The sequence below is a fragment of the Streptomyces kronopolitis genome, assembly GCF_050953795.1.
Classification (GTDB): Bacteria; Actinomycetota; Actinomycetes; order Streptomycetales; family Streptomycetaceae; genus Streptomyces; species Streptomyces kronopolitis_A.
Window position 1 is genome coordinate 4902330 of sequence record NZ_CP191850.1, and the last position, 56787, is coordinate 4959116.

At 74.2% G+C, this 56787-nt stretch carries 46 protein-coding genes and 2 pseudogenes (2 of these 48 running past the window's edge); 28 read left to right on the top strand and 20 right to left on the bottom strand.

What is annotated here, in order from left to right; genetic code table 11:
* Window positions 1-261, bottom strand: partial view of a TetR/AcrR family transcriptional regulator gene (locus ACQP17_RS21785; protein ID WP_433857771.1) — the start only. It extends 399 nt beyond the left edge of the window; 261 of the gene's 660 nt are visible here — the first part of the coding sequence; its start codon is at window positions 259-261; its stop codon lies off the left edge, out of view.
* A 180-nt stretch (window positions 262-441) separates the two neighbouring features.
* On the opposite strand from ACQP17_RS21785, the gene ACQP17_RS21790 reads away from it, so the two are divergent.
* Genes ACQP17_RS21790 through ACQP17_RS21800 form a run of 3 tightly spaced genes read left to right on the top strand, consistent with a single transcriptional unit; the run spans window position 442 to window position 3282 of the window.
* Window positions 442-684, top strand: a complete 243-nt coding sequence (locus ACQP17_RS21790) for a ferredoxin (RefSeq protein WP_433857772.1) — start codon at window positions 442-444, stop codon at window positions 682-684.
* Window positions 681-2054: an NAD(P)/FAD-dependent oxidoreductase gene (locus ACQP17_RS21795; protein ID WP_433857773.1), complete on the top strand. Its 1374-nt coding sequence runs from the start codon at window positions 681-683 to the stop codon at window positions 2052-2054. Before ACQP17_RS21790 ends, ACQP17_RS21795 begins: the two co-directional genes overlap by 4 nt.
* Before the next feature lie 13 nt (window positions 2055-2067).
* Window positions 2068-3282 carry a cytochrome P450 gene (locus ACQP17_RS21800; RefSeq protein WP_433857774.1) on the top strand — a complete coding sequence of 405 codons (1215 nt, stop codon included), beginning with the start codon at window positions 2068-2070 and terminating at the stop codon, window positions 3280-3282.
* A gap of 61 nt (window positions 3283-3343) precedes the next feature.
* Here ACQP17_RS21800 and ACQP17_RS21805 read toward each other — a convergent pair whose 3' ends face one another.
* Window positions 3344-4216, bottom strand: a complete 873-nt coding sequence (locus ACQP17_RS21805; RefSeq protein ID WP_433857775.1) for a LysR family transcriptional regulator — start codon at window positions 4214-4216, stop codon at window positions 3344-3346.
* Between the two features lie 134 nt (window positions 4217-4350).
* Between ACQP17_RS21805 and ACQP17_RS21810 the strand changes: the two genes are divergently transcribed.
* The 10 genes and pseudogenes from ACQP17_RS21810 to ACQP17_RS21855 all read left to right on the top strand — a co-directional run bounded on the left by ACQP17_RS21810 (window position 4351) and on the right by ACQP17_RS21855 (window position 16984).
* Window positions 4351-5292: an EamA family transporter gene (locus ACQP17_RS21810; protein WP_433859970.1), complete on the top strand. Its 942-nt coding sequence runs from the start codon at window positions 4351-4353 to the stop codon at window positions 5290-5292.
* A 344-nt stretch (window positions 5293-5636) separates the two neighbouring features.
* On the top strand, window positions 5637-6251 hold the full coding sequence (locus tag ACQP17_RS21815; RefSeq protein ID WP_433857776.1) for a GPP34 family phosphoprotein: 615 nt from the start codon (window positions 5637-5639) through the stop codon (window positions 6249-6251).
* A 369-nt stretch (window positions 6252-6620) separates the two neighbouring features.
* Window positions 6621-7424, top strand: a complete 804-nt coding sequence (locus ACQP17_RS21820; protein ID WP_433857777.1) for a TIGR03084 family metal-binding protein — start codon at window positions 6621-6623, stop codon at window positions 7422-7424.
* Window positions 7421-9166: an acyclic terpene utilization AtuA family protein gene (locus ACQP17_RS21825; RefSeq protein ID WP_433857778.1), complete on the top strand. Its 1746-nt coding sequence runs from the start codon at window positions 7421-7423 to the stop codon at window positions 9164-9166. Before ACQP17_RS21820 ends, ACQP17_RS21825 begins: the two co-directional genes overlap by 4 nt.
* Window positions 9163-10761 (top strand): acyl-CoA carboxylase subunit beta, encoded by a 1599-nt coding sequence (locus tag ACQP17_RS21830; protein ID WP_433857779.1) that lies wholly within the window; start codon window positions 9163-9165, stop codon window positions 10759-10761. Before ACQP17_RS21825 ends, ACQP17_RS21830 begins: the two co-directional genes overlap by 4 nt.
* A gap of 7 nt (window positions 10762-10768) precedes the next feature.
* Window positions 10769-12707 (top strand): annotated as a pseudogene (locus ACQP17_RS21835) (biotin carboxylase N-terminal domain-containing protein).
* A gap of 55 nt (window positions 12708-12762) precedes the next feature.
* On the top strand, window positions 12763-13926 hold the full coding sequence (locus ACQP17_RS21840) for an acyl-CoA dehydrogenase family protein (protein WP_433857780.1): 1164 nt from the start codon (window positions 12763-12765) through the stop codon (window positions 13924-13926).
* A gap of 93 nt (window positions 13927-14019) precedes the next feature.
* Window positions 14020-15609, top strand: coding sequence for a 4-coumarate--CoA ligase family protein (locus tag ACQP17_RS21845; protein WP_433857781.1), 1590 nt, complete (start codon window positions 14020-14022; stop codon window positions 15607-15609).
* Entirely contained in the window at window positions 15606-16376 is a 771-nt protein-coding gene (locus ACQP17_RS21850) for an enoyl-CoA hydratase family protein (protein ID WP_433857782.1), read from the top strand. The genes ACQP17_RS21845 and ACQP17_RS21850 overlap by 4 nt, the downstream gene beginning before the upstream one ends.
* Window positions 16364-16984, top strand: coding sequence for a TetR/AcrR family transcriptional regulator (locus ACQP17_RS21855; protein ID WP_433857783.1), 621 nt, complete (start codon window positions 16364-16366; stop codon window positions 16982-16984). The genes ACQP17_RS21850 and ACQP17_RS21855 overlap by 13 nt, the downstream gene beginning before the upstream one ends.
* A 652-nt stretch (window positions 16985-17636) precedes the next feature.
* Here ACQP17_RS21855 and ACQP17_RS21860 read toward each other — a convergent pair.
* Window positions 17637-18731, bottom strand: coding sequence for a citrate synthase 2 (locus ACQP17_RS21860; RefSeq protein ID WP_433857784.1), 1095 nt, complete (start codon window positions 18729-18731; stop codon window positions 17637-17639).
* A 398-nt stretch (window positions 18732-19129) separates the two neighbouring features.
* On the opposite strand from ACQP17_RS21860, the gene pdxH reads away from it, so the two are divergent.
* Window positions 19130-19819, top strand: coding sequence for a pyridoxamine 5'-phosphate oxidase (gene pdxH, locus ACQP17_RS21865; protein ID WP_433857785.1), 690 nt, complete (start codon window positions 19130-19132; stop codon window positions 19817-19819).
* Between the two features lie 405 nt (window positions 19820-20224).
* Entirely contained in the window at window positions 20225-21775 is a 1551-nt protein-coding gene (locus tag ACQP17_RS21870) for a PAS domain-containing protein (protein ID WP_433857786.1), read from the top strand.
* On the opposite strand, the gene ACQP17_RS21875 is transcribed toward ACQP17_RS21870, so the two are convergent.
* Entirely contained in the window at window positions 21763-22530 is a 768-nt protein-coding gene (locus ACQP17_RS21875; RefSeq protein ID WP_433857787.1) for an SIS domain-containing protein, read from the bottom strand. The genes ACQP17_RS21870 and ACQP17_RS21875 overlap by 13 nt on opposite strands.
* Window positions 22531-22715: 185 nt before the next feature.
* Between ACQP17_RS21875 and ACQP17_RS21880 the strand changes: the two genes are divergently transcribed.
* A complete protein-coding gene (locus tag ACQP17_RS21880) occupies window positions 22716-23408 on the top strand; it encodes a metal-dependent transcriptional regulator (RefSeq protein WP_189102785.1) in 693 nt (230 codons plus the stop codon).
* A gap of 496 nt (window positions 23409-23904) precedes the next feature.
* A complete protein-coding gene (locus tag ACQP17_RS21885) occupies window positions 23905-24780 on the top strand; it encodes an alpha/beta fold hydrolase (protein ID WP_433857788.1) in 876 nt (291 codons plus the stop codon).
* A gap of 268 nt (window positions 24781-25048) precedes the next feature.
* Here the strand turns inward: ACQP17_RS21885 and ACQP17_RS21890 are convergent, their stop codons facing one another.
* From ACQP17_RS21890 to ACQP17_RS21900, 3 genes are all read right to left on the bottom strand, one after another.
* Window positions 25049-26683: a transporter gene (locus ACQP17_RS21890; RefSeq protein ID WP_433857789.1), complete on the bottom strand. Its 1635-nt coding sequence runs from the start codon at window positions 26681-26683 to the stop codon at window positions 25049-25051.
* Window positions 26680-27459, bottom strand: coding sequence for an ABC transporter ATP-binding protein (locus ACQP17_RS21895; RefSeq protein WP_433859971.1), 780 nt, complete (start codon window positions 27457-27459; stop codon window positions 26680-26682). The genes ACQP17_RS21890 and ACQP17_RS21895 overlap by 4 nt, the downstream gene beginning before the upstream one ends.
* Window positions 27460-27692: 233 nt before the next feature.
* Complete coding sequence (locus tag ACQP17_RS21900; protein ID WP_433857790.1) at window positions 27693-28364, bottom strand: bifunctional DNA primase/polymerase; 672 nt, start codon at window positions 28362-28364, stop codon at window positions 27693-27695.
* A gap of 463 nt (window positions 28365-28827) precedes the next feature.
* On the opposite strand from ACQP17_RS21900, the gene ACQP17_RS21905 reads away from it, so the two are divergent.
* Window positions 28828-30222, top strand: coding sequence for a transcriptional regulator (locus ACQP17_RS21905; RefSeq protein ID WP_433857791.1), 1395 nt, complete (start codon window positions 28828-28830; stop codon window positions 30220-30222).
* 230 nt (window positions 30223-30452) lie between these two features.
* Window positions 30453-32243 carry a hypothetical protein gene (locus ACQP17_RS21910; RefSeq protein ID WP_433857792.1) on the top strand — a complete coding sequence of 597 codons (1791 nt, stop codon included), beginning with the start codon at window positions 30453-30455 and terminating at the stop codon, window positions 32241-32243.
* Between the two features lie 37 nt (window positions 32244-32280).
* On the opposite strand, the gene ACQP17_RS21915 is transcribed toward ACQP17_RS21910, so the two are convergent.
* Window positions 32281-33630: an ABC transporter substrate-binding protein gene (locus ACQP17_RS21915; protein WP_433857793.1), complete on the bottom strand. Its 1350-nt coding sequence runs from the start codon at window positions 33628-33630 to the stop codon at window positions 32281-32283.
* Between the two features lie 171 nt (window positions 33631-33801).
* Between ACQP17_RS21915 and ACQP17_RS21920 the strand changes: the two genes are divergently transcribed.
* A complete protein-coding gene (locus tag ACQP17_RS21920) occupies window positions 33802-34260 on the top strand; it encodes an SCO4402 family protein (RefSeq protein ID WP_433859972.1) in 459 nt (152 codons plus the stop codon).
* A 32-nt stretch (window positions 34261-34292) separates the two neighbouring features.
* Window positions 34293-35183 (top strand): formyltetrahydrofolate deformylase, encoded by an 891-nt coding sequence (purU, locus tag ACQP17_RS21925; RefSeq protein ID WP_433857794.1) that lies wholly within the window; start codon window positions 34293-34295, stop codon window positions 35181-35183.
* Between the two features lie 375 nt (window positions 35184-35558).
* Here the strand turns inward: purU and ACQP17_RS21930 are convergent, their stop codons facing one another.
* Both ACQP17_RS21930 and ACQP17_RS21935 read right to left on the bottom strand, forming a co-directional pair.
* Window positions 35559-36872 carry a zf-HC2 domain-containing protein gene (locus ACQP17_RS21930; protein ID WP_433857795.1) on the bottom strand — a complete coding sequence of 438 codons (1314 nt, stop codon included), beginning with the start codon at window positions 36870-36872 and terminating at the stop codon, window positions 35559-35561.
* Window positions 36869-37516 carry a sigma-70 family RNA polymerase sigma factor gene (locus tag ACQP17_RS21935; protein WP_433857796.1) on the bottom strand — a complete coding sequence of 216 codons (648 nt, stop codon included), beginning with the start codon at window positions 37514-37516 and terminating at the stop codon, window positions 36869-36871. The genes ACQP17_RS21930 and ACQP17_RS21935 overlap by 4 nt, the downstream gene beginning before the upstream one ends.
* 506 nt (window positions 37517-38022) lie before the next feature.
* Between ACQP17_RS21935 and ACQP17_RS21940 the strand changes: the two genes are divergently transcribed.
* Window positions 38023-38397, top strand: coding sequence for an STAS domain-containing protein (locus ACQP17_RS21940; protein ID WP_262041265.1), 375 nt, complete (start codon window positions 38023-38025; stop codon window positions 38395-38397).
* A 142-nt stretch (window positions 38398-38539) separates the two neighbouring features.
* Here ACQP17_RS21940 and ACQP17_RS21945 read toward each other — a convergent pair whose 3' ends face one another.
* The 7 genes from ACQP17_RS21945 to ACQP17_RS21975 form a co-directional block, all read right to left on the bottom strand.
* Window positions 38540-39691: a sensor histidine kinase gene (locus tag ACQP17_RS21945; RefSeq protein WP_433859973.1), complete on the bottom strand. Its 1152-nt coding sequence runs from the start codon at window positions 39689-39691 to the stop codon at window positions 38540-38542.
* Window positions 39692-39804: 113 nt separating this feature from the next.
* Complete coding sequence (locus tag ACQP17_RS21950) at window positions 39805-40467, bottom strand: response regulator transcription factor (RefSeq protein WP_364874596.1); 663 nt, start codon at window positions 40465-40467, stop codon at window positions 39805-39807.
* Between the two features lie 332 nt (window positions 40468-40799).
* Entirely contained in the window at window positions 40800-41108 is a 309-nt protein-coding gene (locus tag ACQP17_RS21955) for a hypothetical protein (RefSeq protein ID WP_433857798.1), read from the bottom strand.
* 154 nt (window positions 41109-41262) lie between these two features.
* A complete protein-coding gene (locus ACQP17_RS21960) occupies window positions 41263-42480 on the bottom strand; it encodes a helix-turn-helix domain-containing protein (RefSeq protein WP_433857799.1) in 1218 nt (405 codons plus the stop codon).
* A 286-nt stretch (window positions 42481-42766) separates the two neighbouring features.
* Entirely contained in the window at window positions 42767-43510 is a 744-nt protein-coding gene (locus ACQP17_RS21965; protein ID WP_433857800.1) for a DUF4232 domain-containing protein, read from the bottom strand.
* A 193-nt stretch (window positions 43511-43703) separates the two neighbouring features.
* A complete protein-coding gene (locus ACQP17_RS21970) occupies window positions 43704-44729 on the bottom strand; it encodes a hypothetical protein (RefSeq protein WP_433857802.1) in 1026 nt (341 codons plus the stop codon).
* Between the two features lie 155 nt (window positions 44730-44884).
* Window positions 44885-45343 carry a hypothetical protein gene (locus tag ACQP17_RS21975; RefSeq protein ID WP_364874608.1) on the bottom strand — a complete coding sequence of 153 codons (459 nt, stop codon included), beginning with the start codon at window positions 45341-45343 and terminating at the stop codon, window positions 44885-44887.
* A gap of 121 nt (window positions 45344-45464) precedes the next feature.
* On the opposite strand from ACQP17_RS21975, the gene ACQP17_RS21980 reads away from it, so the two are divergent.
* From ACQP17_RS21980 to ACQP17_RS21990, 3 genes are all read left to right on the top strand, one after another.
* A complete protein-coding gene (locus ACQP17_RS21980; RefSeq protein WP_433857803.1) occupies window positions 45465-47327 on the top strand; it encodes a protein kinase domain-containing protein in 1863 nt (620 codons plus the stop codon).
* A gap of 129 nt (window positions 47328-47456) precedes the next feature.
* The gene (locus tag ACQP17_RS21985) at window positions 47457-49211 is read left to right on the top strand and encodes a succinic semialdehyde dehydrogenase (RefSeq protein ID WP_433857805.1); all 1755 of its coding nucleotides are present in this window, start codon (window positions 47457-47459) and stop codon (window positions 49209-49211) included.
* 60 nt (window positions 49212-49271) lie between these two features.
* Complete coding sequence (locus ACQP17_RS21990; RefSeq protein ID WP_433857806.1) at window positions 49272-51095, top strand: GMC family oxidoreductase N-terminal domain-containing protein; 1824 nt, start codon at window positions 49272-49274, stop codon at window positions 51093-51095.
* Between the two features lie 844 nt (window positions 51096-51939).
* Here the strand turns inward: ACQP17_RS21990 and ACQP17_RS21995 are convergent.
* Window positions 51940-52245 (bottom strand): chorismate mutase, encoded by a 306-nt coding sequence (locus ACQP17_RS21995; RefSeq protein ID WP_364874615.1) that lies wholly within the window; start codon window positions 52243-52245, stop codon window positions 51940-51942.
* Window positions 52246-52487: 242 nt separating this feature from the next.
* Here ACQP17_RS21995 and guaA point away from each other — a divergent pair, with 242 nt between their 5' ends.
* Complete coding sequence (gene guaA / locus ACQP17_RS22000) at window positions 52488-54074, top strand: glutamine-hydrolyzing GMP synthase (protein ID WP_364874617.1); 1587 nt, start codon at window positions 52488-52490, stop codon at window positions 54072-54074.
* Between the two features lie 122 nt (window positions 54075-54196).
* On the opposite strand, the gene ACQP17_RS22005 is transcribed toward guaA, so the two are convergent.
* On the bottom strand, window positions 54197-54679 hold the full coding sequence (locus tag ACQP17_RS22005; RefSeq protein WP_433857807.1) for an SRPBCC family protein: 483 nt from the start codon (window positions 54677-54679) through the stop codon (window positions 54197-54199).
* Window positions 54680-54788: 109 nt separating this feature from the next.
* Between ACQP17_RS22005 and ACQP17_RS22010 the strand changes: the two are divergent.
* Window positions 54789-55610 (top strand): annotated as a pseudogene (locus tag ACQP17_RS22010) (class II aldolase/adducin family protein); the annotation flags it as partial.
* Between the two features lie 108 nt (window positions 55611-55718).
* The gene (locus ACQP17_RS22015) at window positions 55719-56342 is read left to right on the top strand and encodes a histidine phosphatase family protein (RefSeq protein ID WP_433857808.1); all 624 of its coding nucleotides are present in this window, start codon (window positions 55719-55721) and stop codon (window positions 56340-56342) included.
* Window positions 56343-56441: 99 nt separating this feature from the next.
* On the opposite strand, the gene ACQP17_RS22020 is transcribed toward ACQP17_RS22015, so the two are convergent.
* Window positions 56442-56787 carry the 3' end of a DUF4239 domain-containing protein gene (locus ACQP17_RS22020; RefSeq protein ID WP_433857809.1) on the bottom strand. The gene runs 413 nt beyond the window's last position, so the window shows 346 of its 759 coding nt (coding positions 414-759); its start codon lies off the right edge, out of view; the stop codon is at window positions 56442-56444.

The following is a 56787-nucleotide window of genomic DNA, read 5'->3' on the forward strand; positions in this document are numbered from 1 at the left end:
CGCCTGGGCGGCCTCGGCGATGCGGTCGGTGTGGCGGTCGGCGAGCAGTTCGAGGAACAGGGCCTCCTTGTTGCCGAAGTTCGAGTACAGCGCGCCGATGGAGAATCCCGCGGCCTCGGCGATCTCCTCCACGGAGGCGCCGGTGAAGCCCTTGCGGGCGAAGACCCGGGCCGCCGCGTCCAGCAGCAGCGACCGGGTGCGGGCCTTGGCTTCCGCCCGGCTCAGGCGCCGGCGGGCCGGTTCAGCACTCTCAGCGTTCATGTGGCCGAGGTTATTCAGATAGGGATCGCTATGTCAAAGCTCGGATAGCGTGTACAGTCTGAATAGCAAGCACTATTTGAATGTTGCCCGCTATCTCAGTTCGGGCCACCGGCGACCGGCCGCACAGGGCCCGGGAACCGCCGCATTCGGCCCCCTGACCAGCAAGGAAAGGGAAGAGAGATGAACACGCAGCCCCTGCGGCTGGTGGTGGACCTGAACCGCTGCCAGAGCTATGGACAGTGCGTCTACGCCGCCCCGACGGTCTTCCGGTTCCACGGTGAGGAATCGCTGGAGTACGACTACGCGCCCGACGCCGGCGCCCGGCGCGAGGTGGAGCGCGCCGCGGTCGCCTGCCCCGTCCAGGCGATCACCCTCGGCGGGGCCACCGAGCCCGCGCCCGTCGCGAACGGGGACGACCGGTGACCGGGGCGGGCGCGGCAGGGCTGCGTACCGGCCGGGTGGTGGTGGTCGGCGCCTCGCTGGCCGGGTTGCGTGCCGCCGAAGCCCTCCGCGACGAGGGGTTCACCGGGGACCTCACCCTGATCGGGGAGGAGCCGCACGCGCCGTACGACCGGCCCCCGCTGTCGAAGGCGGTGCTGACCGGCCGGCTGGACGGCGACCGCATCGAGCTGCCCCGGGTCCGTGACATCGGCGCCCGCTGGCTGCTCGGCACGCCCGCCACCGGGCTCGACGTGCCCGGCCGCCGGGTGGAACTGGCCGACGGCCGGCGGCTCGCGTACGACCGGCTGCTGATCGCCACCGGTACCCGGGCACGCCGCTGGCCCGTCGAGGCCGGCGGCGCGCTGGAGGGCGTGCATGTGCTGCGCACCCGCGAGGACGCCGAGCGGCTGCGCGGCGCCCTGGCGGCCGGTCCGCGGCGGGTGCTGGTCGTCGGCGCCGGCTTCACCGGTGGGGAAGTGGCCTCCGCCTGCCGCGAGTTGGGGATCGCGGTGACGGTGACCCAGCGCAGCGCGGCCCCGCTGGCCGGTGCGTTGGGCGCGGTGACCGGCCGCGCCGCCGCCGACTGGTACCGCGAGGCCGGTGTGGATCTGCGGCTGCACACCACGGTCGAGGCGCTGGAGGGCGACGCCTCCGGGCGGCTGCGCCGGGCGGTGCTGTCCGACGGCACGGCGATGCCCGTCGAGGTGGCCGTGATCGCCACCGGCGCCGTGGCCAACACCGAGTGGCTGGCCGGCTCCGGGCTCGCCGCCGACCACCGCGGCGTGGTGAGCGCCGGCGACTGCCGGGCGGTGGCCGACTGCGGCAGCCCGGCCGAGGACATCTACGTCGCCGGTGACATCGCCCGCTGGCCGCATCCCCTCTACCCCGGACAGCTGCTGCGCCTGGACCACTGGGACAACGCACTCGCCCAGGCCCGCACCGCCGCGCACAACCTCACCCACGACCCGGGCGAACGGCGCGCGCACCAGCCGCTGCCCGCCTTCTGGTCCCAGCAGTTCGGCCGCTACCTCAAGTCCGTCGGCGTGCCCGCCGTCGCCGATCAGGTCGTCGTCACCCAAGGGTCCCTCGACCAGCGGCGGTTCGTCGCCGCCTACGGGCTCAAGGGCAGGCTGGTCGGCGTCGTGGCGGTCGACTCCCCGCGCGTGCTGGACGGCTACGCGGCGCTCATCGAAGCCCGCGCGCCGTTCCCGCCCCGGCTGGGCGCCACCGACGGACCGGACCGGCTCGACCCCGTCGACGCCGGCTTCCCCGGCCGTGACGCCGGCCGCGCCCCGGAACACGACATCCACCCGCCGTCGGCCCTCGCGTCGGCCCCGACCGCACACCGGTGAACGGAGAATCGTCATGACACTTTCCACCGCCTCGGCCACCGACCTCTTCGCCGAGGTCCTGCGCTACGACCACCGCGCCGACCCCTACCCCTGCTACGCACAGCTCCGCCGGGACCCGGTCGTGCGGATGGACGACGGCACCTGGCTGGTCAGCGGCCACCGGGAGATCAGGCAGCTGCTGCACGACCCGCGCAGCAGCGCCGACCGGCTCGACCCGCAGAACAAGGCACCCCAGGCCGCCCGGAGCCTGCTCATGCAGGACCCGCCGCTGCACGACCAGCTGCGCCGGGTGGTCACCGAGGAGTTCGTCCCCCGCGTCATGGGCATGCGCGACCACCTCGGCGACCTGGTCTCCGGGCTCCTCGACGCCCACCTCTCCGAGCGCCCCGGGCAACTCGACGTCGTCGCCGACCTCGCCTACCCGCTGCCGGTCACGGTGATCTGCGAACTGCTCGGCGTGCCCCGCGAGGACGAGGCCCTCTTCGGCAGCATCGCCCGCCGCCTCACCCGGGGCCTGGACCCCGTCGACACCCAGACCGAGGAAGAACTCCGCGAACTCGACCAGGCGCGCGGCGAGTTGATCCAGTACCTGGAAGGGCTGATCACCCAGCGCCGCGCCGAACCCGGCTCCGACCTGCTGTCCGGCCTGATGTTCCACCAGGACCCCGACGACGTGATGGGCCCGATCCAGCTGCGCGTCACCCTCGGTCTACTGCTGATCGCCGGTCACGAGACCACCGTCAACCTCATCGCCAACGGCACCCTCGCCCTGCTGCGCAACCCCGACGCCCTCACCCGGCTGCGCGCCGACCCCGACCTGGCCACCCCGCTGGTGGAGGAGGTGCTGCGCTACGACCCGCCGGTGCAGATGTCCGGCCGCAGCGCCCTGGCGGACATCGACCTCGGCGGCACCACCATCCCCGAGGGCTCCCGCATCCGCCTCCTGCTCGCCGCGGGCAACCGCGACGCCACCCGCTTCGAGGACCCCGACCGGTTCGTCCCCGACCGCCGGGACAACGCCCATCTCGGCTTCGGCGGCGGCCTCCACTACTGCATCGGCGCCACCCTCGCCCGCGCCGAGGCGCAGATAGCGCTCACCGCCCTGGCCCGCCGGCTCCACTCGCCGCGGCTGGTCGCCGACCCGCCGCCGTACCGGGAGAACGCGATCCTGCGCGGCCCGGAAAAGCTGCTGGTCGCCTTCGACCGGCTCGCCCCGGACGGTCGTTGAGGGCGCCGCGTCCCCGGCCGCCGGGCGGGCCCGCCCGGCCCGCGGCCCCGTCCTCGGCTCCTCAACCCCGCTCCGGCGCCACCTTGCCCATCACCTCGTGCGCCAGCGTGATCAGGTCCCGGATGCGGGGGTGGCCCGGGCCGTCACGCCAGGCGAGGAGGACGGGGACGGGCGGGGCGTCGGTCAGCGGGACGTAGGACATGGCGGGGTGCGGGTGCATCTCGGCGGTGGCGGAGGTGGTCACGCCCACGGCGCGGCCGCCGGTGATGGCGGCGAGCCAGTCGTCGGTGTTGCCGGTGGTGATCGACGCGGCGGGACGGGCACCGGCCGGCCACAGGTCGAGCGTCGTGGTGCCGGAGACGGTGTTGAGGGCGATGGTGCGGTCGGCCAGGTCCGCGAGGGACAGCGCGGTGCGGCCGGCCAGCGGATCGTCGGCGGGCAGGCCGGCGACCCGGGGCTCGGTGGTGAGCTGCTCGGTGATCAGGCCGGGGGCGCGCACCTCGCCGCGCAGCAGGGCGGCGTCCACGTCACCGCGGGCCAGACCGGCCGTGCGGTCGTCGATGCGCAGGAGTTCCAGCGGGGTGCGGGGGTGCTCCTCGTGCCAGCGGCGCAGCAGCGCGGTGGTGCCGGTCCCGGCGGCCGACCAGGCGTGGCCCAGGCGCAGCGGCCAGTCGGCGTGCCGGGCGGTGACCAGCGCCCGGTCGAAGGCGGTGACCGCGATCCGGGCCCGGTCGCGGAACGTGACGCCGTCCGGGGTGAGCGCGAGATGGTGCGTGGAGCGGTCGACGAGCCGGATGCCCAGCTCCTGTTCCAGCTGGCGCAGGGTGCGGGAGACGGCGGGCTGGGTCAGATGCAGCCGCTCGGCGGCGCGGGTGATGCTCAGGGTGTCGGCGATGGCGAGAAAGCAGCGGAAATGACGCAGCTCGATGCTCATGCGTGCGGAGCATAACAACAGGGAAAGCGGCATTTCACGGACCGAACGGCGGGCCGTAGCGTGGTGGCGTGAACGCTACGCCCGAGAGCCCCGATGGCCGCGTGCCCGCCACTCCCGCCGCCACCGCCCCCACCGTGCCCGTCGCCGGTGAGGGCATTCCCCGTCCCGTGCCGCCCTCGCCCGAGGTGCTGACCGCGGAGGCGCAGGCCGGGGCCGCCGGGGCGGCGGGGGCGCGGGGGCGGATCGCGTCGGTGGCGCTGGTCATCGGCGGGATCGTCTCGCTCCAGTTCGGCTCGTCGGTGGCGGTGCTGCTCTTCCCGCGGGCCGGCGCGCTGGGCGTGGTCACGCTGCGGCTGGTGGTCGCCTCGCTGGTGCTGCTGGTCGTCTGCCGCCCGAAGGTGCGCGGGTACACCCGGGGCGACTGGATGACGGTGCTGGCCTTCGGCGTCGCCCTGGCCGGGATGAACTCGCTGTTCTACCAGGCGATCGACCGCATTCCGCTGGGCGCCGCGGTCACCCTGGAGTTCCTCGGCCCGCTGATCCTCTCGGTGGCCACCTCACGCCGGATGCTGAGCCTGTTGTGGGCGGCCCTGGCACTGGGTGGCGTGGTGCTGCTGGGACGTGCGGGGCTCGACGGGCTGAACCTCGCCGGGGCGGCGTGCGCACTGGCCGCCGGCGGACTGTGGGCCGCGTACATCCTGCTCTCCGCCCGTACGGGACAGCGCTTCCCGCAGGCGGACGGGCTGGCGCTGGCGATGACCGTCGCGGCGCTGCTCAGCCTGCCGCTCGGCGTCGCCAGTGCGGGGACGGCGCTGCTGAACCCGGTCACCGTGGGGCTGGGCGCCGCGGTCGCCATGATGTCGTCGGTGCTGCCCTACACCCTGGAGCTGCTGGCCCTGCGCAAGCTCCCGGCCGCCGGCTTCGCGGTCATGATGAGCCTGGAGCCGGCCGCCGCGGCCACCGCCGGGTTCCTCGTGCTGCACCAGGCGCTGGGCTGGGCCGAGGTGCTGGCGATCGGGCTGGTCGTGGTGGCGAGCGTGGGGGCGGTACGGAGCGCGACGGCGGGCACGCACTGAGCCTGCCGGGCGGACGGTTGTCGTGCCGAGAGGCTGCGCGGGCCGGGCGCGGGTGGGTGACAGGTCCGGCCGCACGGGATTGCGTGGAGGCGAGGGAAAGGGCCGACGCACCTATGCTGGGAAGGGAGAAGGAGACAGGGAGACATTCCCTCCTTCGCGGCATCCGGGCCTGTGCGTGTGAGGTCCGTGCCCCGTGGGGACGGGGTGGCGGGCGGCAACTCTGACGTGCGGTGTGGCATGTGCCGCGTGACGCAGGAGTGTTGTGCGATGAGCGCCTATTCGATCAACCATCCGCGGTACGGGACGTCGCCGGGGCGGCCTCCGGTACGAGGGGCTGATCGGGGATGACCACACCGCGGGATCTGTTGATGGTGGCCATGGACGCGGCGCCGGTGCGTGCCGTGGAGCGCGGCGATCTGGCGCTCGCGCTGGCCGCGGCCGAGGCGGTCGACCTGCTGGCGGCGCGGGCCATCGCGCTGGACGGGGAGCGCCTCGTGCCGGGCTACCGGCCGGCGCTCACCGACCGCCTGCTGGACGAGGCGGCGTCCTCGGTGGTCCAGCAGATGCCGTACGAGCCGATCGGCGAGTGGCTGTGGCGCAGGGGCCGCGGGCTGTCCGAGGCGTATCTGACCGCGCTGGAGGCGGACGGGCAGCTGACCCGGGAGCGTCACCGCCGCTGGCTGCTGCTGCGGACCGACGAGGTGGTGCTGGTCGATACCCCCGCCCGGCGCGACGCGGCGCACCGCCGGGACTCCGGCGAACCCGTCCTCGCCGCCCTGGCCGCGGCCGCCGGCATCGGCGAGGAGCGGCCGGAGGACGCGCCGGACGTGACGGACGGCGACGTGACGACGGTGATCACCGCCCTGGAGGACGCGATTCAGGAGCTGGCGGCCGAGCGGCAGCGGCGCGACCGGCGGCGCGACGACGCGGCCGTGGACAACGTGCGGCGGGGCTACTGACCGCTGCGGGCCGGGTTTTCCGCCGACGGGCCCGTACCCGGCACCGCCCGGCTGCCCCCGCCCCGGTGGCCGATGAGGGGCTCCCCGGAGCGCTTCCCGAGAGCCCCGCACGCCCACCCTGACGCACCCCGGCGCCCCCGACGGCGCACCCCCGGCGCCCCCGACGCACGCCCCGGGAAGCCCCCGCGAACTCTCAGCCACAGCATCGGCCGGAAAATCATGCAGGCGTGCTTGATTGTTTCCTGCCGCGCTGCCACGCTCGGAGCGCACCCGCACCACACCACACCCGCACGGCCGACAGCAGCGGCCGTCGCCGCATGCCACCATGCCCAGCTGTCACGGCAGTTGGGATGATGAGGGGAGTGTCGCGTGTCCGATCCCGGCGCCGTACTGGCCGATCTCACGGCGGAGAGCGAGGAGTTGGACGCGCTGGTCGCCGAGCTGCCCGCCGGGCGCTGGGCGGACCCGACGCCCGCCGAGGGGTGGACCATCGCCCACCAGATCGCCCACCTGGCCTGGACCGACCGGCAGGCACTGCTCTCGGCCACCGACCCGGACGGGTTCGCGCGCGCCGCACAGGAGGCCTTCACCGCGCCGCTGACCTTCGTCGACGAGGCCGCCGAGGCCGGGGCCCGCACGCCCCCGGCACTGCTGCTCGACGACTGGCGGGCCGGCCGCGCGCGGCTGCTGACGGCGCTCGCCGAGCGCCCGGCGGGCGAGAAGCTGCCCTGGTACGGGCCGCCGATGAGCGTGGCGTCGATGGCCACCGCCCGGCTGATGGAGACCTGGGCGCACGGCCAGGACGTCGCCGACGCGCTGGGCGTCACCCGGGAGCCCACCGCGCGGCTGCGGCACATCGCCCGGATCGGGGTGCGCACCCGGGACTTCGCCTACGCCACCCACCAACTCGCCCCGCCGGCCGAGGAGTTCCGGGTCGAGCTGCGGGCGCCGGACGGCGGCGGGTGGGAGTACGGCCCGGCCGACGCGGCGCAGCGGGTGACCGGCGAGGCGCGCGAGTTCTGCCTGCTGGTCACCCAGCGGGCGCACCGCCGCGATCTGCCCTCCCTGCGGGCCGAGGGCCCCGACGCGGAACGCTGGCTGGAGATCGCGCAGGCCTTCGCCGGCCCGCCGGGCAAGGGGCGCGCCCCGTCGGGGAAGGGCCCCGCGGCATGAGCGGTGCCCCGGCGGACGGCGCCGGACCCGTGCGCCCCGTAGGCGCGGACCCCGCCCTGCTCCGGATCGGCAACGCCTCCGGGTTCTACGGCGACCGCTTCGACGCGCTGCGCGAGATGCTCACCGAAGGCCCGCTGGACGTGCTGACCGGCGACTACCTCGCCGAGCTGACCATGCTGATCCTCGGCCGCGACCGGCTGAAGGACCCCACCCGCGGCTACGCCAGGACCTTTCTGCGGCAGCTGGAGGAGGGGCTCGGGCTGGCCGTCGAACGCGGGGTGCGGATCGTCACCAACGCGGGCGGACTGAATCCGGCCGGACTGGCCGACGCCGTCCGGGAGTTGGCGGACAAGGCCGGGCTGCCCCTACGGGTCGCACACGTAACGGGTGACGATCTGCTGGCCCGCGGGGGGTGGGGCGAGGGGGTGCTGACCGCCAACGCCTACCTGGGCGGCGCCGGGATCGCCGCGTGTCTGCGGGCCGGGGCCGATGTGGTGGTGACCGGGCGGGTCACCGACGCCGCGCTGGTCAGCGGCGCGGCACAGGCACACTTCGGCTGGCGGCCGCAGGACCTGGACCAGCTGGCCGGGGCGGTGGTCGCCGGGCACGTGCTGGAGTGCGGCACCCAGGCCACCGGTGGCAACTACTCCTTCTTCGAGGCCCATGACGTGCGGCGGCCCGGCTTCCCGCTCGCCGAGATCGCCGCCGACGGCAGCTCCGTGATCACCAAGCACCCCGGCACCGGCGGCGCGGTCACCCCCGAAACGGTCACCGCCCAGCTGCTCTACGAGACCTCCGGCGCCCGCTACGCCGGGCCGGACGTGACCGCGCGGCTGGACACCGTCCACCTGACGCAGGACGGGCCCGACCGGGTCCGGATCGGGCCGGTGCGCGGCGAGGCGCCACCGCCGACCCTCAAGGCCGGACTGACCCGCCTCGGCGGCTGGCGCAACGAGGTCACCTTCGTGCTGACCGGGCTGGACGTACCGGCCAAGGCCGCGCTGGTCCGCGGGCAGCTGGAAGCGGCCCTGGACGCCGCGGGGCACCGCCCGGCCGAGGTGCGCTGGACGCTGGCCCGCACCGACCACGACGACGCGGACGTCCAGGAGGAGGCGAGCGCGCTGCTGCGGCTGGTGGTGCGCGACACCGACCAGGACGTGGTGGGGCGGGTGGTCAGCGGCGCCGCCGTCGAACTCGCCCTCGCCAGCTACCCCGGCTTCCACGTCACCGCGCCGCCCGGTAAGGGCACCCCGTACGGGGTCTTCGAGGCGGTGGCGGTGGACGCGGCCGGGGTGCCCCACCTGGCCGTCCTCCCGGACGGGACCACGGTGCGCTGCCCACCCCCGGACCACACACGGGAGTTGGCGCGCCCGGCCGACCCGGAGCTGCCCGCGCCACTGCCCGCCACCGGCACCCGGCGGGCGCCGCTCGGCCTGGTCGCCGGTGCCCGCAGCGGGGACAAGGGCGGCGCCGCGAACATCGGGGTGTGGGCCCGCACCGAACAGGGTTGGCGCTGGCTGGCCCACGAACTGACCGTCGAACGGCTGCGGCAGCTGCTGCCGGAGACCGCCGGCCTGCCGGTCGACCGGCACGTACTGCCGAATCTGCGCGCGCTCAACTTCGTCGTCGACGGACTGCTCGGCGAGGGCGTGGCCGCCCAGGCCCGGTTCGATCCGCAGGCCAAGGCCGTGGGGGAGTGGCTGCGCGCGCGGCACATGGACATACCGGAGGTGTTGTTTTGACCGTGCTCGCAACCGGGCTCGACACGACGGGCGCCGAGTACACCGAGCGCCGGGCGGCGATGCTCGCGAAGCTGACCGACGTCGGGGCCGCGCACGCCGAGGCGACCGCGGGCGGCGGGGAGAAGTACGTCGCCCGGCACCGGGGGCGCGGCAAACTGCTCGCCCGGGAGCGCATCGAGCTGCTGCTCGACCCCGACACCCCGTTCCTGGAACTGTCGCCGCTCGCCGCCTGGGGCAGTGACTACCCCGTCGGCGCCTCGGTGGTCACCGGCATCGGCACCGTCGAGGGCGTGGAGTGCCTGATCACCGCCAACGACCCGACGGTGCGCGGCGGCGCCAGCAACCCCTGGTCGCTGAAGAAGGCGCTGCGGGCCAACGAGATCGCCTTCGCCAACCGGCTGCCGCTGATCTCGCTCGTCGAGTCCGGCGGCGCCGATCTGCCCAGCCAGAAGGAGATCTTCATCCCGGGCGGGGCGCTGTTCCGCGACCTCACCCGGCTGTCGTCGGCCGGCATCCCGACCGTCGCCGTGGTCTTCGGCAACTCGACCGCCGGCGGCGCCTACGTCCCCGGCATGTCCGACCACGTCATCATGGTCAAGGAACGCGCCAAGGTGTTCCTGGGCGGGCCGCCGCTGGTCAAGATGGCGACCGGCGAGGAGAGCGACGACGAGTCGCTGGGCGGCGCCGAGATGCACGCCCGCACCTCCGGCCTCGCCGACTACTTCGCGCTGGACGAGCCGGACGCGCTGCGCCAGGCCCGCCGGGTGGTCGCCCGCCTCAACTGGCGCAAGGCCCACCCGGATCCGGCCCCGGCCGCCCCGCCCGTGTACGACGAGGAGGAGCTGCTCGGGATCGTCCCCGGCGACCTCAAGGCGCCGTTCGACCCCCGCGAGGTCATCGCCCGGATCGTGGACGGCTCCGACTTCGACGAGTTCAAGCCGCTCTACGGGCCGAGCCTGGCCACCGGCTGGGCGCGCTTGCACGGCTACCCGGTCGGCATCCTCGCCAACGCCCAGGGCGTGCTCTTCAGCGCGGAGTCGCAGAAGGCCGCCCAGTTCATCCAGCTCGCCAACCAGCGCGACATCCCGCTGCTGTTCCTCCACAACACCACCGGCTACATGGTCGGCAAGGAGTACGAGCAGGGCGGCATCATCAAACACGGCGCGATGATGATCAACGCGGTGTCGAACTCGAAGGTCCCGCACCTGTCCGTGCTCATGGGCGCCTCCTACGGGGCCGGCCACTACGGGATGTGCGGCCGCGCCTACGACCCCCGCTTCCTGTTCGCCTGGCCGAGCGCCAAGTCCGCCGTCATGGGGCCGCAGCAACTGGCCGGTGTGCTCTCCCTCGTCGCCCGCGCCTCGGCCGCCGCCAAGGGGCAGCCCTACGACGAGGAGGCGGACGCCGGGCTGCGCGCCATGGTCGAGCAGCAGATCGAGTCGGAGTCGCTGCCGATGTTCCTGTCCGGGCGGCTCTACGACGACGGGGTCATCGACCCGCGCGACACCCGAACCGTCCTCGGCCTGTGCCTGTCCGCCCTCCACACCGCCCCGGTCGAGGGCGCGCGGGGCGGCTTCGGCGTCTTCCGGATGTGAGGCAGAAGTGATCCGTTCCGTCCTCGTCGCCAACCGCGGCGAAATAGCCCGGCGCGTCTTTCGTACCTGCCGTGAGCTGGGCATCTCCACCGTCGCCGTGTACTCGGACGCGGATGCCGACGCCTGCTTCGTCCAGGAGGCCGACGCCGCTGTCCGGCTTCCTGGCGAGGCCCCCGCCGACACCTATCTGCGCGGCGATCTGATCGTGGCGGCGGCCCGCGCCGCCGGCGCCGACGCCGTCCACCCCGGCTACGGCTTCCTCTCCGAGAACGCCGGCTTCGCCGCGGCGGTCACCGGCGCGGGCCTGGCCTGGATCGGCCCGCCGCCCGCCGCCATCGAGGCGATGGCCTCCAAGACGCGGGCCAAGGAGCTGATGTCGGCCGCCGGGGTGCCGCTGCTGGCGCCCGTCGACCCCGGCGCGGCCACCGCGGCCGACCTGCCGCTGCTGGTGAAGGCCGCCTCCGGCGGCGGCGGCCGCGGCATGCGCCTGGTCACCGAACTCGCCTCGCTGGACGAGGAGCTGACCGCCGCCAAGGCCGAGGCGGCGGCCGCCTTCGGGGACGGCGAGGTGTTCGTCGAGCCGTACGTCGTGGGCGGCCGCCACGTCGAGGTGCAGATCCTCGCCGACGCGCACGGCACCGTCTGGACGCTCGGCACCCGCGACTGCTCCCTCCAGCGCCGCCACCAGAAGGTCATCGAGGAGGCCCCGGCCCCCGCCCTGCCCGACGACCTGCGCGAGACCCTGCACGGCGCCGCGGACCGGGCCGCGCGGGCCCATCGACTACCGGGGCGCGGGCACCGTGGAGTTCCTGGTCTCCGCGGACGGCAAGGCCTACTTCCTGGAGATGAACACCCGCCTCCAGGTCGAACACCCGGTCACCGAGGAGATCCACGGCCTCGACCTGGTCGCCCTCCAGCTGCGGGTCGCCGAGGGCCGGCCCCTGGACGGCGAGCCGCCCCGGCCGCACGGACACGCCGTGGAGGCCCGGCTGTACGCCGAGGACCCCGCCGCCGGCTGGCAGCCACAGACCGGCACCCTGCACCGGCTGGACCTTCCCGAGGGCGTCCGGCTGGACTCCGGGGTGCGCGACGGCGACACCATCGGCGTCCACTACGACCCGATGCTCGCCAAGGTCATCGCCTGGGCGCCGAGCCGCCAGGAGGCGATACGCAAGCTGGCGGGCGCCCTGGAACGGGCCGCCCTCCACGGCCCCGTCACCAACCGCGACCTGCTCGTCCGGTCCCTGCGCCACCCGGAGTTCACCGACCCCGGCGCGCTGGACACCGGCTTCTACGACCGCAACCTCGCCGCGCTCACCGGCTCCGGCGCGGACGGCGGGGCCGTCTTCGCGCTCGCCGCCGCCCTCGCCGACGCGGCCGGCCGCTCCCGCTTCGGGGGCTTTCGCAACGTCCCCTCCGGGCCGCAGACCAAGACCTACGCCTGCGGGGACACCGAATACGCGATCCGCTACCGGCTCGGCCGGGACGGGCTGACGGCCGAGGACTTCCCCGGCGTGCGGCTGCTGACCCTCGGCGCCGACGCGGTGGTGCTCGAGGTCGACGGCGTCCGGCGGCGGTTCGCGGTCGCCCGCCACGGCGACCGGGTCCATGTCGACGCGCCCCCGCTGACCGGCGCGGACGGCCCCTGCGCCTGGTCGTTCACCGCGCTGCCCCGCTTCCCCGACCCCGCCGCCCGCACCGAGCCCGGCTCACTGCTGGCGCCGATGCCCGGCACGGTCGTACGGATCGCCCCCGGCCTGACCGAGGGCGACCGGGTCGAGGCCGGCCAGCCGCTGCTGTGGCTGGAGGCGATGAAGATGGAGCACAAGATCACCGCACCCGCCGCCGGCACCCTCACCTCGCTGCCCGTCCACACCGGTCGGCAGGTCGAGGTGGGCGCCCTGCTGGCCGTCGTCGACGCCACGACACCGCCGGCCCCGGACTGACCCCGCCCCTCCCTCGCCCGCGCACCACCTCACCCACCGCACACATGGAGCCGTCATGAGCAACCCTGTGATCGAGTCCGAGGAACACCGCGCCCTCCGCAGCTCCGTCGCCGCCCTCGGCAAGCGCTACGGCCGGGAGTACATCACGCAGGCCGTGGCCGAGGGCCGGCACGCCGACGCGCTCTGGGCGGAGGCCGCCAAGCTCGGCTACCTCGGCGTCAACCTCCCCGAGGAGTACGGCGGCGGGGGCGGCGGCATCGCCGAACTCTCCCTCGTGCTGGAGGAGTTGGGGGCTGCCGGGTGTCCGCTGCTGATGATGGTGGTCTCGCCCGCGATCTGCGGCACGGTCATCGCCCGCTTCGGCACCGAGGCGCAGAAGCAGGAGTGGCTCCCGGGCCTCGCCGACGGCACCCGCACCATGGCCTTCGGCATCACCGAGCCGGACGCCGGCTCCAACTCGCACCGCATCACGACCACCGCCCGCCGGGACGGCTCGGATTGGGTCCTCAACGGCCGGAAGGTCTTCATCTCCGGCGTCGACATCGCCGACGCCACCCTGATCGTCGGCCGTACCGAGGACGCCAGGACCGGACGCCTCAAGCCCTGTCTGTTCATCGTCCCGCGCGAGACCCCCGGCTTCGGCCGCCGCCCCATCGACATGGAACTGGCCGCCGCCGAGAAGCAGTTCGAGCTGACCCTGGACGAGGTGCGGCTGCCCGCCGGGGCGCTGGTCGGCGACGAGGACGCCGGGCTGCTCCAGCTGTTCGCCGGGCTCAACCCCGAGCGGATCATGACCGCCGCGTTCGCCCTGGGCATGGGCCGCTACGCGCTCGACCGGGCCGTCGACTACGCCCGCACCCGGCAGGTGTGGAAGGAGCCCATCGGCGCCCACCAGGCCATCGCCCACCCCCTCGCCCAGGCCCATATCGAGCTGGAACTCGCCCGGCTGATGATGCAGAAGGCCGCCCATCTCTACGACGCGGGCGACGACATGGGCGCCGGCGAGGCCGCCAACATGGCCAAGTACGCGGCGGCCGAGGCGGCGGTCCACGCCGTCGACCAGGCCGTGCACACCCTCGGCGGCAACGGTCTCACCCGGGAGTACGGCCTCGCCTCGATGGTCACCGCGGCCCGGGTGGCGCGGATCGCCCCGGTCAGCCGGGAGATGATCCTCAACTTTGTCTCACACCAGACGCTGGGGCTGCCCAAGTCGTACTGAGCGCGCGATGCTGCTCGCGCCGGACGGCCCGCCCGCCCGGCCGGGCGGCACCGTGCCGCCCGTCGTCCTCCCGCCCGAAGGGAAAGGCCCAGGATGGTGTCCCCTGTCTTCCGCAGCGAGTACGCCGACATCGCCCCCGTGGAACTGCCGATCCACGAGGCGGTCCTCGCCAGGGCGGCGGAGTACGGCGAGCAACCCGCCCTCGTCGACGGCCTCGACGGCACCACCCTCAGCTACGCCCGGCTCGACCACCTCAGCCGCCGGATCGCCGCCGCGCTCGCCGCCTCCGGCCTCCGCAAGGGCGACGTCCTCGCCCTGCACAGCCCCAACTCCGTCCTCTTCCCGGTCGTGTTCTACGCCGCCACCCGCTGCGGCGCGGCGGTCACCACCGTCCACCCGCTGGCCACCGAGGACGAGTTCACCAAGCAGCTGACCGACTCCGGGGCCCGCTGGATCGTCACCGTGTCGGCGCTGCTGGACACCGCCCGCTGCGCGGCACGCAAGGCCGGCGGCGTCGCCGAGATCCTCGTCTGCGACCGCGCCCCCGGCCACCGCGGCATCCAGGACCTGGCCGCCTGCACCGACCCGGAACCGTCCGTCGCCCTCGACCCGGCCACCGACCTCGCCGCCCTGCCGTACTCCTCCGGCACCACCGGCGCCCCCAAGGGCGTGATGCTCACCCACCGCAGCATCGCCACCAACCTCGCCCAGCTCACCCCGCTGATCTCCAGCGGCCCCGGCGACCGGGTACTGGCCGTCCTGCCGTTCTTCCACATCTACGGCCTGACCGCCCTGATGAACGCCCCGCTGCGGCAGGGCGCCACCGTCGTCGTGCTGCCCCGCTTCGACCTGGGGCAGTTCCTCACCGCGATCGAACGCCACCGCATCACCGCCGTCTACGTCGCGCCCCCGATCGTGCTGGCCCTGGCCAAGGACCCCCGCGTCGCCGACCACGACCTGTCCTCACTGCGCTACCTCGTCAGCGCCGCCGCACCCCTGGACGCCGACCTGGCCGCGGCCTGCTCCCGGCGCCTGGGCCTGCCCCCGGTCCTCCAGGCCTACGGGATGACGGAGTTGAGCCCGGGCACCCACGTCGTCCCCCTCGACGCCCCGAACCCGCCCCCGGGAGCCGTCGGCAAGCTGATCCCCAACACGGAGATGCGGCTGGTGTCCCTGGAGACCGGCGCGGACGTGCCGCCGGGGGAGAGCGGCGAGATCCTGATCCGCGGCCCCCAGGTCATGAAGGGCTATCTGGGACGGCCCGCCGACACCGACGCGATGATCGACCCCGACGGCTGGCTGCACACCGGCGACGTCGGACGGGCGGACGCCGACGGCTGGCTCCATGTCGTCGACCGGGTCAAGGAGTTGATCAAATACAAGGGCTACCAGGTCGCCCCGGCCGACCTCGAAGCGCTGCTGCTCGGGCACGAGTCGATCGCCGACGCGGCCGTCATCGGCGTCCTCGACGCGGACGGCAACGAGGTCCCCAAGGCGTTCGTGGTCCGGCAGCGGGGGGCCCGGCTCAGCGAGGACGAGGTCCTCACGTACGTTGCCGGGCAGGTGGCCCCCTACAAGAAAGTGCGCCGCGTGGAATTCCTGGACAGCGTGCCGCGCGCCGCCACCGGCAAGATCCTGCGGCGCGAACTGCGCGCCAGGGAAAGGAGTACGACGCCCCGATGACCGATGCCCCCGCGACCCCCCTGGTACTGCGCTCCCACGAGCGCGGCATCACCACCCTGACCCTGGACTCCCCGCACAACCGCAACGCCCTCTCCACCCGCCTGGTGGGCGAACTCCACCAGGCCCTCGCGGACGCCGCCGCCGACCGGGGGACCCGCGCCGTCGTCCTCACCCACACCGGCGGCACCTTCTGCGCCGGCGCCGACCTCTCCGAGGCCACCTCGGGCGCGGCCACGGACGGACCGCTGGGCCTGGCCCGGCTGCTGCGCGCCCTGGTGGAACTGCCCAAACCGGTCGTCGCCCGGGTCACCGGACACGTCCGGGCCGGCGGCCTGGGCCTGCTCGGCGCCTGCGACATCTCCGCCGCCGGACCGGGCGCCACCTTCGCTTTCACCGAGGCCCGCCTCGGCCTCGCCCCCGCCGTCATCTCGCTGCCGCTGCTGCCGCGCCTGGACCCGCGCGCCGCCGGCCGCTACTACCTGACCGGCGAGACCTTCGACGCGGCCGAGGCGGCCCGGATCGGCCTGGTCACCCTCGCCGCCGACGACGTCGACGGCGGCCTGGCACCCGTACTGGACGGCCTGCGCAAGGGCTCGCCCCAGGGCCTGGCCGAGTCGAAGAAGCTGGTCACCGCCCAGGTGCTGGACACCTTCGACCGGGACACCGAGGCGCTCGCCGCCCATTCCGTGCGGCTCTTCGGCTCCGCCGAGGCCCGCGAGGGCATGACCGCCTTCCTGGAGCGACGGGCCCCCGCATGGGCGCGCTGACCCCCGCCCGCGGCCCCAAGCAGCCCCAGCAGGAACGCAGCCGCGCCACCCGCCTCAAACTGCTGGAGGCCGCCGTCTCCTGCCTCGCCGAGCACGGCTGGAGCGGCAGCACGGTCTCCGTGGTCGCCGAACGCGCGGGCGTCTCCCGGGGCGCCGCCCAGCACCACTTCCGCACCCGCGAGGACCTCTTCACCGCCGCCGTCGAACACGTCGCGGAAAAGCGCCAGGGCGCCGTCAAGGCCGTCGCCCACAACCTCCCGCCGGCCGGCTCCGTCGCCCGCACCTGGATCATCGTCGAAGAACTCGTCGGCCTCTACACGGGCCCGCTGTTCCGCGCCGCGCTCCACCTGTGGGTGGCCGCCTCCGACGAGGAACAACTCCGCGACCGCGTCACCGCCCTGGAAGCGAAGGTGGGCCGCGAGGCCCACCGCACGGCCGTGACCCTCCTGGACGCCGACGAATCGGTGCCCGGCGTCCGCGAAACGGTCCAGGGCCTCCTCGACATGGCCCGCGGCCTGGGCCTCGCCAACCTCCTCACCGACGACTCGCCCCGGCGCGACCGGGTGGTCGAACAGTGGGCGACGATCATCGACGGGGTTCTCCGCTAGTTGTTTGTCTTCCCACGTTTTTGTCTTTCCCGCCGTGGGGGTCGTTCGCCTTTCCGCTGCGCGGGGCTGTTTCGTGCGTTGTCGGCTGTCCCGCCGTGGGGGTTTGTCGCCGTTGCGCCTGCGGCGGGCCGGTCCGCTGCGCTTGACCGTTCTTCCCACGTTGTTTTCTGCGGCGACGTGGTGTCGTCTCGCCGTTGCGCCTGCGGCGGGCGCGTGGTTGTCGGGTGCGGTGACGGTCCTGCGGGGGTGGGTGTTCGGACTGCTTCGCTTTACGTCCGAACACCCACCCCCTCCGGCCCGTCCCCTCCCGTGGGGGGAGAAGTTTCGGTGGGTGGGGGCGGGCCGTCGTGCCGTTGTCGGCTGCTTCGGTACGACCACGAGGCGCGCTCACCCAGCCACGTTCACCCCCACCGGCCTTCTTCCCTTCCCTCAACGGGAGGGGGCGGGCCGGAGGGGCCTGGTGTGTGGACGTAAAGCGAAGCAGTCCACACACCAGGCCCCGGAGGACCGACACCGCACCCGACAGCCCCGCGCAGCGGACCCCGCCCGCCGCCGGCGCAACGGCGAGAAACCACCACGGCGGGAAAGCCAAAAACGTGGGAAGCCAGCCAAGCGCAGCGGAACGGCGGGGAAAGCCAAAAACGTGGGAAGCCTAACGAACCCCGAAGCCCTCGATCTCCCGCGGGCTCCGCTCGCTGGGTCCCACATATCGGGCCGACGGCCGCACCAGTCGGCCCGTCCGCTTCTGTTCGAGGATGTGCGCGCTCCAGCCCGCCGTGCGGGCGCAGGTGAACATCGAGGTGAACATGTGCGCCGGGACCTCCGCGAAGTCCAGCACGATCGCCGCCCAGAACTCGACGTTGGTGGCCAGCACCCGGTCGGGGCGGCGGTTGTGGAGCTCCTCCAGGGCGGCCTTCTCCAGCGCCTCGGCGACCTCGAAGCGGGGGGCGGCCAGTTCCTTGGCGGTGCGCCGCAGCACGCGCGCCCGCGGGTCCTCGGCGCGGTAGACGCGGTGGCCGAAGCCCATCAGCCGCTCGCCCTGGTCGAGGGCCTTGCGGACGTAGGCGGCGGCGTCGCCGGTGCGCTCGATCTCCTCGATCATGCCCAGGACGCGGGAGGGCGCGCCGCCGTGCAGCGGGCCGGACATCGCGCCGACCGCACCGGAGAGCGCCGCCGCCACGTCCGCGCCGGTGGAGGCGATGACGCGGGCGGTGAAGGTGGAGGCGTTCATGCCGTGTTCGGCGGCCGAGGTCCAGTACGCGTCGACGGCCTTGACGTGCTTGGGGTCCGGCTCGCCGCGCCAGCGCTTCATGAAGCGCTCGACGACCGTCTCCGCCGTGTCGATCTCCTTCTGCGGCACCATCGGCAGGCCCTGCCCACGCGCCGACTGGGCGACGTACGACAGCGCCATCACCGCGGCGCGGGCGAGGTTGTCACGGGCCGTCGCCTCGTCGATGTCCAGCAGCGGCTTGAGGCCCCACACGGGCGCCAGCATCGCGAGCGCGGACTGCACGTCGACCCGGATGTCCCCGGAGTGAACCGGGATCGGGAACGGCTCGGCGGGCGGCAGGCCGGGGTTGAACGCCCCGTCCACCAGCAGACCCCAGACGTTGCCGAACGACACGTGACCGACGAGCTCTTCGATGTCGACCCCGCGATAGCGAAGGGCACCGCCTTCCTTGTCGGGTTCGGCGATCTCCGTCTCGAACGCGACGATTCCCTCGAGTCCGGGTACGAAGTCGGACATCAGGCGGCTCCTCAAGCTGGGGCCGGCAGACGCTCCGTGAGCGGCTGCCGTGCGGTCGTGGTGTGCGGCGCCGGCGCGGCTACGCGGCTGCTGGCAGCTCGCGGTCCGAACCGGGCGCCCAGGTGATGCCCTGCCAGGGCACCGGTCACGCGACGGTCCTGCCCGCAGTGGTCGGCCGCGGGCGGTGCGGTGCGGCGGTGTGGTGCGTCGGTACAGCCGGACGGACACGATAGCTCTCCGTGTCCGAAGCCCACAGTGGGCCGGGCCATGATTTTGTCGGGTCCCTCACCTGCGGGGAAGCGTGAGAACCGGCACAGTCGTGGATTTGCCGTCGGGAGGGTTACGGCCCGGCGGCCGGGGGCAGACTTCCGCCCCTCCAGCTGACCGGGCCGCGGCCGATGCTGCAAGATGAGGCCGTGCATCCAGCCGACGCGTCCCCCGCCGAGAACCCCGACCCCTCCTCCATGCGTGCGCACTACCGCGCCGAGGGACTCGCCGAGTCCGACCTCGCCGCGGGCCCCTACGACCAGTTCGCCCGCTGGTTCAAGGACGCGACGGTGGCCGGGCTGCACGAGCCGAACGCGATGGTCGTCTCGACCGCGGACGCCGCCGGCCGGCCCAGCTCGCGGACCGTGCTCCTCAAGGCGTTCGACGATCGCGGCTTCGTGTTCTTCACCAACTACAACAGCCGCAAGGGGCGTGAACTGGCCGAAAATCCCGCCATTTCGCTGCTGTTCCCCTGGCACCCGCTCGCCCGCCAGGTCGTGGTGGGCGGCACCGCCGAACGCATCGGCCGGGACGAGACCGCGGCCTACTTCCGCACCCGCCCGCACGGCTCCCAGCTGGGCGCCTGGGCCAGCGACCAGTCCGCCCCGGTCGCCTCGCGCGCGGAACTGGAGGGCGCCTACGAGGAATTGGCGGCCCGCTACCCGGAGGGCGAACAGGTCCCGGCGCCGCCGCACTGGGGCGGCTACCGGATCGCCGCCACGACGGTCGAATTCTGGCAGGGCCGGCTCAACCGGCTGCACGACCGGCTGCGCTACGTCGCCGAGCCCGGCGGGTGGCGCGTGGAGCGGCTGGCCCCCTGAGACACGCGGGCCGGGGGCGGCGGGCCCGTCCGTCCACGCAGACGACCCGCGGGCTGCCTCCTCCGCGCTCGGTGGCGCGAAGGGCCGGTCGGACGAACCGGCAGCCCGCGGGTCGGGTGACTGCTTGGGATTGGCCGGCTGCGCATCTGCAGTATGCGCCGGTCCGGCGCTGCACTTCGGTGAAGCGACGGGCCGCTAGCCCGCAGCCACCTCACGCGTCCGGTGCGAAATCATTGGCCGAACCACCTCCCTTCTCGTGTGCTCCACACATTAGGAAGCAGCCCCGCCCGGCACAACCACATTTCCCGGAAGCAACGATTTCCGTGAATCGCGGGTGTCCTGTGTCACGTTCCAGTTGAATGTTCCCAGGTGGAGCATGTGTGGCCGCGTTCGTGAGGGGTGCCAGTGACTGCTTCGTCAGCTTCTTCAGACCTTTCCGGTCCCCCCGGGGCTCCCGGACTGCCGGGCGTCCCCGGCCCGCCGGCAGCGGAGCGCCGCGCCGCCGACGGGAGCGACGACTCCGGTCTGCTCGCCGCGCTCCTGGACGGCATGGACGCCGCCCTCGTCGCCTTCGCCGCGGACGGCACGGTCACCCACTGGAACCACGAGGCGGCCCGCATCCTGGGCTGGACCACCGCCGAGGCCGTCGGCCGTACGGGACTGGCCGGATGGGCGGTCCGCAAGGAGGACGCCGACGGGATCGAGGCCGCCCTGGCCGCGGCGATGCGCTCCCCGGGCCGCCAGGTGCACGAATTCGCCCTGCTCACCAAGGAGGGCCACCGCGTCCTCGTGCGCACCCAGTCCTCCGCGGTGCGGGGGCCCGGCGGCCGGATCGCGGGTGTGTACTGCGCCTTCAGCAAGGTGCACACCCAGCTGGACCTGGAGCGGTCCGTGGCGCTGGCCGAGGCGCTGTTCGAGGACGCGTCGTGGGGCGTGGTGCTGATCGACGCCGATCTGCGGCCCGCCGTCGTCAATGCCCAGGCCGGCCGCATCCTGGGCGTGGGGCGCACGGCCCTGCTGGGCCGCCCCCTCGGCGAGCTGCTGGCGCAGGGCGTCGAGGAGCTGGAGTGCGCCCTGCAGCACGTCCTCGCCGAGGGCGCCCCGCCGGCCACCGCCGAGCTGTGGGTGACGCTGCGCTCCGAGGGGGCCGAACTCCCGCGCCGGTGCTGGCGCAGCGGCTTCGTGCGGCTGGCCTCCCCGCTGGCCGAGGAGCCGGTGCCGCTGGGCGTGGCCTGGCTCTTCCAGGACGTCACGGACGCCAAGCGCGCCGAGCAGGAGGGCTCGCTGCTGCGGTTCCGCGCCCGCCAGCTCCACCGCGCGGGCCGGGCGGCCGCGGACTGCCCCGACCCGGCCGAGGCCGCCGCCGTACACCTCGACTTCGCCCTGGCGGGCTTCGCCGATCACGGCCTGGTCGACCTGGCCACGGCGCCCCCGCCCCTGCCGTACGGGGCGGTCGCCGAGGACACCGGGACCGCCGGCGATGCCGGGGGTGACGCACCCGGCGGCGCGTACGGGAGCGCGTACGGCGCCGACGCGGGCCCGCCGCCCGGCGGCCGGCTCCGGCTGGTGCGGACGCTGGCCTCCCCGGCCGGGGAGCCCGGTCCCGCCGAGCGGCTGCCGGCGACCGGCCTGCCCGTGCCGTACGCGCCGGGCCATCCCGCGCTCCAGGCCTGCGAGCGGCGCGGCCCGGTGCGTACCGGCGCCGGATCCGCCGCCCCCGAGGGCTGGGCGGCTGCCCGTCACTGGCCGGACGGCACCGTGCACGGCCTGTGCGTGGTGCTCCGCAGCCGCGGCCGCACCCTGGGCGTCGTGACGTTTCTGCGGACTCCCGCGCGCCGGCCCTTCGACCGGGCGGACGCGGACTACGCGGAGGAGGTGGCGGCCCGGATCGCCGCCGCCCTCGACCTCGCGGGCGCCGCGGCGCTCGGCGGCGCGCCCCCGGCTCACTGCCGGTAGAAGATCCGGTCCGCGTAGGCGCCCATCACGTGCGCGTTCCAGTCGTGGCCGCCGTCGACGTTCCCCGAGCGCAGCAGCGGCGGGTCGATGCCCCGCTCCGCGAGGACGCCGGCCGCCGATGCCACCATGGCCTGCATGATCGCGCTGGTGACGACGGTGGAGGCCGGGGCGAACGGCGCGTCGATGCCGGGCAGCGTCAGCTCCGCGTCGCCGGGCGGGATCCGGCTGTCCAGCACGAGGTCGCAGTGGTCCTTCAGGAAGCTGCCGGAGGCGTGCCGGGACCGGGTGGCCTGCGCGTACGCCACGGAGGTCACGCCGATGACCTTGATCCCCAGGGCGCGGGCGTTGAGCGCCATCTCCACGGGCAGCGGGTTGCGTCCGGACAGCGAGATGATCACCAGCACGTCGCCCGCCGTCAGGGGGCTGCTGTCCAGGACCGCCGCGGCCAGCCCGTCGACCCGCTCCAGCGCGCTGCCGAGCGTCGCCGGCCGCACGTCCACGCCCACCACACCCGGGACCGACAGCAGATTCATGACCGCCAGGCCGCCGGCGCGGTAGACCGTGTCCTGGGCGGGCAGCGAGGAGTGGCCGGCGCCGAAGGTGAAGATCCGTCCGCCCGCCGCGACGGCGTCCGCGAGCAGGGAGCCGGCCGCGGTGATGCCCTCGCCCTCCGCGTCGCGGACCTGTCGCAGCAGGTCGATCGCGGCGTCGAAGAAGTCCCCGGCCAGCCGGTCGCTCCGGTCGCTCTCCGCCATGGCCGCGGCCCCTCTCGTCGGATCTCGGCGTCTGTGATCAGTGGCGCGGATCACGTTGCGGTCTGGACCAGTGCGCTGTCAATACGGCGGTGCGGGGCCGCCGCCGCTCACGGCGCGGCACCGTTGTCGGTGGGATGCGTCAGAATTGGGAACAGGGCCACCGCACCACACATCGAGGGGCACGCATGTCAGGACTGATCGACACCACGGAGATGTATCTCCGCACCGTCCTCGAGCTGGAAGAGGAAGGTGTGGTGCCCATGCGCGCACGCATCGCGGAGCGCCTCGAACAGAGCGGCCCGACGGTGAGCCAGACCGTGGCACGCATGGAGCGGGACGGGCTGCTGACGGTCGCCGGCGACCGTCATCTGGAGCTCACGGAAGAGGGCCGGCAGCTGGCGACCCGGGTGATGCGCAAGCACCGCCTCGCCGAGTGCCTGCTCGTCGACGTCATCGGCCTCGAATGGGAGCAGGTGCACGCCGAGGCCTGCCGCTGGGAGCACGTCATGAGTGAGGCGGTCGAGCGCCGCGTCCTGGAGCTGCTGCGGCACCCGACGGAGTCCCCGTACGGCAACCCCATCCCCGGCCTGGCCGAGCTGGGCGAGAAGTCCGAGGTCGACCCGTTCCTCGACGCGGGAATGGTGAGCCTGATGGACCTGGACGCCGGGGCCGACGGCAAGACGGCCGTGGTGCGCCGGATCGGCGAGCCCATCCAGGCCGACGCCCAGCTGATGTACACCCTGCGCCGCGCCGGTGTGCAGCCGGGCGCGGTGGTGAGCGTGACGGAGTCGCCGGCCGGGGTGCTGGTCGGCAGCAGCGGTGAGGCCGCCGAGCTGGGCTCCGAGATCGCCGCACATGTCTTTGTCGCCAAGCGTTGAAAGCGGTTTCAGACTCTTTCCTTCTCGCACATCCGCCCGCATTTCCCTGCCGAGCCCGCTGAGCTGCGCTGACGCGCCGTACGGCGGGCTCGGCAAGTTCTTGCCTGTTGAACGGACTTGTGCGAATCCGTGCGATACGGCCGGTCCCGTGGCACGCTGACGCATGGTCGTGCGGCGGCCTGTCCCGGCCGGGAGGGGGCTCGGATGCATCCACCCGTGGTGGGAAACAGTCAGGGCCCCGGCGCTGCGAGCAGCCGGGGCCCTGCCTCCCCATGTCCCCCACCCAAGACCCGGAGCCCCGAGCTCTCAGGGTCTTTCCCCACGGGCCCCCTTCCCGGTAGGGCCCGCCTCCCGGCAGATGTCTCCCCGTGGCGGGCGCGGACAATCCCCGAGTGAGGTCACTCGAACGAGGGGTATTCCGCGCCAAAGCGGCGCGTTCGAATAGGGGTTCGATAGTGTGGAAGTGCTCACGGGACGATTGGGGGTGCCAGGGCACATGGTGCGACGCATCGATGTAGCAGGGGCCGGCGGCGTGCGTCTCGCCGCCTGGGAGTTCTCCGACCCGCCCAAGAGCGGCGGCGGCCTGGAGGAGCCCGAGCGGCGTCCCGGTGTGCTGCTGCTCCACGGGCTGATGGGCCGCGCCTCCCACTGGGCCGGCACCGCTCGCCGGCTGAGCGCACGCCATCGCCCGGTCGCGCTGGACCAGCGGGGCCACGGCCGCAGCGAGAAGCCCGCCGTGGGGCCGTACGACCGCGAGGCCTATGTCGACGACGCCATCGCCGCCGTCGAGCAGCTCGGCCTCGCCCCCGTCGCCCTGGTGGGGCATGCCATGGGCGCCCTGACGGCGTGGCAGTTAGCGTCCCGGAGACCGGATCTGGTCAGTGCGCTGGTGATCTGCGACATGCGGGCATCGGCGCTGGGCGCGGCCTCGCAGCGCGAATGGACCGAGTGGTTCCGCTCCTGGCCGATGCCGTTCGCGACCCTCGCCGATGTCCGCAAGTGGTTCGGTGAGGACGATCCGACCCTGGAGCGGCCCCGGCCGGCCCGTGGCGAGTATTTCGCCGAGGTGATGGCTGAGCGCGCCGACGGCTGGCGCCCCGTCTTCTCCCGCCGGCAGATGCTCACCGCCCGCGAGACCTGGGTGCACGACGCCCACTGGGAGGAGCTCGCCCAGGTGTCCTGCCCGGCCCTCGTCGTCCGCGGCCTCGACGCCGAACTGGGCCGCGCCGAAGCGCAAGAAATGGTCCGGGTGCTGCCGCGCGGCGCCTACGCCGAGATCCCCGACGCCGGACATCTGCTCCCCTGGGAACAGCCCGACGGCTGGTACGCCGCCATCGAACCGTTTCTGCAGGCGGCCACGGTGCGGGGCTGACCGCACCCCGGCGCACGGCACACAGGGCGTGGCGCGCGTGGGCTCGGGCCACCACCGGCCCCGCCCTCACCCTGAGGCCCGGCCCCTGCCACCCCGCAGGGCCGGCCATCCCACCGAGCCCGGCTGAACCGCCGAGGCCGGGCCGCTCCGGCGGGCCAGGCTGAACCGCAGGCACCGGCGCTCCCGCAGGCACCGGCGCCCCCAACCGGGCCCGGCAGCCCCCGGCCCGGCGCCCCTGGCCGGGGTCTGCCGGGGCCCGCCCGAGATCTCAGCCCTTGCTCACCGCGGCCAGGATTTCCGGCAGCCGGGCCGCCACCCGGGGGGCTGCCACCCGCAGGCCCAGTGCGGCGAGGCCGGTGCCGTAGAGGGCTCCGGCCGGCAGCAGCACCCACAGGAGCTGGTGCAGGCCCGCCACGTGCAGCCAGATGGTCAGGCCCAGCAGGGGGCTGCACAGCACCGCGGCGACCAGGACGCCGCCGAAGAGGCTGAACCAGGCGATCGCGCCCTGCCCCGGCGCGACGCTCTTGTTGCTCTCCGCGGGGATCGAGAAGGGGAACAGCGCGGACGACACCGAGCCGGTGGCCAGCAGCGCGCCGAGCACGGCCAGCGAGAGCCCGTAGACCTCCATGAAGTCCGACCACGGCCCGATCAGTGCGGCGGCGCCGACGACGACCAGCGTGACGTACGGGACGGCCACCAGTGCCAGCGTCAACGCGCGGGCCCGCAGCTCCTGGTACGCGTCCCGGGGCGTGGCGATCGTCGAGGCGACCATCCAGAACGCCGAGGTGTCCTGCCCGAACTGGTTGTACATCTGCGAGCCGAGCAGCGCGGACGCCGAGAAGGCGGTGTAGATGCTGCCGTTGCCCTGCGCGGAAGTGGCGATCGGGACCAGCAGGCCGACGCCGAGCGCGGTGGCCCAGGCCATCTTCGACTTGGGGTCGCGCCAGGCGTAGCGCACGAAGCGGAGCATGACGGTGCCGGTACGGCTGTCCGGCAGCAGCCGGGCGAGCCCGCGCTCCCCGGTGCCGGACCTGCGGGCCCCGCCCTTCTCCAGCGCCTGGACGGTGGAGGAGTCCGGGGAGGTCATCAGGGTCGTCAAGGTGCGCTGCCACCACCACAGCAGCAGCCCGAGCGCCAGCGCCGTCAGCGCGAGACCGGCCAGCGCCCGCCCGTACGCCCCGCGCCCGGCGTCGTCGACCGCGCCGATCGCGGAGGCCGGCGGCACCCAGCGCAGCACCGAGCCCAGCGGCTCCAGCACGGCCAGGCCGTCGGGCCGGCCCAGCTTCTGGGCGGCGATGTTGACGCCCTGCCCGCCGAGCGCGATGAACAGCCCGCCCAGCACCGCGAGATCGCGCCCGCGGCGGCTGGTCAGCAGGCGGATCGAGGCGGTGGCGATGGCCCGCGCCAGCGCCACGCACACCGACAGCACCAGGGCGACCGCCACGACCGCCACGACGGTGGCGACCGCGCCGTGGGCGACCGCGATCGCCGCGCCGGTCAGCAGCGCGAGGGTGACCACCGGGCCGATGCCGACGAGTGAGGCCATCAGCAGCGAGACGATCAGCGGCCGCGGCCGCAGCGGCAGCATGACCAGCCGGGTCGGATCGAGTGTCTCGTCACCGCCGGGGAAGAACAGCGGCATCACCGCCCAGCCCACGGTGAGGAGGCCGGTGAGCAGCACGGCCAGCGCACCGGCGTGCGGATTGCCGCGCAGCGCGCTCAGGCCCAGCACCACCCCGGCGGCGAACAGCAGGCCGACGAGGAGGGAGGCGACGTAGGCCAGGGTGCGCCCGGTCGACCGGCGCAGCCCGTTGCGCAGCAGCGACAGCTTCAGCCGGACGAAGACGGCGGTCAGGGAGGGAGCGGCGGCGGGGCGGGCGGCCACCGCGGATTCGGTGCTCATCGGGCGCGGCCACCGCCCAGCCAGTCGAGGTCCGCGCCCGCGCCGCGGCCCTGCACGCCGACGAGTTCGAGGAACGCGTCCTGGAGGGAGGGCGCCGCGCCGCGCACCTCGGCGAGCGGGCCGTCGGCCCGGATCCGCCCGGCGGCCAGGACCGCGACCCAGTCGCACAGCGACTCGACCAGCTCCATCACATGGCTGGAGAAGATCACGGTGGCGCCGGAGGCGGTGTAGCGCTCCAGGACGCCGCGGATGGTCTGCGCCGACACCGGGTCGACGCCCTCGAAGGGCTCGTCGAGGAAGAGGATCTCGGGGTTGTGCAGCAGCGCGGACGCCAGCCCGATCTTCTTGCGCATACCGGTGGAGTAGTCCACCACCAGCTTGTGCTGGGCGCCCGACAGTCCGAGCACGTCCAGCAGCTGACCGGCGCGCTTGTCGACCTCCTCGCCCGGCAGGCCGCGCAACCGGCCTATGTAGCCGAGGAGTTCGCGTCCCGACAGCCGCTCGAAGAGCCGCAGTCCCTCGGGCAGCACCCCGATCCGGGACTTGACCGACACCGGGTCCTGCCAGACGTCGTGTCCGCCGATCTCGACCGTCCCCGCGTCCGGCCGCAGCAGGCCGGTCACCATGGACAGGGTGGTGGTCTTGCCGGCGCCGTTGGGGCCGACCAGCCCGATGAAGCGGCCGGCCGGCAGCGTCAGATCGATGCCGTGGACGGCGGTCTGCTCCCCGAACTTCTTCCACAGGCCCTGGATGCGGACGGCCGGCGGGCCGGTCACCTCGCCGCCGGCGGCCGTGAGCGGCCCGTCCGGCGCGAGTGTGGAGTGCTGCGGCGGCGCCGTCTCGGCCCGCCCCTCGATGTGTTCCGGCTCGTTCGCCACCGGTCCTGCCCTTCGACGTCCCCGCAGGGGCCGGTCGTGACCCCCGTCCGGCGTCCCACGATACGGCCGGGTCGCCGGAGGGGACCGTTCCGTCGGGGCGTCGAGGCCCGGCGGACAAAGCGGGCCGCGGGTCAGCGGGCCCGGGCCGCGACCGCCTCCCCGGCGCAGGCGTAGCCGAGCGGGCCGATCAGGTCTTCCGCGTCCGGCAGCCGGCGGTGGGCGGCGCCGGGGCGGCGGACCCACTGCACGACGCCGTGCGTGCCCACCCGGGTCGGCGGCGCGGCGATGTACTCGCCCTCGCCGCGGCAGCGCAGATCCAGCGCGGCCGGCACCCGGCCCAGCCCCCGCAGCAGCCCGGGCACCCGGGCCGAGGCGCCGGTCAGGACGAGGAAGAGCATCCGGCGGTCGGGGGTCGACAGGACGGGGCCGAGCGGCAGCCCCCTCCGCTCCATCCGGGCCAGCGCGAGGCAGCCCGCGCTCTCGGAGACCTCCAGCGCCTCGAAGGTCCGCCCGGTCGGCAGCAGGATCGAGGCCCCCGGCCGGCCGGCCCACAGCCGGCGGACGGTGCCGGCGCTGCCGGTGGCCTCGGCGGCCCAGCCGGGCGCGGTGGGATGCGCGCCGGGCGCAGCGCAGTCGCGGGCGCGGCACGAACAGCGCGGCGCCGTGCCGTCGTGCTCCAGCCATGCGCCGGGGAACACGTCCCAGTGGCGCTCCTGCGCGTAACGCACCGCAGTCTCCAGCAGTTGCTCGCCGCGCTGTGCGGGGATCTGCGGGGTCCCCGTGACGCCGATGGTCTTTTCCACGCTCGGGACAACTCCCGTGGTGACCAAGGGTTACGCCCACATGGCTGACGGCCCCGGCGCATTGTTCTCGCACGTGGGGCGCATGGGGGCACCGGTGGGGGCGCGTGTGCGGACCGGGCCCGGCGGCCGGGTAGCCACCTGCGTGACGGGCGGAGAGGCCGCCCGGCGGCAGCGGCGTGGACACCCGGGGGAGCCCGGCACGGCGGCGCCGTGAGCCGCGTAGCGACACCGCGCACCGTCCCACCCGTTGAACGAGCGCCGCGCACCGAGGACGCACAGGACCGGTTCCACCCCGCTCATCAACCGCGCACAACCGCGCATCCTCGGCACGGTGTAGGGCGCTGTGAGCCCATTTATCGTGCATATCCCGGAACTCTCGGATATCCGGTATATGCCTGGGGAATCGATCACGGGGAACGGCGTTCGCAGGTGAACGCGCGCAGCAGTACTCAGGGGGTACAGCATGGCCGCCAGGCCACTCGTCGCACGGCAGCCCAACGAACGGCTCCAGTCGCTGATCCAGGAGGCCGCCTGCTCCAACGCGGGGCTCGCCCGCCGCGTCAACATGTGCGGTGCGGAACACGGTCTCGACCTCCGCTACGACAAGACCTCCGTGGCCCGGTGGCTGCGCGGACAGCAGCCGCGGGGCCGGGCCCCGGCCGTCATCGCCGAGGCGCTGGGCCGCAAGCTGGGGCGCACGGTCACCATCGACGAGATCGGGATGGCCGACGGGAAGAACCTCGCGTCCGGGGTGGGGCTGCAGTTCTCACCGACCGTCCTGGGGGCGATCGAGCAGGTCTGCGAGCTGTGGCGCAGCGATGTCGGGCGGCGCGACTTCCTCAGCGGCTCCACGGTCGCGGCCTCGGCGCTGGTCGAGCCCAGCCGGGACTGGCTGATCACCGGCGCCGATGTCCAGGTCGCCCGCAACGCCGGGGCCCGGGTGGGGATCTCGGACGTCGAGGCGGTCCGCGCGATGACCTCGGCGCTCAGCGAACTCGACCACCGCTTCGGCGCCGGGCACGTCCGGCCGGTCGTCGTGCACTACCTCAACAGCGTCGTCTCGGGGCTGCTGGCGGGCTCCTACCGCGAGTCGGTGGGGCGCGAACTCTTCGCCGCCGTCGCACGGTTGACGGAGCTGGGCGGCTACATGGCCGTCGACACCGGCCAGCCGGGCCTGGCCCAGCGCTACTACATCCAGGCGCTGCGGCTGGCCCAGGCGGCCGGTGACCGCGGCTACGGCGGGTACGTCCTCGCCGCGAGCATGAGCCACCTCGCCGCCTCGCTCGGCAATCCGCGCGAGATCGCCCAGCTCGCCCGCGCCGCGCAGGAGGGCGCCCGCGGCCATGTCACCCCGCGCGCGGAGGCGATGTTCTGCGCGGCGGAGGCGCGCGGCCACGCCCTGTTGGGCGACGGGCGGGCCTTCCAGGTGGTGGCCGGGCGGGCGGTCGCCGCGATGGAGCGGGCCGACGCGACGGCCGAGGCGGGCGACGACCCGGTCTGGATCGCCCACTTCGACCAGGCCTATCTGGCCGATGAACTCGCTCACTGCCACCGGGATCTGGGGCAGCCGGGCCCCGCCGGCCAGCGCGCGCAAGAGGCGTTGGACGGGCATCCGGAGAGCCGGGCGCGGCGCCGGGCCATCGGCCTGCTGCTGCTGGCCGGCGCGCAGGCGCAGCAGCGCGAGGTGGAACAGGCCTGCCACACGGGCACCCAGGCGGTGGAGCTGCTCGGCGGGCTGCGTTCGGACCGGGGTGCGGAGTATCTGGAGGACTTCCAGCTGCGGTTGGAGCCCTATCGGGACGAGCCCGTCGTCAGGGAGTTCAGCGCACGGCTGGAACTGCGGGCCACCGCGGCGTGAGCAATGCCTCGTCCGGGCGGGGATGAGCAACGCCTCGTCCGGGCGCGTGCACAGCATTTGTCGTGCGGCGTCGGGTTTGTCGCACGACGCGGGCCGCCCGGCGGAGGCAGTCCTTCCGCCGCGTCGCCGGGCGGGCGGGGGTGGTGACCAGGCGACGTGTCGAACGTTGCTGCGACCCGGTAGCGTGCAGCCGACGATTCCGTAGGTCTGCACGTTGGGTAGGAGTCACGGTGACGCAGAGCGGACAGGGTCACGACCCGCAGAATGCTGCGGCCGGTCCCGCCCGAGAGGGCATTGTGCTGCCCGCCAACGGCGAGCCGTGGGTGCCCGACCAGCAGGCCGCGCCGGCCGCCGGCCAGCCCTGGGGGCAGCCCTGGGGCCCCGGCGACCAGGCCGCCCCCGCCCCTCGGCCGTACGGCGAGGCGGCCCCGCAGGCGTACGGCGAGGCGCCCCCGCAGGGTTTCGGCCAGGACCAGCCGTACGGTTTCGGCCAAGATCAACAGCAGGGCTACGGCGCGCCGCAGGGCCGGCCACCGCACCCGCAGACCCCTGCCGCGCCGCAGCCGCAGGGGCAGCCGCCGGTGCCGCCCGTCCCGCCCGCGATGCCGCAGCAGCCGGCGCCCCCGCAGGCCGCACCGCAGCCGCCGGCCGGCCCCGGGAGCCAGGCCACACCGACGTACGGCGGCCAGGCCGCCCCCGGCGCGCTGCCGCCCGAGGGCCTGCCCCATGACGCCGGCCACCAGCCCCCGCAGCAGGCGTACGGCCGGCAGCCCCCGACCGCACCGCACGGGCAGACCTGGGGACAGCAGCCCCAGGAGCCCACCGGCGCGCTGGTGAAGGCGAGTCCGCAGACCGGTGCGCCGCTGCCGCCCGTCTCCGGCGACGCCGAGGCCACCGCGCTGATTCCCCCCGTGGGCGGGCAGCCGGGCGGCGCCGCGCCGCTGCCGCCCGAGGCACGCTCCCGGCCCGAGACGCCCGACGAGTCCACCACCATGCTGCGCGCGATCAAGCCGCAGCACGGCGGCCACCGCGTCGCCGCCCAGCCGATGCCCGGAGCCCAGGGCGCGGGCGACGCCGAGGCCACCCAGCTCATCCCGCCGGTGGGCGCGGGCGCGCCCCCGCCGCCCGGCGCCCCCTACGGCGTCCGCCCCGGCGCACCCCACGACCGCCCCACCCCCGCCGAGTTCGACGGCCTCTTCCGCGACGGACCGGGCACGCCCGGCCAGGGCGCACCGGACTCCACGGCCCAGCTGCCGCGCTTCGAGGACCCGGGCCACGCGCCGTACGGGTCCGGCCGGCAGCCCCCGCAGCAGTACGGACAGCAGTTCCCGCCGGCCGGCGGCCATGCCCCGCAGACCGCGTACGACGACGACGGCGGCGGGCGCCGGAAGATCCCCGCCGCCGCGGTCATCGGCATCGTCATCGTGGTGCTCGCCGGCGCCGGCCTCGGCCTCGGCTGGGCGCTGAGCGGCGGCGGCAGCGACGACAGCGCGAAGAAGCAGGACTCCGGGGCCGGTGCCTCCACGGCGCCGAAGCAGTCCGAGCAGCCGAAGCCGTCCGCCGACCCGGCCCAGGCACAGGCCAAGGGCCTCGACGCGCTGCTGGGCGACAGCAACAACAGCCGCTCCTCGGTCATCGGCGCCGTCAACGGCATCAAGACCTGCCACGACCTCGGCGGCGCGGCCAAGGACCTGCGGTCCGCGGCCGGGCAGCGCAACGACCTGGTGAAGCGGCTGCAGCAGCTCTCCGTCGACAAGATCCCCGACCACGCCCGGCTGACCGCCGCCCTCACCAAGGCCTGGCAGTCCTCGGCCGCCGCGGACAACCACTACGCGGCCTGGGCCGGCCAGGTCGGCGGCAAGAAGGGCTGCCACAAGGGCCGGGCCCGGGGCACCGCCCAGGCCGCCCAGGCCAACGTGGCCAGCGGCCAGGCGACCCAGGCCAAGCGGCAGGCGGCGCAGATCTGGAACCCGCTGGCCCGGAAGTACGGCCTGACCGAGCGCCGCCCCGAGCAGCTCTGAGCCCCGCGGGGCGGGTCGAGCGCCCGCCCCGCTGCGCTCAGTTGTCGGTGTGCCGCCGCTCCAGCGTCCCGGTGACGTTCACGAAGCCCTTCCGGGCGGCGACCAGCTCGCCGTCCCGCACGACCTGGTAGGTCACCGTCCCGTTCACGATGCGCGGGAAGTCCTGGACGGCGAGCATGTCCTCGTCGCGCCAGCGCAGCTTCGGCGTCAGCCCGCCGGTGTCGACGGCGCGGTCCCCGCGGTCCAGCGCCTGCTGCAGGGTGTGCGCGGTGATGTCCTCGGTGCCCCGGTCGTCGAGCTGCTCGACGAGGGAGCGCAGCACGGTGTAGGCGATCCAGGTGGTCTGCACGCCCTGGTCGGCCGGGTCGATGCGGTTGTCGTCGAAGGCGAAGTCGGTGATGACCTTGCGCATGGGGTCCCAGCGGTGATCCCCGGCGACCGGGTACCAGCCGGTGATGTCCGCGCCCTCCAGCGGACCGGCCGTGCCGCCCGTGCGGTTGACCAGCGACTGGCCGACGCTGCCGAGGACGGAGGCGACCCGCACCCGCGGGCCGTCCTCCTGCAGCCGCCGGAAGGAGTCGAAGAAGGTGTCGGTGTGGTCGCCGAGCGAGGCGGTCACGCACGAGCCGTCCGCCGTGCCGCCCGAGGGGGCCGTGCCGTGGAGCGCCGGATCGGCGCCGACCCCGTCCAGCGCGCGGTTCACCTCCGACGAGTAGTCGGTGCCGTCCTCGGGCGCCTTGATGTCCTTGGCCGGGTGCCGGTGGCCGCTGGTCAGGCCGGAGTTGAGCAGCGAGGGCATCTGGTCGCCCTGCAGGGTGTCCGGGCGGACCAGCGCGACGCGCTTGCAGTCGCCGGCCAGCTGGCGGCCGTTCCCGGCGAGCAGCGAGGCCTGGCCGCCGTTGACGGGGTAGGACAGCGGGCTCTCGAACTCCTCGTCCGAGGCGCCGTAACCGCCGATGAACGGGATGCCCTTGACCTCCAGCGGTGACATGAACGAGCGGCCGAACTGGCTGTAGGACCCGACGACGGCGACCGCGCCCTCGTCCACCGCGCGCTGGGCGCACTGCGCGGCGTACACCGAGTCGTTGCGCTCGTTGCAGGTCAGCACCCTCAGCCGGTGGCCCCTGATGCCACCGCGGGAGTTGACCCAGCGGGCGTAGGCCTGCGCCATGGCCGGCATCCCCGGCATGTTGGTCGCCTTGGTGCCCTCGGGCGCCCAGGTCATGACCGTCAGCGGTGCCTTCTCCCCGGAATCCCCCGAACCGGGCAGCGCGCCGCAGCCCGACAGCAGCGAGGCGAGGACCGCCGTACATGCCGTCGCCGAGGCGATCGGGACCACGCGCGCGCGGGGGAAGGGGCGGGGGAGGGGGCGTCGCCGAGCGGTCATGACACCGCAGCCTTCCGTCCTGCCCGGAACGGGCGAGTGACGATGAGGCAACGAAGGGTGACGCAGAGGTGAACTCCGGGGGGCCGCTTGAGATCGCCGGCCCGGAACGTACGATCCAATACTGTGCAAGGTTCGGAGAAGTCTTCCCGTCGCGGCCGTCGCTCGACCACCATGGGCGGCATGCCGCTCAACGACATGCCGTGGTGGCGCTGGCGCAGCAATGTGCGCTCCGCGCTGCACATGCTCTCCGACCCCGCCTTCCAGCAGGAGACCTGGCTGACCGGCCGGCCCGGCTTCGGCGATGTCACCGACGCCGTCTACCGCCTCGTCGAGGACACCTGGCTGGACAACTGGTCCGCCGAGAAGTACGTCGGCACGATCTTCCGGGACGGGCAGGAGGCCCAGCTCGTCGACGCCGCCGTGCTGCGGGTGCTGCGCATCATGCACCAGGTCGGCGCGGACGCCCCGGTCGCCGCGTACGTGGAGCACCAGGGCTGGCCGGAGGCCGTCCGCGCGGCCCGGGAGGCCCATGTGCTGCTGGCGACCGCGGACGGCGAGGACCCCGACGCCCCGCCCCGCTCGCTGGAGGTGCTGGCCATCATGACCGGTCAGGCGGACGCCCCGGCCTGACCTGCTCGGCAGGTGTGCGACCCTATGAGGTCATGAACGAGTCGCAGCCCACCCAGCCCGGTCCGCACGGCCGGAACGATCAGTACGTCCTCACCCTGTCCTGCCCGGACAAGCAGGGGATCGTGCACGCCGTGTCCAGCTACCTCTTCATCACCGGCTGCAACATCGAGGACAGCCAGCAGTTCGGCGACCACGACACCGGGCTGTTCTTCATGCGGGTCCACTTCAGCGCCGATGCCTCGGTGAGCGTCGACAAGCTGCGGGCCAGCTTCGCGGCGGTGGGCGACTCCTTCGGCATGGACTGGCAGATCCACCGGGCCGACGAGAAGATGCGGATCGTCCTGATGGTGTCCCGCTTCGGGCACTGCCTCAACGACCTGCTCTTCCGCTCCCGGATCGGCGCGCTGCCGGTCGAGATCGCGGCCGTGGTCTCCAACCACACGGACTTCGCCGAGCTGGTCGGCTCGTACCACATCCCCTTCCACCACATTCCGGTCACCCGCGACACCAAGGCCGACGCCGAGGCGCGGCTGCTGGAGCTGGTCGAGGCCGAGCAGGTCGAGCTGGTGGTCCTCGCCCGCTACATGCAGGTGCTCTCCGACGACCTGTGCAAGGCGCTGTCCGGCCGGATCATCAACATCCACCACTCCTTCCTCCCGAGCTTCAAGGGCGCCAAGCCCTACCACCAGGCCCACGCCCGCGGTGTGAAGCTGATCGGCGCCACCGCGCACTACGTCACCGCGGACCTCGACGAGGGCCCGATCATCGAGCAGGAGGTCGAGCGGGTCGGCCACGAGGTCACCCCCGACCAACTCGTGGCGATCGGCCGGGACGTCGAGTGCCAGGCACTGGCCCGCGCCGTGAAGTGGCACAGTGAACGCCGCGTCCTGCTCAACGGCAGCCGCACGGTCGTCTTCGCGTAACCCCTCGGGAGGCCGGCAGCGGCCGCGCTCCACCGGTTGTGCCGGAACACCACCCGGCTGTCGGAATGCCTTTGGCTGCCGGAACGCCACCCGGCACTGTCGGAACGCCGCTGACCGTCGGAGTGCCTTCGGTGGGGCGGAACACCCCGGCGGGGCGGAACTCTCCGGCCGGGCGGAGTACCCCGGCCGGGCGGAGCACCCCCGCCGGGCGGAGCGCCCTCGTCTGCCGGAACGCCCCCGCCGCCCCGAATACCCTCGGCCGCCCGGAATACCCTCCGCACCGCTCACGTTGTGGCCCCGAGGGGGCGACCGGGCCCCCTACGGGACCTGTTCGACCGCCCCCTACTGGCCCCCGCCTCCGGAGGCCGCCCCGCTCTACAGGCGTGAGAGCGATGCCGTAGCGAAGAGGACGTCGCGGATCGCGTCGCGTTCGCCGAGCTGGCCCGCCGCGGCCTCCTCCGGGGAGATGTGGCCGGCGGCCAGCTGGCAGAACTCGGCGCTGTCCAGGGCGATATGGGCGACCGTGTGCTCCGGGGTGCCGAGGGCGGCCGGTGAATCCAGCGGTATGTACCAGTGGCCGCCGCCGTTGCCCTCGACCTCCAGATGGAGGGTGCGGCCCGGGGCGCCCGCCTCGACCAGGCGCTGCGGCGGCGCGGCGAGCCCGGCCCGCCGGCGTCCGGCCAGCGCACTGGGCAGCAGCCGGGCGGCGAGGTCGACCAGCTGGTGGAGATGGGCCGCGGCCGGCGGCTCGTACGGATAGTCCACCGCCTCGGCGATGTCGCCGGCGTGCACCCAGCACTCGAAGGCGCGGTCGAGGAACGCATCGCGCAGCGGGAGCCGGAAGTCGCCGTAGCGCACGGCGAGTTCGGCGACCCGGGTGCCGGCGAACGACACCTGCCGGATCAGCGCACTGCTCTGGTCGCGCCACGGGGCGTGGGTGGCGACCGGGCTCTGCTCCTCGTCCGCGGCCCGCCAGAACGTCTCCGTCCGGATGAGGGGATCGGGGGTGCCCGGCGGGGCGGCGGTGCCGAGCGGATCGGTCAGCCCGAGGGCCGTGGCGACCAGGCCGTCCACCGCCATCAGGTGTCCCATGACGCCGGCGACGGTGCTCTCCCGCTCGACCGGCCGCTCGCCCTCGAACCAGCGCAGCCGCACCGGGGCGCGCCACTCCGCCTCGCCCATGTCCCGCAGCAGCGCGTCCAGCTTGGCGGTCTCCGCGTCGTACGGCGTCGCCCACTCGGGCACCGGGATGCGGGCCGGCCGCCGGCCCAGGCAGCCCTCCAGCACGCGGGAGCGCAGCAGTGGATCGAGGTCGAGGCTGTCGGCGGGGTGCAGCAGTCCGACGGCCTCGCGCAGCCGCAGCGCTTCGTCGGCGCAGGAGGCGCAGTCGGTCAGATGGGCCTCGACGGCGGCCGTCTCCTGCGCGGAGCAGGCCGACAGCGCCCAGGCGCCGAGCAGCGACTTGAGGACGCGGTGCGGCGGGGCGCCGGCCGGCGCCGGAAGGATCACGGGAGCGGCGGGCGGCTCGGCCGCGGCCTCCGGTGGGAAGCCGTCGTCGGGGGCGGGCGGTGGCGGGGCGTCCGGGAGCGGGCCGTGGTCCTCGGCGGCGGAGCGCGGTGACGGTATCCGCGGCCGCTCGCCGGGGCTGCTGGGCAGCTCGCGGCCGTCCCACTCGTCCGGGCCGTTCACAGGGACCGTCCACGGCCCGGGCCGGGCGGTGCGGAGGTGCCGGGGCCGGTGTACGGGGAGTGCGGCGGGCGGGGGACGCGGGGAGCGTGCGGGGCGCGGGCCGGGTGTGCGGCGCGGTGGGCCGGCGGCAGGGCCGGGTGGTGGTGGGCGGTGGAGAGCAGTTGCAGTCCCAGGCGGAGCCGGCGCCGGGCCTCGTCCTCCGTGACGCCCAGGTCGGCGGCGGTCTGGCGGTAGTCCCGGCGCTGGAAGTAGGCCAGCTCCAGGGCGGCGCGCAGGGGCGCGGGCATGGACGTGACGATGAAGTCGGCGCGGGCGGCGGTGGAGGCCTCGTGGATCTTCTGCTCTATCTCGGCGGGCTCGGGGGCCTCGGTCCCGCCGTCGCGCGCCGAGGCGGCCTCGGTCTGGCGCAGGCGCTGGACGGCCTGATGGCGGGTGACGGCGGCGACCCAGGAGCGCAGGGTGCCCTGCTTGGGGTCGTAGGAATCCGGGTGTTCCCAGATGTAGGCGAAGACTTCGCGGGTGACGCGGTCGGCGGCGTCCTCGTCGTCCAGGACGCGGTGGGCGAGGCTGTGCACCAGGGAGGCGAAGCGGTCGTAGAACTCGCCGAGGGCAGCGGCCTCGCCGTGCGCGAGTCGCTGCTGCATGCGCCTGTCCCAACGTGGTGACGCGTCGTGTCCCATCGGGTCCTCATCCCTGCCCGCCGCCACCGGGCTCACACCTCAGCCGTCACTCCTGCACCTGCTCCCGGGCCCTGTGCGCACGCTCACAGGGCCCGCTGTGCCAACGAATGTAATGGGCGGGTCCGACAACGCACGCTCCTTTGCGGCAAACCGCGCCCCGTAAGGGCGGGGAATGGTAAGAGCCGGCCACCGGTATGTCTTCCGTCCTCGCTTTGTGGCGATACTGCCCGATCGAAGCGGATCGATGCCGATCGTTCTTGTCTGCTCAGAGGTATGTGTTATCCGTGTGTGACCGGATGTCGGCGAAAGGCAGGGGGTGCCGGGGCATAGCCTTGGGTAGGACGGCCTGTTGTGCCAAGGGTTCCCAGGTGTTTCAGGGGAGAGAGGCCGGGCAGTCGAGGCGGGGAAGGGTGAGTTCCGGACATCGCGGGGAACATCCGGTACGAGAGCGAGCGAAAGGCTTCGAGCGCGTGTCGTTGAAGGTGGCAGAAGACGAACAGGGCCCCTGGGCCGTACTGCAGGTCTCCGGTGAGATGGACCTGGTCACGTCACCCGCGGTGCGCCAGCATGTGCACGACGCGGTGGCCGACGGCCGGCGCTCCCTCGTGCTCGACCTCTCCGAGGTGCGGTTCTGCGATTCCAGCGGTGTGGGCGTGCTGATCGCCGCCCGCCGGCTGATGCGTTCCTGTCAGGGGCGGCTGCGGCTGATCCTCCCGGCACAGGGTGCCGTGGACGGCTCGCACGTCAACCGGGTGCTGGCCGCGCTCGGCGTCCGCCGGCTCTTCGAGGTCTACCCGGACCTGCGCACCGCCGTCGACGAGGCCGCCGCACCGCTCTCCGCCTGACGCGCCCTCCCGCGCACCGCCCCGGGCCCGCGCCGCCCGGTCGCCGCACAGACGGCCGAGCCGCGCCCCCTCCGCCGCATGTCGCAGCCGCCTCGACCCGGCCCCGCACGCACCCGTGCCCGGCACGCTCCCGGCCCAGGGCTCACCCCGCCTCCGTCCCCACCCGCCCGTACGGCAGCTCCGCCCGTACGACGAAGCCGCCGTCGGACGTCCGCCGCGCCTCCAGCGTCCCGCCGAGGCTCTGCGCCCGCTCGCGCAGCCCGACCAGCCCGTGTCCGCCGCCGGGCAGCCCGGGGGCCGCCGCCGTCGCGTCCGGCGGACCGTTGCGGATCTCCACCCGCAGCCCGTGGCCCGTACGGCTCTCCCCGGACCGGCCCGCGCCGTCCTCCCGCACCGCGTCCAGCGGATCCACGCGTATCCGCACCCGTGCCCCCGGCGCGTGCTTGCGGATGTTGGTGAGCGCCTCCTGGACGGTGCGGAAGGCCGCCCGTTCCACCGTCTTGGCGCCCTGCGCGCCGGCCACGACGCCGCCCTCGTACGTCACGTCCAGCGCGCTCATCTCGATCAGCCGCGGCAGCTCCGCCAGATCGGGCTGCGGCGCGAGGTCCTGCACCCGGCCGGCGCCGCCGCCGTCCGCCCGCAGCACGCCCACCATGTGCCGCAGTTCCTCCAGCGTCCGCACGGACAGCTCGCGGATCGTCCGGGCCCCGGCGCGCGCCGCCGCGTCCTCCGTGCTGACCTGCACCGCGCCCGCCTGGAGGCTGATCAGGCTGACCTGATGGGCCACCACGTCGTGCATCTCGCGGGCGAGCCGGGCGCGTTCGGTGGTCTTGACCCGGTCGGCCAGCAGCCGGTCCTCGCGGCGCAGGCTGCGGGTCAGGTCCTCGACGCGGGAGGCGAGTTCCCGCCGGGTGCGCACCAGCAGGCCCAGGGCGATCGGCGCGGCCGAGGTGACGGTGGCGTCGATCAGCACCAGGGTGTTCTCGCGGTAGTCGGTGAGTGCGAAGTCGGAGATCGGATACGGGAAGAAGTGCGCGGCGATCAGCAGCACCGCGCAGACGCCCAGCCGGGCCCGGCCGGGCCGGCTGGCGGCCAGGGTGTAGAGCCCGATCATCGGCGCGAACCAGATGTAGCCGATGTAGAGGCCGGGGAGGGTGAGGAGGAAGACCAGCAGCGGGAAGCGCCGGCGCACCAGCAGCACCACCGCGGCGGCGATCGAGACGCCCAGCTCCAGGCCCAGTCCGACGCCGTTGACCAGCATCGCGTCGGCGACCGCGAGCAGCACCGGGACCATCACCGGCACGATGCGGCGCAGCCGGCGGCCCGGCGCCCCGTGTGCCGCGGTCCGCCACGCGGCCGCCACCGCCCCGGCGGGTCCCCGGCGGCGCGCCCGCCCGTCGCCGGCGCTCACCACGCCCCCCGCGGATCGCCGCCCACCAGGCCCGCACGGTCGGCGACGATGGCCGCCTGGACGCGGTTGATACCGCCCAATTTGCCCAGCAGGGCGCGGACATGGTCCTTGACCGTACTGGGGGCCAGCCCCATCCGGTCGGCTATCTGGGCGTTGCCCAGGCCCTCGCCGAGCAGGGCGAGCACCTCCGCCTCGCGCGGGGTGAGCCCGCGCACCGCCCGGGCCGCCGCGTTCTGGTCCTCGGCGGTCAGATAGCCGCCGATCACCGCCCGCGTCACGCCCGGATCCAGCACGCTGCCGCCGTCCGCCAGCGTCCGTACGGCGCGCACGAGTTGCTCGGGGTCGGAGTCCTTGAGCAGGAAGCCGGCCGCGCCCTCGCGCAGCGCCGCGCTCAGGTACTCCTGGGCGTCGAAGGTGGTCAGCATCGCCACGGCGGGCGGTTCGGGGGCGGCGCGCAGCCGGCGCAGAACGGTCAGCCCGTCCACGTCCGGCATCCGGATGTCGAGCAGCACGACCTCGGCCGCGCAGCCCAGCACGGTCTCCACGGCCTCGGCGCCGCTGCAGTCGGCGACCATCTCGATGTCCGGGGCGGTCCCCAGAATCATCCGCAGTCCCGATCTGACCAGCCGCTCGTCGTCCACCACAGCGACACGGATCACCGGCCGCCCCTTTCTCCTCCGCACCGTTCGAGCCCGCGGAACCGCCCGGCGCTGCGCGACTCCGTCCCCTGCCGCCCGGGTCCGCCCTGCGGCGGCCCCGTACCCCCGCCGAGCGGCGGGGGTCGGCCCGCGACCTCGGGAGGATGCCCCGGGGAAGCCCCCGTTGGCAGAGTGGTCCTTATGCTGCACCACTGAAGAGGCCACAAGCCCAGGACGCGTTGCAGTTCACATCGGCGGCCGCCGCGACCCCCACACGCGACGGCCGTCGTTGGTTGTGCGGGGGCGGTTCGGAGGGGGATCTCCCCCGCACAACCAGGGCGTTTGCGGCGGTGTTACGCAGACGGGGCATCTTTCGCGCCCAGGCGCGCACCGCGGCTGCGGGCGACGCGTAACGCGTCCCCGAGCGCGGTGGTGAGCTGCGCCGCCAGATACCGCACCTCCCGGGCCCCTGCCCGCGGGTCGCCGAGCAGCGCCTCCGCGTGCCCCAGCAGCTCGTCGCCCATGTCGAGTTGCAGCCCCTCCACCTCATCGGCCCGCTCCGCGACGGGCCCGCCGTCGCGATCGCTGAGCAGATAGCAGGGCTTGCCGCCAGGAGCCGTCCAGGGGAGGAGGCGGGGGACGGGCGGTACGTCGTGCGTCATGTCGACCTGGTTTTCGTCAGGCGGGTCCGGCCCGGGCGCCGTTCGCGGCCGCGGGGGGCCGTCGTTGCGGACGGCGCTGCCACGCTAGGCAGGCGTCCACGGCCCGGACAGGGACGCGTGGTGCCACTTTGCGGGGGTGCTGGGACGTCCTGTCCTACCCGTCGAGGTCGAGCCGGTCGGCCAGCGCCGTCAGCGGCGAGGTACGCCGCCGTTCGCGGCCGCGCAGATCGGCCACCAGGCGGCGGCTCGTGGAGTGGTAGCGCATCCACTCCGGTGCGGCGTGCTCGGCGGCGAGCAGCGCCGTCAGCGCGCCGTCGTCGCGGTGCAGGTCGGCGAAGGCCAGCGCACGGTCCACGTGGAAGCGCGCGCGCCACGTCGGCGGCAGCGTGTGCAGGGCGGGAACGGTGCGCGCACTGCGCAGGGCCTCGGCGCTCTGTTCCATCTCCACCAGGAAGTTGACCCTGGCCACGCCCACGTTGGTCGGGCCGAACGGCGTGGCGTAGTCGAGCCGGTCCGTGCCGATCCCGGCCGCTGCGGCGCTCGCCATGGCGAGCAGCTCACGCACCGTCTCCCGCCGCTCCAGGCGGACCGCGGCGGTGGCCGCGCGCAGCAGCAGGATGCCCCACAGGGCCAGTTCGACCGGCGGCGAGCGGAAGCCCGGCTCGATGCGTGCGGCGGCCTTCAGCGCGACGCGTTCGGCGTCGGCCAGCCGTCCCTGCTTGGTGAGGACCCAGGCGAGGCTGGAGAAGCCGACGGTCTCCAGATGCGGGTCGTCCCCTCGGGCGGCCGCCGCCATCGACCGTTCGAGGGCGGTGAACGCGGCGTCCTCCTTGCCCAGCGCCGCCAGGGTCGTCGCGGCGACCTGGTAGGCCTCGGCCAGGACGGAGTGGGCCGCGGCGGCCTCGCTCCCCGTGGTGTCCCGGGCCACCGCTCTGGCGTCCCGGATCAACTGCGGTAGCAGCACGCCGATTTCGCCCATCCGCCCGTCGCGGCGAATGCGCTCCGTGGAACGCAGTGAGGCCCGCAGCGCGGCGACCCCGGGCGGATCCTCGGGGTCCGGTTCGTCGCCCAGCAGGTCGGACACCGGCGAGACGGCCTGCCGCAGCGCCAGGACGGACGGCTGCTCGCCCTCGCTGCGGGCCTCGAAGGTGGCGGGCTGCCCGACGAGCGCCGACGGTTCCACGTCCAGGGCCCTGGCCAGTGCGTTGAGCGTGCTCAGGCGGGCCGTCCGGCGCACGCCCTGTTCGAGCTTGCGGACGGTGTCGACGCTCAGGCCTGCCCGCTCGGCGAGGCCCTCCTGCGTCAGCTTCCGGCGTGCGCGCAGCCGTGCGATGCGCTCACCGATATCGGGTTCCTCGTGGAACAACTCCATGGCCACCCCCGCGAGAAGGACGTACCGACCACGCTACGCCCGTGCCCGGCCGGACAGCGGGGCCGGGGGCGGCGCCCCACCCGAAGGTGCGATCCCCGCGCCCCCCCCCTGAAACGCAAAGCCCGCCGCCCCGGTGCGGTACACCAGGGCGGCGGGCGTTGTCGGCACGGTGGCGGCGGGACGGTTCCCGTCGCGCGTGGGCCGGTCAGTGCTTTGGTTCGTCTTTCGCGCTCCGGGCCGGACCGGCCCGGAGGCTCGGGCTGATGTGCGGGGGAGTGCCGAGGTGTCAGCCGATGGGGTTGACGAAGGTGCCCGGGTGGGTGGCGCCGCGCTGGTCGACGAGGGTGCCCCAGGGCCACGCGATGGTGAGCGACGAGGTCTCGTTGGGCGGGGTGATGTCCGCGTAGGCGGGCTGGTAGAAGCCCGAGTCCTCCTTGGTCATGACCACATTGATGGTGAAGTCGGTGCTGTCCCCGGGCTGCAGGGTGATCGAGCCGTGCTTGGCCGTCGAGCGGACCAGCGACCAGCGCTCGCCGCCGTTCTCGGACTTGAGGTCCACCCCGGCGAAGCCGCCGATCTTGCAGGCGCGGCTGCCCTTGTTGGTCAGCACGACGCTGGTGGTCGTCGAGCCGCCCGCGTTCTCGTCCGGCGCCGCGTCGCCGCCCGTGGCGAACGCCGCCTTCAGACCGGAGGTGTGGCAGCGCTCCAGGCCCGATCCCGACCTGCCGGCGTTGGCGGCCGGCGCGCTCCCGGACTGCTTGCCCGTGGCACCCGCCTTGGCGCCCGTCTTGGCGTCGGTCTTGGCCTCGGGGGCCGCCTGGGCGTCCGTGCCCGGCGCCGCGGCGGAGCTGTCCGCGCCACCGGAGGCCGTGGCGGCCGCGCCGGAGCCCGACTGGCCCGCGGGCTTCGAGCCGGCGGCGTCCGCGCCGGAGCAGGCGGTCAGGCTGAGGGCGGCGGCCGCGGTCAGGGCCGCGGCGGCCACGCGGAGGGTGCGGCGGCGGGCGGTGCGGGCGGTGGTGTTGGAGCGCATTTCGGGTCCCCCGGGAGGCAGTCGGTGTCGGTGTTTCCTCGGTACGTCCATGACTCTGCCGGGGGTCGCTATCGCAGGGCTGCCGCCCCGCTAACGTCCGGCTAACACGGCCGTGAGCAGGGGAAAGAGACCGAGAGGGAGACGAAGGGGCGGGTGGGGCAGACCAGTTGGGGCGCGGCCTCGGGCGTGGCGGTCAGAGCCCGCCGCCGTTGCGCCCCGCGGCCGCCGCCCGCAGGCCCTCCGTGCGCGGCCCGCCGTACGGTCCGAAGCCGTGCCCGGTGGCCAGGACGACGACCGAGGTCATGGCGGCCAGGCCGTACGCCGTCGTCGCCATGGACAGGGCGCCCGTGGTCGTCTCGAAGGACTGGTGGAAGAAGTCCGTCACGGTCAGCCACACCACGGTGCGTACGGTCAGATACAGCTGCATCGCCGCGAAGACCAGCAGCGCGCCGCGGACCTCGTGCCGGCCGCGGACCGCCAGCACGCCCAGGACCAGCAGTACGAGTACCGACCCCAGGGTGGCGAACTCGGCGGACGCCGACAGGTCGAGGGTGCCCAGTACCGAGCCGTCGACCGCGCCGTGCAGATAGCGCAGCGCGTCCGCCTCGGCGGCCGTCAGGTCGGCCACCACCCAGCCGAGCCGGGCCAGCCCCATCAGCAGGAACAGCACTCCGCAGATCGCCGACGAGCGGTGCCAGCCGGCCTCCGGGGCCGGCCCGCGGCGGCCCGTTCGACGGTCCTCGCGCCACCGCTCGCTCGCCGGGAACATCACGCACAGCACGATCAGCGCCACCACCAGCCCCAGGCCGCGGGTGGCCAGTGCCCAGCTGCCCAGCGGGTCGTTGCTGTACTGGTGGCGGTAGGCGGCGTGGCACAGGCCCACGCCCTCCCGCAGCGAGGCGGCCAGCAGCAGGAAGCCCGAGAGCAGGGCGGCGGAGCGGGCCAGCCGGCGCTGCGCCAGCGCCAGCCCGGCGATCACCAGGAACGCGACGGTGAAGGCCCATTCGTACGGACCGAGCAGTTGCGGCGTGGCGGCGGAACCGGGGTTGAACAGGCTTTCGGCGAAGTCCCAGACGCTGCCGTCGCCTTGGGCGATGCCGCAGACCGTCCAGGCGAGCAGCGCGCCCGCGTAGAGGGCCAGGCACAGCCCCGTGAGGAGATAGGCGTCGCGGTGCTCAGGAGCGGCCCGGCCCGGGTCGGGGCCCGGACGGACATCCACCGTTCCTCCGTCCTGCCTCACCATGACCGACCCCCGCTCCGCCGCCCGCAGCGTCGCACCGGCCCTTCCCGGACGACAGCCTCACTGTGTCAAGGACGGCGGGAGAGCCGGTGGAGGTTCCACCCCGTGTGTCGGGTGGTTCCCGTTCCGCACGATCAGCGCACATGGCGGGCGGTGGCCGCGATGTAGTCCCGGATGCCCTGGCGGGTGGTGGCCCGCAGCGCGGTGAGCGCCTCGGCGTCCGGCGCCCAGTGCAGCTCGGTCACCGCCGCCATCACCCGCTCGCTGCGGTCGAGTATCTCCGCGTCGTCGGTCACCATCTGCGCCCGGAACATGGCCTCTTGGGCCGCGTAGCGGTTCTTGTACACCTCCTCGCGCAGTTCGGGGGTGTCCTCGGCGCAGCGGTCGCCCTCGTGCACCACGAACCAGCGGTGCACGAGGACCCGCCGGTAGTCCAGCAGCGCCCCCGCGTAGGCGCAGTACGCGTCGATCCGCTCCTGCCGCAGCCGTTCCGCGCGGGCGAACCGCTCGCTGCGGTCGGTCGCCCGGCTCTGGAAGAAATGGGTGATCCCGGAACCCAGCAGGGTGCCGACGACGGCCACCACGCTTGCCACAACTGCCTCCATGGGGGCAGTGGATCACGGCGGGCCGGGCCGGCGGCAGGGTGCGCGCACCGGGGCCGGTCCGATCGGCGCGAGCCCCGCCGGCCGGGAGGCGGTGCGGCAAGATGGGGCCATGGGGATCGTCGGTGGCGAGGGCAGACTGATCGGCGGCCGCTACCGGCTGGAGGTCCGGCTGGGCCGGGGCGGGATGGGGACCGTCTGGCGCGCCCACGACGAGCTGTTGAGCCGCCGGGTCGCCGTGAAGGAGCTGCACTTCGGCGCGGACGAGCCCGAGGCGCGGGTGCAGCGTGCGCGGGCGATGCGCGAGGCACGGACCGTCGCCCGGATCCGGCACCCCGGTGTGATCGTGGTGCACGACGTCGTCGAGCAGGACGGCCGGCCGTGGATCGTGATGGAGCTGGTCGAGGGGCCGTCGCTGGCCGGCCGGCTGCGGAGCGGGGGACCGGTCGCGCCCCGGGAGGCGGCCCGGATCGGCGTCGCGCTGCTGGGCGCGCTGCGGGCCGCGCACACCCGCGGGGTGCTGCACCGCGACCTCAAGCCCGCCAACGTCCTGATGGAGCCGGGCACCGGCCGCGTCGTGCTCACCGACTTCGGTGTCGCCCAGGTCTCCGGCGTGACGACGCTGACCGACGCCGGGGGCTTCGTCGGCTCGCCCGAGTACACCGCGCCGGAGCGGATGGCCGGCGGCGATACGGGTCCCGAGGCCGACCTCTGGTCGCTGGGGGTGCTGCTGTGCGCCGCGCTGAGCGGCGCCTCCCCCTTCCACCGCGACTCGCTGGGCGCCGTCCTGCGGGCCGTCGTGCACGAGGAGATCCAACTCCCCGAGGCCGCCCGCCCGTTACGCGCCGTCGTCGACGGCCTGCTGGAGCGCGACCCGCGGCGCCGGCTGGGCCTGGCCGAGACGGAGCGGCTGCTGCGCGGCTATCTGCGCTCCGGCCGCGCCCCCGAGCGCGGTGCGGGCGGCCGCGGCCAGGGCGTCGGCCGCGCCGCCGAGGCCGTGGCGGGCGCGGACGGACCGGCGGGACCGGGCGGGCGGGGCCCCGGCGGCCCGGACGACGCCGGGGCCGATGTCCATGCCGCCCTGGGCGACGGCTCCGACGGCGGGCCGCCCGGTGAACACCCGCCCAGCGAGGACCCGTTGGGAGCGGTGGCCCCGCCCGGCCGCGGTCCCGCCCCGGCCGGGGGCCGCGCGGGACGGGGCGGTGTGCGGGCGGGCGGCCGCGCCCCGGCCACCCCGATCCGGGCGGCGCTCGACGACCGGGCGCTGGCCGCGGCCGCCCGCCCGCACACCGGCCGCACCCGCACCGTCTTGCTGATCGCGCTGGCGGTGGTGGTGATCGGCGGCTCCGGCGCGGGTCTGGCCGTGCTGCTGACGCACCGCGGCGGGGCCGGCGACCGCACCGGCCGCTCCCCGCACACCGCCGGCCCGGCCCCGGCGCACAGCACCGCCGGCCCGGCCCCGGCGCACAGCACCGCCGGCCCGCAGCCCGCCGGCACGGTCACCGCGCCGCCGGCGCCCACCGGCACCCTCCCGGTCGGCTACCGGCTCGTCCGCGACCCGGCGGGCTTCGTGATCGCCGTACCGGCCGGCGCCACCCGCGCCGCCGCGCACGGCCGGATCTCCTACACCTCCCGGGGCGGACGCTTCGACCTCGGCGTCCGGCTGCGCGAGCGGCTGCCCCAGGGGCCGCTCGGCGCGCTGCGGGCGGCCGACGCGCGGGGCCCCGCCGACTACCCCGGATACCGCCGGGGCCGGGTCACCGGGACCACCCGCCGCGGCGCGCGGGCCGGGCGGTGGGAGTTCGTCCGGGACGGCGCCGCGTCCGACGGCGGCCCCCGGTACACCTGTGACCTCAGCTGGGACGAGGGCGGCCGGACGGTCGAGGTGTGGATCTCCGCCCCGCTGGGCGCGCGCGGCGAGGCCCGGCGGCACCTGCAGACCGCGCTCGACGCCTTCCGGCTGCCGGGGGCGTGAGCCCGGGCGCACGGTCGCCCCAGACCAGCGCCCATACGGCCAGCGGACACTGGCGTGATGGTGCGCATGCCGTGAAATCTCGTTACTGCCGGGTACACAAAGCGTCCGGGGAGGCATACGCTCGCCGACATGACGGACTCGCAGGACACCGGAACAGCTGCCTCCGCTCTCGGCTCCGCGCGAGCCGGAGAAGCCCCCCTCGCCTCCGCCGAGGCCCCCGACGAGGCTCCCGCCCCCGCGACCGCCGCCGGGGCCCCCGCGACCGCGACCGCGACGGCGACCGCGACGGCGCCGGCCGACGGCAACCCGGTCGCCCCCGCGCCGGCCGGTGCCCGTACCGCGGCCGAGGTGGTCACCCCCGAGATCGCCGCCCGGCTCACCCGCTGCGTGGTCAGCAGTGGCGGCCGAACCGCCAACCACACCCCGTTCACCGGCGAGAAGCTGGCCGACCTGCCCGAGTCGAGCCCCGAGGACGTCGCCACCGCCTTCGAGCGGGCCCGCGCGGCCCAGGAGCGCTGGGCCAAGGTCCCGCTCCGGCAGCGTGCCGCCGTCCTGCTCCGCTTCCACGACCTGGTGCTCCGCCGCCAGGCCGAGGTGCTCGACCTGATCCAGCTGGAGACCGGCAAGGCGCGGCTGCACGCCCACGAGGAGGTGCTGGCGGTCGCCGTCACCGCCCGCCACTACGGTCGCAAGGCCCCCGCCTACCTCCGCCCCAAGCGGCACACCGGCGTCGTCCCGACCCTCACCAAGGTCACCGAACTCCGCCAGCCCCGGGGCGTCATCGGGCAGATAGCCCCCTGGAACTACCCCTTCGAGCTGTCCGTCGGCGACGCCCTGCCGGCCTTCGTCGCGGGCAACGCCGTCGTCATGAAGCCCGACACGGAGACCGCGCTGACCGCGCTGTGGGCCCGTGAACAGCTCATCGAGGCCGGGCTGCCCGAAGACCTGTGGCAGGTCGTGATCGGCGAGGGCCCGGTCGTCGGCCCCGCCGTCGTCGCGCACGCCGACTACGTCTCCTTCACCGGCTCGACCCGCACCGGCCGCGAGGTCGCCCAGGGCGCCGCCGCCCGCCTGGTCGGCGTCAGCCTCGAACTCGGCGGCAAGAACGCCATGCTGGTGCTGGCGGACGCCGATGTGGAGAAGGCCGCCGCCGGCGCCGTCCGCGGCTGCTTCTCCTCCGCCGGCCAGCTGTGCATCTCCATCGAGCGGCTCTACGTCCACGAGTCCGTCGCCGACGACTTCCTCCAGCGGTTCGCCGCCCGCACCAGGGCGATGCGCCTGGGCAACTCCCTGGCCTACGGCGCCGAGATGGGCTCGCTGGTCGGCGAGCGCCAGCTGGAGACCGTCACCCGCCATGTCGAGGAGGCCGTCGCCAAGGGCGCCGAGCTGATCGCCGGCGGCCGCCCCCGCCCCGACATCGGCCCGCTCTTCTACGAGCCCACCATCCTCGACGGCGTACAGGCCCCGATGGCGGTCTGCGGCGAGGAGACCTTCGGACCGGTCGTCTCGGTCTACCGCTTCCGCGACGAGGACGAGGCGGTGGCGCTCGCCAACGCCACTCCCTACGGCCTGAATTCCAGCATCTGGACCAAGGACGGCCGCCGCGGCCGCGCCGTCGCCGCCCGGCTGCGCACCGGCACGGTCAACGTCAACGAGTCCTACGCCGCCGGCTACGGCAGCGTGCAGTCGCCGATGGGCGGCATGGGGGACTCGGGCCTGGGCCGTCGGCACGGCTCCGAGGGCATCCTCAAGTACACCGAGGGCCAGACCGTCGCCCAGCAGCGGCTGATGCCGATCGCGCCGTCCTTCGGGCTGACCGATGAGAAGTACACACAGCTGATGACCCGCAGCCTGCGCGCGATGAAGGCGTTCCGCCTGCGCTGAGGCCGCCCGTGGCAGGCCGGCCGGCCGCGCCGCACCGCCAGAAACCAGCAGGGAGAGCCAGTGCCACAGGAGAACTCTGCCCGCCCCCGGGACCCGGACGGCACCGGGGCGGACGGCTACGACTACGACGTGCTCGTCATCGGCTCCGGCTTCGGCGGCGCGGTCTCCGCCCTGCGCCTGACCGAGAAGGGCTACCGCGTCGGCGTCCTGGAAGCCGGCCGCCGCTTCACCCGGCAGACGCTGCCGAGGAACTCCTGGGACCTGCGCAACTACCTGTGGGCACCGGCGCTCGGCTGCTACGGCATCCAGCGCATCCACCTCCTGGGAAACGTCATGGTCCTGGCGGGCGCCGGCGTCGGCGGCGGCTCGCTCAACTACGCCAACACCCTCTACGTACCGCCCACCCCGTTCTTCGAGGACCCGCAGTGGAAGGACATCACCGACTGGCAGGAGGAGTTGACGCCGTACTACGACCAGGCGCAGCGGATGCTGGGCGTGCGGCTCAACCCGACGATGACGCCCTCCGACGTCCATCTGAAGGCGGCCGCCGAGGAAATGGGCGTCGGTGACTCCTTCCACATGGCGCCGGTCGGGGTGTTCTTCGGGGACGGTGAGGACGCGGACGGCGGCGCGCGGACGGCGCCGGGGGCGGAGGCGGCGGACCCGTACTTCGGCGGCGCCGGCCCCGCCCGCCGGGCCTGCACCGAATGCGGGGAGTGCATGACGGGCTGCCGGCACGGCGCCAAGAACACCCTCAACGAGAACTACCTCCACCTCGCCGAACGCGCCGGCGCGGTCATCCACCCGATGACCTCGGTCGTCTCGCTGACCGAGGACTCCCGCGGCGGATTCGCCGCCGGGACCCTCCCGACGGACCACAAGAAGCGGGGCGCGGGCCGTACGTTCACCGCCCGCCGCGTCGTCCTCGCGGCCGGCACCTACGGCACCCAGACCCTGCTGCACCGGATGAAGGACTGCGGTCTGCTCCCGCACGTCTCCGGCCGGCTCGGCGCGCTGACCCGCACCAACTCCGAGGCCCTGGTGGGCGCGCAGACCGACGACCGCCGCTACCGCAAGCGGCACGGCGCGAAGGCCGACTTCACCCGGGGCGTGGCGATCACCTCGTCGATCCACCCGGACGCCGACACCCACATCGAACCGGTCCGCTACGGCCGGGGCTCCAACGCGATGGGCGGGCTGACCATCCTCCAGGTGCCCTTCCGCCCCGCCGGACGGGTCGCGGGCTGGCTGGCGAACGTGGCCCGCCACCCGCTGCTGGCCCTGCGGTCGCTGTCCAACCGCCGCTGGTCGGAGCGGACCATCATCGGGCTGGTCATGCAGTCCCTGGACAACTCGCTGACGACGTACCGCAAGCCGACGGGCCCGGGCAAGGGCCTGCTCACCGCGCGGCAGGGCCACGGCGCGCCCAACCCCCAGCAGATCGCCGCGGCCACCGAGGCCGCCACCCTGCTCGCCCAGGAGATCAACGGCTTCGCGGGAAGCAACGTCGGCGAGCTGATGGGGACCCCGCTGACCGCGCACTTCCTGGGCGGCTGCCCGATCGGCGCGGACGCCGGCCGGGGCGTCATCGACCCCTACCACCGTCTCTACGGCCACCCGGGCATCTCGGTCGTCGACGGCGCCGCGGTCTCCGCCAACCTGGGCGTCAACCCGTCGCTGACCATCACCGCGCAGGCCGAGCGGGCGATGTCGCTGTGGCCCAACAAGGGCGAGCCGGACCCGCGCCCCGCGCCGGGCGAGGACTACCGGCGGCTGACGCCCGTCGAGCCGCTCCGTCCCGCCGTCCCCGCGGAGGCGTTCGGCGCCCTGCGCCTGCCGTTCCTGGCCGTCCCGCCGGTCCCCCCGAAGAAGTCCGCCGACTAGGCACGGGAGCGCTCCGCCGCGGGCGGGCAGCTGCCGCACTGGCCGAAAAAGGGCTGTTTGTTTCCCCGGGAGTGGCCCTTGGCGCCGGGCGTGCGTCGTGAAACCCGTCACATCCGCGGCGGCCGCCCCACCGCTCCGCACGGGGCGGGGCACGGCGCACCGGTCCGGTGCCACCCGTGCGCCGGGCGTGCGCCGCACAGAGCGAAGGGCCCCGGAACGCCGTCCGCGAGGGGGGTGCGGACGGCCACGGGGCCCTTGGCTTCCGGTGCCGGCGTCAGGGCGGCGCCGGTACCGAGGGCGGCGCCGGGGGGGGGGATGGCGCCGCTGGCTCTCGGGGTGTGCTCGATGGTGCGGACACCGCGCCGACCGGACCCGTGGCGGTGCCGAAGGCCCTGGCGGACTGCGGTGGGTGGTGCGTCATGCATCGTCCTGGATGCGCCTCACCTGGCGCAACCGTTTCGACCGGATGCGGTCGGTCCCGGGCGTCCCCAGGACCGACCACCCCATCGGATGTGACCGGGCTGCTGTCCCCTGCCGACCGGTCACTGCACCGGAGCGAGGTCCCACGACGCGGGCCGCGGCTGGCGGTCGGCGTCTCATCGCACCGGGGTTCCGCCCGTGGGGCGGCGTCTACGCGTAGTCCTGCAGGCCGCGCCTGGCTGGCGTGGCACCGGGAACAACGAAGCCTCGCGGCGGCCGGTCACGCGCCGTACGGGTGAGTCGGCAACCGAACTCAGATGCGGCAGCCGCGCCGGGGCGCGCCCGCTCCGCCGAGTGCTCCGGCGCCCGCCGCACACCGTCGCGAACCGGCCATGCCGCGGGCCCGGGCACCCTCGGGGGTGCCTCAGATCTGGCCGCGCGACAGCTCCAGCAGGGTCATCGCCAGCGCGGTGCCCGGCTTGCCGAGCTGGTCGCGGTAGTGGGCGAGGATCTCCATCTCGCGGGAGAGGTTCACCCGCCGCCCGCCGGAGGTGAGGCGCTCGCGCTGGATCACGGCGGAGACCGCCATCCGTTCCTGGACCAGGCCGATGATCCGGCCGTCGAGATCGTCGATCCGCTGCCGTGCGCCGGTGATGATCCCGTCGGCCTCCGGCGTGCGGGCGCCGGTCTCGGCCGTGGCGGGGGCGGTGGTGGTGGTCGCGTTGCTCATGTCCGTCTCCTGGGGAGTGTGGCCCGGAGCCGACGGTCCCGACAGACGCAGGCGCCCCGGACCTTTCGGCCCGGGGCGCCTGGGAAGTTGCTCGTCAGTTGATCAAGCAGCACGACCATGGCAGCCGGTTGGGCCGGTGCCATAGGTAAAGACGAAGGTCAGCTGCATGTTCATGGGGCCCAGTATGAGCCCGTTAGAATCGAAAGTCCAACCCTGCTCCACACCGCCGGAAGGCCGCCGAAGTGCCATCAGCGCCCCCTGCCGCTGCCCCGGACGTCGTCCTCGTAGTCGACTTCGGCGCACAGTACGCCCAGCTCATCGCCCGCCGGGTCCGTGAGGCCCGGGTCTACAGCGAGATCGTGCCGTCCACCATGCCGGTGGCCGAGATGCTCGCCAAGAACCCCAAGGCGATCATCCTGTCCGGAGGCCCCTCGTCGGTCTACGCCGAAGGTGCCCCCAGCCTGGACCGTGCGCTGTTCGAGGCCGGTGTCCCGGTCTTCGGCATGTGCTACGGCTTCCAGCTCATGGCCCTCACCCTCGGCGGCACCGTCGACAACACCGGTGCCCGCGAGTACGGCCGTACCCCGCTGACCGTCTCCCGTCCCGGGTCCACGCTGTTCGAGGGCACCCCCGCCGAGCAGCCGGTGTGGATGTCCCACGGCGACGCCTGCTCCGCCGCCCCCGAGGGCTTCACCGTCACCGCGTCCACGGACGTCGTGCCCGTCGCCGCCTTCGAGAACGACGAGAAGAAGCTCTACGGCGTCCAGTACCACCCCGAGGTCATGCACTCCACGCACGGCCAGCAGATCCTGGAGCACTTCCTCTACCGCGGCGCGGGCATCGAGCCGAGCTGGACCACCACCAGCGTGGTCGAGGAGCAGGTCGCCGCGATCCGCGCCCAGGTCGGCACCAAGCGCGCCATCTGCGGCCTGTCCGGCGGCGTGGACTCCTCGGTGGCCGCCGCCATCGTGCAGAAGGCCATCGGCGAGCAGCTGACCTGCGTCTACGTCGACCACGGCCTCCAGCGCAAGGGCGAGTCGGAGCAGGTCGAGAAGGACTTCGTGGCCGCCACCGGCGTCCAGCTCAAGGTCGTCGACGCCGAGGAGCGCTTCCTGACCGCGCTGGCCGGGGTCAGCGACCCCGAGCAGAAGCGGAAGATCATCGGGCGCGAGTTCATCCGCGTCTTCGAGCAGGCCCAGGCCGAGCTGGTCGCCGAGGCCGGCGCCGAGGGCGAGGAAGTCGCCTTCCTGGTCCAGGGCACGCTCTACCCGGACATCGTCGAGTCCGGCGGCGGCACGGGCACCGCCAACATCAAGTCGCACCACAACGTCGGCGGGCTCCCCGACGACATCGAGTTCCAGCTCGTCGAGCCGCTGCGCCAGCTGTTCAAGGACGAGGTCCGGATGGTCGGCTCGGAGCTCGGCCTGCCCGACGAGATCGTCCACCGCCAGCCGTTCCCCGGCCCCGGCCTCGGCATCCGCATCGTCGGCGAGGTCACCAAGGAGCGCCTGGACCTGCTGCGCGAGGCCGACGCCATCGCCCGCGAGGAGCTGACCGCGGCCGGTCTGGACCGCGAGATCTGGCAGTGCCCGGTGGTCCTGCTCGCCGACGTCCGCTCGGTCGGTGTCCAGGGCGACGGCCGGACGTACGGCCACCCGATCGTGCTGCGCCCGGTCTCCTCCGAGGACGCGATGACCGCGGACTGGACGCGGATGCCGTACGACGTGCTGGCCCGCATCTCCACCCGCATCACCAACGAGGTCGCCGACGTCAACCGCGTCGTCCTCGACGTCACCAGCAAGCCGCCGGGCACCATCGAGTGGGAGTGACCCCACTCGCCGTCTGACCCACGCCGCCGTCCGGGCCACCGGGCGGCGGCGTGGTGCGTTGCGGGCACGCCCCGGTGCCGGCCGGAGCCGGGCTCGACCGCTTCCCGGCTCCCGCGCCTGCCTCAGCCCTCCACGGCCGCGGCCAGGTGCTCCAGGGTCGTGGCCATCGCCGGGCCCATCCGCCGCGGGAAGCCCGGGAGTTCGACGACGATACGGGGGAGCCGGGCCCGCGACCAGTCGTAGGTGTGGGTGACCCGGGTCGTCCCCGCGCGCCCGGAGGTGGCCGTGCCGTCCCCGGGCGTCAGCGCGTAGCGCCAGCGCTGTCCGCCGACCAGCCGCCGGCCGCCGACCTCGCCCCAGGTCTCCCAGGCGAACAGCCGGTCCTCCTCGTACTCCACCACCACGTTCACCGACCGGTACGCGAGGCGCCCTTGCGCCATGCCCATGGTGAACCGGTCGCCGATACCCAGCGGTGACGGCCCCTGCGGGCTGCCGCGCAGCATGCCCGAGCCGTCCAGCTCGGTGTGCCGGGCCGGGTCCCGCAGGACGGCGAAGAGCTCCCCGGGTGTGGCGTGGATGTCCTTGCTGACCGATACAGCCCTCATCGTGTTCCCCTTCGCTGCCGATTCTGATGGGTTCATGATGCAGACCGATCGATCTGTGCCCGTCCCGGCCCTGGTGACCTGCGGTACCGAGAGGTAGCTTCCGCTTCGAGCATCAAGAGCCGTACGTGCCAGGAGGAGAGCCGCGATGCCCGAGCCGACGCCCGTCCCCACCGAACAGCTGCACTTCGCGATGCCGCCGACCCACGAGACCGTCGAGGACGAACGGCGCCACCGCAAGGAGCGCCTGGTCGCGGCGCTGCGCCTGTTCGGGCGCTTCGGCTTCGAGGAGGGCGTCGCGGGCCACATCACCGCCCGCGACCCGGAGTTCCCGCACTGCTTCTGGGTCAACCCCTTCGGGATGTCGTTCCGGCACATCACGGTCGGCGACCTGCTCCTGGTGAACGCGGAGGGCAAGGTCGTCGAGGGCCGCCACCACGTCAACCAGGCGGCGTTCGCCATCCACGCCCAGGTCCACCGGGCCCGCCCGGACGTCGTCGCCGCGGCCCACAGCCACTCCACGTACGGCCGCGCGCTGTCCGCCCTGGGCGAGCTGCTGGAGCCGATCACCCAGGACGTCTGCGCGTTCTACGAGGACCACGCGCTCTTCGACGACTACACGGGCGTGGTCGTGGACGAGGAGGAGGGACGGCGGATCGCGGCCGCGCTCGGCCCGCACAAGGCGGTGATCCTGCGCAACCACGGCCTGTTGACGGTCGGCGACTCGGTCGACGCGGCGGCCTGGTGGTTCCTCACCATGGAACGCTCCTGCCAGGTCCAGCTCACCGCCAAGGCGGCCGGCAAACCGGTCCTGATCGACCACCACAACGCCGTCCACACCCGCGAACAGCTGGGCAACGACCTGGTGGCCTGGATCAACTACCAGCCCCTCTACCAGCAGATCTCCCGCAGCGAGCCGGACCTCTTCGGATAGGTCCGGCGCCGCGACCGGACCTGTCTCCGCGAGACGCGGAGGGAACCGGCCGCCCGGGGGCGGCGTCCGGGGAGGCAGGAGAGCGCCACGGGCACGGAGGAGTTCGCGATGACCGGCACGGCCACCCGTTACCTCTATGTGGTCCGGCACGGCGAGGCGACACCGGACGAGAGCGGGCTGACGCGGGCCGGCCGGCGGCAGGCCGTCCTGCTCGGCCGACGTCTCCGGGACGTCCCCCTCACCGCCGTCCACCACGGTCCGCTGCCGCGGGCGGAGCAGACCGCACGCCTGATCGGTGCGCAGCTGACGGGCGTCCCGCTGCGCGTCGCGGAAGCCGCCGGTGACTACGTGCCCCACCTGCCGGATCGGGACGAACTTCCGGCCGATGCGGCGGACTTCTTCCTCCGCTTCCTCGACGGCGTCACGGACGAGGAGCGGACGCGCGGCGCCGTGCTGGCCCGCCGGGCGCTGGACCTGTTCACCGGGCCGGTGGACGGCGCACAGGACCGGCACGAGCTGGTCGTCACCCACAACTTCCTGGTCGCCTGGCTCGTCCGGGAGGCCATGCACGCTCCGAAGTGGCGCTGGCTCGGCCTCAACCACGGCAACGCGGCACTCAACGTCATCCGCTACGCCCCCGGCCGGCCGGCGTCCCTCCTCGTCTCCAACGACACGCGGCATCTGACCGACGCACTGCGGTGGACGGGCCTTCCCGCCGAGCTGCACCTCTGACGGAGGCCCGGGGCGCACGCTCCGCGCGCCGGGGATTCGTACGCCGGGCCCGCGGAACGGCTGTCCGCCGGGCGTTGCCGCCGTCCCGCGGGCCCGGGGTCAGGAGGGTGGCATCAGCTCGCGCAGGGGCGCCACGGTCGCGGAGATGCCGTGGCTGAACGGGGCGTCGAAGTCCCAGACGAGGAACAGCAGGAAGGCGATCAGGGCACTGAAGAGGCCGGCCATCAGCAACTCCCGTCCCGACCGCCGGATCTGGAGCGTGAACATCACGCCGATGGAGATGGCACCCCCGGCGATCAGCCCGAACCACACCACGCCCGGCAGCGTCGAGTCCGCCGCGTCCGAACGGGCCGCGCGGGCCCCGTCGGCCACCGCGACCTGGTCGACCAGCGGTTGGTAGGACTGCCCCTCGAAGTCGTTGCGCGGGTGGTAGTCGGTGACGTCC

What these genes read in the sequence shown, in the direction of transcription:
- ACQP17_RS21885 (WP_433857788.1), top strand. Translation starts at nt 23,905, where the DNA reads ATGGTGCGACGCATCGATGTAGCAGGGGCCGGCGGCGTGCGTCTCGCC.
- ACQP17_RS21890 (WP_433857789.1), bottom strand. Translation starts at nt 26,683, where the DNA reads ATGAGCACCGAATCCGCGGTGGCCGCCCGCCCCGCCGCCGCTCCCTCC.
- ACQP17_RS21995 (WP_364874615.1), bottom strand. Translation starts at nt 52,245, where the DNA reads ATGAGCAACGCGACCACCACCACCGCCCCCGCCACGGCCGAGACCGGC.
- ACQP17_RS21850 (WP_433857782.1), top strand. Translation starts at nt 15,606, where the DNA reads ATGACCGATGCCCCCGCGACCCCCCTGGTACTGCGCTCCCACGAGCGC.
- purU (WP_433857794.1), top strand. Translation starts at nt 34,293, where the DNA reads ATGAACGAGTCGCAGCCCACCCAGCCCGGTCCGCACGGCCGGAACGAT.
- ACQP17_RS21875 (WP_433857787.1), bottom strand. Translation starts at nt 22,530, where the DNA reads ATGGCGGAGAGCGACCGGAGCGACCGGCTGGCCGGGGACTTCTTCGAC.
- ACQP17_RS21880 (WP_189102785.1), top strand. Translation starts at nt 22,716, where the DNA reads ATGTCAGGACTGATCGACACCACGGAGATGTATCTCCGCACCGTCCTC.
- ACQP17_RS21935 (WP_433857796.1), bottom strand. Translation starts at nt 37,516, where the DNA reads ATGCAGCAGCGACTCGCGCACGGCGAGGCCGCTGCCCTCGGCGAGTTC.
- ACQP17_RS21980 (WP_433857803.1), top strand. Translation starts at nt 45,465, where the DNA reads ATGGGGATCGTCGGTGGCGAGGGCAGACTGATCGGCGGCCGCTACCGG.
- ACQP17_RS21915 (WP_433857793.1), bottom strand. Translation starts at nt 33,630, where the DNA reads ATGACCGCTCGGCGACGCCCCCTCCCCCGCCCCTTCCCCCGCGCGCGC.
- ACQP17_RS21860 (WP_433857784.1), bottom strand. Translation starts at nt 18,731, where the DNA reads ATGTCCGACTTCGTACCCGGACTCGAGGGAATCGTCGCGTTCGAGACG.
- ACQP17_RS21845 (WP_433857781.1), top strand. Translation starts at nt 14,020, where the DNA reads ATGGTGTCCCCTGTCTTCCGCAGCGAGTACGCCGACATCGCCCCCGTG.
- ACQP17_RS22015 (WP_433857808.1), top strand. Translation starts at nt 55,719, where the DNA reads ATGACCGGCACGGCCACCCGTTACCTCTATGTGGTCCGGCACGGCGAG.
- ACQP17_RS21790 (WP_433857772.1), top strand. Translation starts at nt 442, where the DNA reads ATGAACACGCAGCCCCTGCGGCTGGTGGTGGACCTGAACCGCTGCCAG.
- ACQP17_RS21905 (WP_433857791.1), top strand. Translation starts at nt 28,828, where the DNA reads ATGGCCGCCAGGCCACTCGTCGCACGGCAGCCCAACGAACGGCTCCAG.
- ACQP17_RS21945 (WP_433859973.1), bottom strand. Translation starts at nt 39,691, where the DNA reads ATGGTCCCGGTGCTGCTCGCGGTCGCCGACGCGATGCTGGTCAACGGC.
- pdxH (WP_433857785.1), top strand. Translation starts at nt 19,130, where the DNA reads ATGCTGCAAGATGAGGCCGTGCATCCAGCCGACGCGTCCCCCGCCGAG.
- ACQP17_RS21840 (WP_433857780.1), top strand. Translation starts at nt 12,763, where the DNA reads ATGAGCAACCCTGTGATCGAGTCCGAGGAACACCGCGCCCTCCGCAGC.
- ACQP17_RS21965 (WP_433857800.1), bottom strand. Translation starts at nt 43,510, where the DNA reads ATGCGCTCCAACACCACCGCCCGCACCGCCCGCCGCCGCACCCTCCGC.
- ACQP17_RS21855 (WP_433857783.1), top strand. Translation starts at nt 16,364, where the DNA reads ATGGGCGCGCTGACCCCCGCCCGCGGCCCCAAGCAGCCCCAGCAGGAA.
- ACQP17_RS21825 (WP_433857778.1), top strand. Translation starts at nt 7,421, where the DNA reads ATGAGCGGTGCCCCGGCGGACGGCGCCGGACCCGTGCGCCCCGTAGGC.
- ACQP17_RS21805 (WP_433857775.1), bottom strand. Translation starts at nt 4,216, where the DNA reads ATGAGCATCGAGCTGCGTCATTTCCGCTGCTTTCTCGCCATCGCCGAC.
- ACQP17_RS21815 (WP_433857776.1), top strand. Translation starts at nt 5,637, where the DNA reads ATGACCACACCGCGGGATCTGTTGATGGTGGCCATGGACGCGGCGCCG.
- ACQP17_RS21985 (WP_433857805.1), top strand. Translation starts at nt 47,457, where the DNA reads ATGACGGACTCGCAGGACACCGGAACAGCTGCCTCCGCTCTCGGCTCC.
- ACQP17_RS21920 (WP_433859972.1), top strand. Translation starts at nt 33,802, where the DNA reads ATGGGCGGCATGCCGCTCAACGACATGCCGTGGTGGCGCTGGCGCAGC.
- ACQP17_RS21800 (WP_433857774.1), top strand. Translation starts at nt 2,068, where the DNA reads ATGACACTTTCCACCGCCTCGGCCACCGACCTCTTCGCCGAGGTCCTG.
- ACQP17_RS21960 (WP_433857799.1), bottom strand. Translation starts at nt 42,480, where the DNA reads ATGGAGTTGTTCCACGAGGAACCCGATATCGGTGAGCGCATCGCACGG.
- ACQP17_RS22005 (WP_433857807.1), bottom strand. Translation starts at nt 54,679, where the DNA reads ATGAGGGCTGTATCGGTCAGCAAGGACATCCACGCCACACCCGGGGAG.
- ACQP17_RS21955 (WP_433857798.1), bottom strand. Translation starts at nt 41,108, where the DNA reads ATGACGCACGACGTACCGCCCGTCCCCCGCCTCCTCCCCTGGACGGCT.